Annotated in this window: 52 protein-coding genes and 2 riboswitches (2 of these 54 only partly in view); of the genes, 39 read left to right on the top strand and 13 right to left on the bottom strand. The window is 37.4% G+C overall.

Features of this window, described 5'->3' with window-relative positions:
* Window positions 1–351, top strand: the final stretch of a protein-coding gene (locus P164_RS12370; RefSeq protein ID WP_028376651.1) for an App1 family protein. The gene continues 678 nt to the left of window position 1, outside the view; the window shows 351 of its 1,029 coding nt (coding positions 679–1,029); its start codon lies beyond the left edge, outside the window; its stop codon occupies window positions 349–351.
* Here the strand turns inward: P164_RS12370 and P164_RS12365 are convergent.
* The 3 genes from P164_RS12365 to P164_RS12355 are packed head-to-tail and all read right to left on the bottom strand — an operon-like array spanning window position 340 to window position 2,908.
* Window positions 340–1,482 carry an arabinogalactan endo-beta-1,4-galactanase gene (locus tag P164_RS12365; RefSeq protein WP_035899814.1) on the bottom strand — a complete coding sequence of 381 codons (1,143 nt, stop codon included), beginning with the start codon at window positions 1,480–1,482 and terminating at the stop codon, window positions 340–342. The genes P164_RS12370 and P164_RS12365 overlap by 12 nt on opposite strands.
* A gap of 18 nt (window positions 1,483–1,500) precedes the next feature.
* Window positions 1,501–2,115 (bottom strand): deoxynucleoside kinase, encoded by a 615-nt coding sequence (locus P164_RS12360; protein ID WP_028376649.1) that lies wholly within the window; start codon window positions 2,113–2,115, stop codon window positions 1,501–1,503.
* A 7-nt stretch (window positions 2,116–2,122) separates the two neighbouring features.
* Window positions 2,123–2,908, bottom strand: a complete 786-nt coding sequence (locus P164_RS12355) for a hypothetical protein (RefSeq protein WP_051621348.1) — start codon at window positions 2,906–2,908, stop codon at window positions 2,123–2,125.
* A 138-nt stretch (window positions 2,909–3,046) separates the two neighbouring features.
* On the opposite strand from P164_RS12355, the gene P164_RS12350 reads away from it, so the two are divergent.
* Together P164_RS12350 and P164_RS12345 are read left to right on the top strand one after the other, a co-directional pair.
* Complete coding sequence (locus P164_RS12350; protein ID WP_028376648.1) at window positions 3,047–3,883, top strand: GLPGLI family protein; 837 nt, start codon at window positions 3,047–3,049, stop codon at window positions 3,881–3,883.
* 45 nt (window positions 3,884–3,928) lie between these two features.
* A complete protein-coding gene (locus P164_RS12345) occupies window positions 3,929–6,631 on the top strand; it encodes a carboxypeptidase-like regulatory domain-containing protein (RefSeq protein ID WP_028376647.1) in 2,703 nt (900 codons plus the stop codon).
* 88 nt (window positions 6,632–6,719) lie between these two features.
* Here P164_RS12345 and P164_RS12340 read toward each other — a convergent pair whose 3' ends face one another.
* The 3 genes from P164_RS12340 to metK form a co-directional block, all read right to left on the bottom strand.
* Window positions 6,720–6,959: a hypothetical protein gene (locus P164_RS12340; RefSeq protein WP_028376646.1), complete on the bottom strand. Its 240-nt coding sequence runs from the start codon at window positions 6,957–6,959 to the stop codon at window positions 6,720–6,722.
* A gap of 115 nt (window positions 6,960–7,074) precedes the next feature.
* Window positions 7,075–8,001, bottom strand: a complete 927-nt coding sequence (locus tag P164_RS12335) for a 2-hydroxyacid dehydrogenase (protein WP_028376645.1) — start codon at window positions 7,999–8,001, stop codon at window positions 7,075–7,077.
* A 74-nt stretch (window positions 8,002–8,075) separates the two neighbouring features.
* Window positions 8,076–9,329, bottom strand: coding sequence for a methionine adenosyltransferase (metK, locus tag P164_RS12330; RefSeq protein ID WP_028376644.1), 1,254 nt, complete (start codon window positions 9,327–9,329; stop codon window positions 8,076–8,078).
* 375 nt (window positions 9,330–9,704) lie between these two features.
* Window positions 9,705–9,814: riboswitch (SAM riboswitch) on the top strand.
* A gap of 117 nt (window positions 9,815–9,931) precedes the next feature.
* On the opposite strand from metK, the gene P164_RS12325 reads away from it, so the two are divergent.
* The 13 genes from P164_RS12325 to P164_RS12265 all read left to right on the top strand — a co-directional run bounded on the left by P164_RS12325 (window position 9,932) and on the right by P164_RS12265 (window position 24,873).
* On the top strand, window positions 9,932–11,209 hold the full coding sequence (locus P164_RS12325; protein ID WP_028376643.1) for an O-acetylhomoserine aminocarboxypropyltransferase/cysteine synthase family protein: 1,278 nt from the start codon (window positions 9,932–9,934) through the stop codon (window positions 11,207–11,209).
* A 68-nt stretch (window positions 11,210–11,277) separates the two neighbouring features.
* On the top strand, window positions 11,278–14,661 hold the full coding sequence (gene thrA / locus P164_RS12320) for a bifunctional aspartate kinase/homoserine dehydrogenase I (RefSeq protein ID WP_028376642.1): 3,384 nt from the start codon (window positions 11,278–11,280) through the stop codon (window positions 14,659–14,661).
* A 10-nt stretch (window positions 14,662–14,671) separates the two neighbouring features.
* On the top strand, window positions 14,672–15,094 hold the full coding sequence (locus tag P164_RS12315) for an OsmC family protein (RefSeq protein WP_028376641.1): 423 nt from the start codon (window positions 14,672–14,674) through the stop codon (window positions 15,092–15,094).
* 217 nt (window positions 15,095–15,311) lie between these two features.
* Window positions 15,312–16,478, top strand: a complete 1,167-nt coding sequence (locus P164_RS12310) for a trans-sulfuration enzyme family protein (protein ID WP_028376640.1) — start codon at window positions 15,312–15,314, stop codon at window positions 16,476–16,478.
* Window positions 16,479–16,507: 29 nt separating this feature from the next.
* Window positions 16,508–16,921 (top strand): RrF2 family transcriptional regulator, encoded by a 414-nt coding sequence (locus tag P164_RS12305; protein WP_028376639.1) that lies wholly within the window; start codon window positions 16,508–16,510, stop codon window positions 16,919–16,921.
* A gap of 162 nt (window positions 16,922–17,083) precedes the next feature.
* The gene (locus P164_RS12300) at window positions 17,084–17,356 is read left to right on the top strand and encodes a DUF2061 domain-containing protein (RefSeq protein WP_028376638.1); all 273 of its coding nucleotides are present in this window, start codon (window positions 17,084–17,086) and stop codon (window positions 17,354–17,356) included.
* Window positions 17,356–17,979 (top strand): phosphoadenosine phosphosulfate reductase family protein, encoded by a 624-nt coding sequence (locus P164_RS12295; protein ID WP_028376637.1) that lies wholly within the window; start codon window positions 17,356–17,358, stop codon window positions 17,977–17,979. The genes P164_RS12300 and P164_RS12295 overlap by 1 nt, the downstream gene beginning before the upstream one ends.
* A gap of 12 nt (window positions 17,980–17,991) precedes the next feature.
* On the top strand, window positions 17,992–18,891 hold the full coding sequence (gene cysD, locus P164_RS12290; RefSeq protein ID WP_028376636.1) for a sulfate adenylyltransferase subunit CysD: 900 nt from the start codon (window positions 17,992–17,994) through the stop codon (window positions 18,889–18,891).
* Window positions 18,892–18,993: 102 nt separating this feature from the next.
* Window positions 18,994–20,238 (top strand): sulfate adenylyltransferase subunit 1, encoded by a 1,245-nt coding sequence (locus P164_RS12285; protein ID WP_028376635.1) that lies wholly within the window; start codon window positions 18,994–18,996, stop codon window positions 20,236–20,238.
* 102 nt (window positions 20,239–20,340) lie between these two features.
* Window positions 20,341–22,437, top strand: a complete 2,097-nt coding sequence (locus P164_RS12280) for a HEPN domain-containing protein (RefSeq protein WP_028376634.1) — start codon at window positions 20,341–20,343, stop codon at window positions 22,435–22,437.
* Window positions 22,427–23,191, top strand: coding sequence for a uroporphyrinogen-III C-methyltransferase (gene cobA, locus P164_RS12275; protein WP_028376633.1), 765 nt, complete (start codon window positions 22,427–22,429; stop codon window positions 23,189–23,191). The genes P164_RS12280 and cobA overlap by 11 nt, the downstream gene beginning before the upstream one ends.
* Window positions 23,181–23,774 carry a bifunctional precorrin-2 dehydrogenase/sirohydrochlorin ferrochelatase gene (locus tag P164_RS12270; protein WP_035899809.1) on the top strand — a complete coding sequence of 198 codons (594 nt, stop codon included), beginning with the start codon at window positions 23,181–23,183 and terminating at the stop codon, window positions 23,772–23,774. Before cobA ends, P164_RS12270 begins: the two co-directional genes overlap by 11 nt.
* A 46-nt stretch (window positions 23,775–23,820) precedes the next feature.
* Complete coding sequence (locus P164_RS12265; RefSeq protein WP_028376631.1) at window positions 23,821–24,873, top strand: NAD(P)/FAD-dependent oxidoreductase; 1,053 nt, start codon at window positions 23,821–23,823, stop codon at window positions 24,871–24,873.
* A 6-nt stretch (window positions 24,874–24,879) separates the two neighbouring features.
* Here P164_RS12265 and P164_RS12260 read toward each other — a convergent pair whose 3' ends face one another.
* The 3 genes from P164_RS12260 to P164_RS12250 are packed head-to-tail and all read right to left on the bottom strand — an operon-like array spanning window position 24,880 to window position 26,707.
* Window positions 24,880–25,251 carry a response regulator gene (locus P164_RS12260; protein WP_028376630.1) on the bottom strand — a complete coding sequence of 124 codons (372 nt, stop codon included), beginning with the start codon at window positions 25,249–25,251 and terminating at the stop codon, window positions 24,880–24,882.
* A 2-nt stretch (window positions 25,252–25,253) separates the two neighbouring features.
* Entirely contained in the window at window positions 25,254–26,108 is an 855-nt protein-coding gene (locus P164_RS12255) for a HAMP domain-containing histidine kinase (protein WP_028376629.1), read from the bottom strand.
* 11 nt (window positions 26,109–26,119) lie between these two features.
* Window positions 26,120–26,707, bottom strand: coding sequence for a carboxymuconolactone decarboxylase family protein (locus P164_RS12250; protein WP_028376628.1), 588 nt, complete (start codon window positions 26,705–26,707; stop codon window positions 26,120–26,122).
* A 263-nt stretch (window positions 26,708–26,970) separates the two neighbouring features.
* A riboswitch (SAM riboswitch) is annotated at window positions 26,971–27,075 on the top strand.
* A 111-nt stretch (window positions 27,076–27,186) separates the two neighbouring features.
* On the opposite strand from P164_RS12250, the gene P164_RS12245 reads away from it, so the two are divergent.
* The 4 genes from P164_RS12245 (at window position 27,187) to P164_RS12230 (ending at window position 33,207) form a co-directional block, all read left to right on the top strand.
* A complete protein-coding gene (locus P164_RS12245) occupies window positions 27,187–28,212 on the top strand; it encodes a homocysteine S-methyltransferase family protein (RefSeq protein ID WP_028376627.1) in 1,026 nt (341 codons plus the stop codon).
* Window positions 28,213–28,222: 10 nt separating this feature from the next.
* Entirely contained in the window at window positions 28,223–30,946 is a 2,724-nt protein-coding gene (metH, locus tag P164_RS12240) for a methionine synthase (RefSeq protein WP_028376626.1), read from the top strand.
* Window positions 30,947–31,106: 160 nt separating this feature from the next.
* Window positions 31,107–32,060 carry a methylenetetrahydrofolate reductase [NAD(P)H] gene (metF, locus tag P164_RS12235; RefSeq protein ID WP_028376625.1) on the top strand — a complete coding sequence of 318 codons (954 nt, stop codon included), beginning with the start codon at window positions 31,107–31,109 and terminating at the stop codon, window positions 32,058–32,060.
* Window positions 32,061–32,112: 52 nt separating this feature from the next.
* Window positions 32,113–33,207 (top strand): acyloxyacyl hydrolase, encoded by a 1,095-nt coding sequence (locus P164_RS12230; protein ID WP_028376624.1) that lies wholly within the window; start codon window positions 32,113–32,115, stop codon window positions 33,205–33,207.
* Here P164_RS12230 and P164_RS12225 read toward each other — a convergent pair.
* On the bottom strand, window positions 33,204–34,826 hold the full coding sequence (locus tag P164_RS12225) for an ArnT family glycosyltransferase (protein ID WP_051621347.1): 1,623 nt from the start codon (window positions 34,824–34,826) through the stop codon (window positions 33,204–33,206). The two genes, P164_RS12230 and P164_RS12225, sit on opposite strands and share 4 nt — an antisense overlap.
* A 190-nt stretch (window positions 34,827–35,016) precedes the next feature.
* Between P164_RS12225 and P164_RS12220 the strand changes: the two genes are divergently transcribed.
* Genes P164_RS12220 through P164_RS12210 form a run of 3 tightly spaced genes read left to right on the top strand, consistent with a single transcriptional unit; the run spans window position 35,017 to window position 37,433 of the window.
* Complete coding sequence (locus tag P164_RS12220; protein WP_028376622.1) at window positions 35,017–35,775, top strand: head GIN domain-containing protein; 759 nt, start codon at window positions 35,017–35,019, stop codon at window positions 35,773–35,775.
* A 9-nt stretch (window positions 35,776–35,784) separates the two neighbouring features.
* Window positions 35,785–36,894: an acyloxyacyl hydrolase gene (locus tag P164_RS12215; RefSeq protein ID WP_028376621.1), complete on the top strand. Its 1,110-nt coding sequence runs from the start codon at window positions 35,785–35,787 to the stop codon at window positions 36,892–36,894.
* Between the two features lie 59 nt (window positions 36,895–36,953).
* A complete protein-coding gene (locus P164_RS12210) occupies window positions 36,954–37,433 on the top strand; it encodes a hypothetical protein (protein ID WP_035899805.1) in 480 nt (159 codons plus the stop codon).
* Here the strand turns inward: P164_RS12210 and P164_RS12205 are convergent, their stop codons facing one another.
* The gene (locus tag P164_RS12205; protein WP_051621346.1) at window positions 37,434–38,537 is read right to left on the bottom strand and encodes a glycosyltransferase family 2 protein; all 1,104 of its coding nucleotides are present in this window, start codon (window positions 38,535–38,537) and stop codon (window positions 37,434–37,436) included.
* A 50-nt stretch (window positions 38,538–38,587) separates the two neighbouring features.
* On the opposite strand from P164_RS12205, the gene ruvC reads away from it, so the two are divergent.
* The 10 genes from ruvC (at window position 38,588) to P164_RS12155 (ending at window position 46,930) form a co-directional block, all read left to right on the top strand.
* Window positions 38,588–39,163 carry a crossover junction endodeoxyribonuclease RuvC gene (gene ruvC, locus P164_RS12200; protein WP_028376618.1) on the top strand — a complete coding sequence of 192 codons (576 nt, stop codon included), beginning with the start codon at window positions 38,588–38,590 and terminating at the stop codon, window positions 39,161–39,163.
* Window positions 39,164–39,173: 10 nt separating this feature from the next.
* On the top strand, window positions 39,174–40,355 hold the full coding sequence (hemW, locus tag P164_RS12195) for a radical SAM family heme chaperone HemW (protein ID WP_051621345.1): 1,182 nt from the start codon (window positions 39,174–39,176) through the stop codon (window positions 40,353–40,355).
* 68 nt (window positions 40,356–40,423) lie between these two features.
* Complete coding sequence (locus tag P164_RS12190) at window positions 40,424–41,170, top strand: cyclase family protein (protein WP_028376616.1); 747 nt, start codon at window positions 40,424–40,426, stop codon at window positions 41,168–41,170.
* A 58-nt stretch (window positions 41,171–41,228) separates the two neighbouring features.
* Window positions 41,229–41,864 carry a DUF4230 domain-containing protein gene (locus tag P164_RS12185; protein WP_028376615.1) on the top strand — a complete coding sequence of 212 codons (636 nt, stop codon included), beginning with the start codon at window positions 41,229–41,231 and terminating at the stop codon, window positions 41,862–41,864.
* Window positions 41,842–42,375, top strand: coding sequence for a GNAT family N-acetyltransferase (locus P164_RS12180; protein ID WP_051621344.1), 534 nt, complete (start codon window positions 41,842–41,844; stop codon window positions 42,373–42,375). Before P164_RS12185 ends, P164_RS12180 begins: the two co-directional genes overlap by 23 nt.
* A 5-nt stretch (window positions 42,376–42,380) precedes the next feature.
* On the top strand, window positions 42,381–42,785 hold the full coding sequence (locus P164_RS12175) for an MmcQ/YjbR family DNA-binding protein (protein WP_051621343.1): 405 nt from the start codon (window positions 42,381–42,383) through the stop codon (window positions 42,783–42,785).
* Window positions 42,786–42,921: 136 nt separating this feature from the next.
* Window positions 42,922–44,697 carry a MutS-related protein gene (locus tag P164_RS12170; RefSeq protein WP_028376612.1) on the top strand — a complete coding sequence of 592 codons (1,776 nt, stop codon included), beginning with the start codon at window positions 42,922–42,924 and terminating at the stop codon, window positions 44,695–44,697.
* Window positions 44,698–45,702, top strand: a complete 1,005-nt coding sequence (locus P164_RS12165) for a metal-dependent hydrolase (protein ID WP_028376611.1) — start codon at window positions 44,698–44,700, stop codon at window positions 45,700–45,702.
* 83 nt (window positions 45,703–45,785) lie between these two features.
* Window positions 45,786–46,103 carry a cupin domain-containing protein gene (locus P164_RS12160; protein ID WP_028376610.1) on the top strand — a complete coding sequence of 106 codons (318 nt, stop codon included), beginning with the start codon at window positions 45,786–45,788 and terminating at the stop codon, window positions 46,101–46,103.
* Window positions 46,104–46,144: 41 nt separating this feature from the next.
* Window positions 46,145–46,930 (top strand): SDR family oxidoreductase, encoded by a 786-nt coding sequence (locus P164_RS12155; RefSeq protein ID WP_028376609.1) that lies wholly within the window; start codon window positions 46,145–46,147, stop codon window positions 46,928–46,930.
* 4 nt (window positions 46,931–46,934) lie between these two features.
* Here P164_RS12155 and P164_RS12150 read toward each other — a convergent pair whose 3' ends face one another.
* Together P164_RS12150 and P164_RS12145 are read right to left on the bottom strand one after the other, a co-directional pair.
* On the bottom strand, window positions 46,935–47,444 hold the full coding sequence (locus P164_RS12150; RefSeq protein WP_125411775.1) for a hypothetical protein: 510 nt from the start codon (window positions 47,442–47,444) through the stop codon (window positions 46,935–46,937).
* Window positions 47,445–47,685: 241 nt separating this feature from the next.
* Window positions 47,686–48,534 (bottom strand): AraC family transcriptional regulator, encoded by an 849-nt coding sequence (locus P164_RS12145; RefSeq protein WP_028376607.1) that lies wholly within the window; start codon window positions 48,532–48,534, stop codon window positions 47,686–47,688.
* 133 nt (window positions 48,535–48,667) lie between these two features.
* Here P164_RS12145 and P164_RS12140 point away from each other — a divergent pair, with 133 nt between their 5' ends.
* The 6 genes from P164_RS12140 to P164_RS12115 form a co-directional block, all read left to right on the top strand.
* Complete coding sequence (locus P164_RS12140) at window positions 48,668–49,600, top strand: dihydrodipicolinate synthase family protein (protein WP_028376606.1); 933 nt, start codon at window positions 48,668–48,670, stop codon at window positions 49,598–49,600.
* A gap of 258 nt (window positions 49,601–49,858) precedes the next feature.
* Complete coding sequence (locus P164_RS12135; protein WP_028376605.1) at window positions 49,859–51,436, top strand: aldehyde dehydrogenase (NADP(+)); 1,578 nt, start codon at window positions 49,859–49,861, stop codon at window positions 51,434–51,436.
* 95 nt (window positions 51,437–51,531) lie between these two features.
* Complete coding sequence (locus tag P164_RS12130) at window positions 51,532–53,247, top strand: DUF885 domain-containing protein (RefSeq protein WP_028376604.1); 1,716 nt, start codon at window positions 51,532–51,534, stop codon at window positions 53,245–53,247.
* Window positions 53,248–53,309: 62 nt separating this feature from the next.
* Window positions 53,310–54,317 carry a 4-hydroxyproline epimerase gene (locus P164_RS12125; protein WP_028376603.1) on the top strand — a complete coding sequence of 336 codons (1,008 nt, stop codon included), beginning with the start codon at window positions 53,310–53,312 and terminating at the stop codon, window positions 54,315–54,317.
* A gap of 15 nt (window positions 54,318–54,332) precedes the next feature.
* Window positions 54,333–56,612, top strand: a complete 2,280-nt coding sequence (locus P164_RS12120; RefSeq protein WP_028376602.1) for a S9 family peptidase — start codon at window positions 54,333–54,335, stop codon at window positions 56,610–56,612.
* A 1-nt stretch (window position 56,613) separates the two neighbouring features.
* Window positions 56,614–57,671 carry the 5' portion of an NAD(P)/FAD-dependent oxidoreductase gene (locus tag P164_RS12115; RefSeq protein WP_028376601.1) on the top strand. The gene runs 193 nt beyond the window's last position, so the window shows 1,058 of its 1,251 coding nt (coding positions 1–1,058); its start codon is at window positions 56,614–56,616; its stop codon lies beyond the right edge, outside the window.

Genomic DNA, 57,671 nt, shown 5'->3' with positions numbered 1-57,671 from the left:
TTTCCAAAAGGGGCTATATTACTTCGGGATTTACGAACTCCTTTTGACAGAACTCCTAAGCCTGAAAAGCCACATAAACAACACGAAATTAGAAATATTTTAAAAACTTACCCAGATCTTCAATTTGTTCTAATAGGTGATAGTGGTGAACACGATGCAGATATTTATATTGAAATCGCAGAAGAATATCCAGACCGTATAAAAGCAATTTATTTACGAAGTGTGAATCACGAAAAACGTGCTTTTAGAGTTCGTGGTCTTTTAGAGAAATTTGAAATAACACCTGCACTTTTAGTAAAAGATAGTAGCACGGCAGAAGAGCATGCGCGTGATTTGGGTTTAATTATATAAATCTTTATAATTTTTAGTATCATAAAAATCAAATGCAGGCAATGCCTCATTTGAATTTGATGCGTCAAAAAACGTTGCATTGTCCCAGTGTGATCCTGTGCCCCAAAGCGTTTTTGAAGTTGAGGTAACCCAGGCAGGTTCCCAATAAATGACGCCAAGTCCACCAGCTTTTAAAACTTCGCTAGTAAGCTTAATCATATAATTTTTTTGACCTTCTGGTGTTGCGGGATAATTAGGTATCAAGGCATCTTCACCTAAAATGTTTCCTGCGTGATCTGCATTTTGTAAAGTATGAGGATATGCAGTTTCTACAATTATTACTTCTTTGTTAAACGTAGTTTTTAAAGAATCTATGGCATCCGCTAATTCATTGAGCGGGTAAGTTGACCACTTAGAATAATAGGAAAGGCCTATGATATCAAAATCTGACACCTTGTTTTCTTCCGCTTTGCGAAACCAGTTTAAAGCATTTTCGGGCTGTGCAATATGCAATACGATTTTAACCGGTTGTGTAAATACATCAGAAAAATCCCTAGCAGCTTTAATTCCACTGTTTAATAATAACGCATTCCGTTCCCAGTTAATGGTATCATTACCCACAGCATCTCTGGGTTGAAGAATTTCAATATTGGTTTCATTACCTATTTGAACCCATTGCGGTTGCAGGTTTTCTTCAGCTAATTTACTTAGCGTTTTAAAGGTGTAGTTGTATACACTATCAGCCATAATACGGTCGTCAAGTATAGCATCCCAGGCTTTTGGGCGTTCTTGCTTTTGAGGATCAACCCAAAAATCTGAATAATGAAAATCGAGCAATACAGCGACGCCCGCTTCGTGTGCTCGTCTAATAGACCTTTTTACATCTTCAAAATTAGAATAGGGTGAATGTTCTGGATTATGCCATAATCGTAAACGTATAATATTAGCGCCTTTTTCTGCAAAATAAGCATATGGATCTATGGTATCTCCTGCCCAAGTAAAATAGGCATCAGAATCTTCAATCTCATTTACATACGACAAATCTGCACCTAAAATAGGAGCTTCAGGTTGTGCTATAAATCTATCGGGATTAGGTTTGTCACAACTTGAAACAAGCAGTACTAAGAGCAATAAGCCATTGAGGTAATTCAAAGAATTTGATATTTTAGGCTAAAATAGACCATTTAATTCGGCATCAATACGGTTTATAATGTCTCCTAAATCTTCGGGATTATCAACAAAGTTGATGTCGTCAACGTCTATGATTAAAAGATTTCCTTTTTTATAATCGTGAATCCACGCCTCGTAGCGCTCATTTAATCTGCTTAAATAGTCAATTGATATAGAATTCTCGTAATCTCGACCACGCTTGTGTATTTGAGCTACAAGATTAGGTATGCTGCTGCGTAGGTATATTAATAAATCTGGCGGATCAACAACACTTTCCATTAGGTCAAACAAGGATCGATAGTTATTAAAATCCCTATTTGTCAATAAACCCATTGCATGCAGGTTAGGTGCAAAAATGAAAGCATCTTCATATATCGTACGATCCTGTATAATGTCTGTTTTGCTGTCTCGTATTTCTAAGAGTTGTCTAAAGCGGCTGTTTAAAAAGTATATCTGTAAATTAAAAGACCAGCGCTCCATAGAATTGTAAAAATCATCGAGATACGGGTTGTCAACTACGTCTTCAAACTGTGCTTGCCAGTTAAAATGCTTTGCGAGAAGTCGTGTAAGAGTTGTTTTTCCGGCGCCTATATTGCCTGCGATGGCTACGTGCATGTGATTATTATTTAGGTAGATTCAGTTTGTAGGTTGAGATTAGATCAGAACGGTAAAGATACAGGATTCCTGCATTCAAATAAAATGCAATGCTATCTTCAGGAAGGTTTTTAATAGGTAACCACGTGTTATTTGATTTTGCTTTAACTGAAAGTTTTCCTTCGTATAAACCTATTAACAGATCGTTTGAATACTGAATTTCACCTACTCCGTTCGCAATGTGTTTATTAAGTAAACTTCCATATTGATTGTACTCATAAATAAAATCGTCTGTTAAAACCCAACATGTATTAAAATCACTGGCAAGCATTAAAGCATTATATGGTTGTGGCGTAAAATCGCTATTAAATGTATTTTTTTGATAATCATACAATTCAAGACGCTGTAAATCTGTATTAAAAATCCATAATCTACGATCACTAGCAGTACGAGCGTGACTTACATTTCTAAAATTCTCAAGTTCGTTAAAGTTTATGCGGGTAATTTCATTAAGCGTGTTGTCAAGAATTACAGCTGTATTTGATTCGGCATAAAAGAGTGTAATCCTCAGCGGATTAGTTAGATCAACTTCGTTTATATCGCCCAATAACAAATCACTAAATTGAATTGTTTTATCACTACTTTGTTTAAATAAGGTTTTGTCTTTAGTGTAATACAAATTTTTATATGCATCAACGCCTATAAATTGATCTGCTGTAAGTTGAATTTGTTTGTTTAATGGAGTTGCTAGAACAGTATAAGACTCCTGAGCAGATAAGAAACCCGGTAATAAAATTAAAAAGTAGAGAAGCATTCGCATTTAGGAAAAATACGAAAAAAGCAACAGTGGTTTGTGTAATTAGAATACTTGCGTAAAAAATTATCTTATTTAAAACAACTCGTTAAACCTTTCAGAATATTATATGTCAAAGTGCGATAAACTCTTTGACGTATGAAAATTAATTCGCTATTGCTGGTTCTCGCTATTTGTCTTGCCTCTGTGAGATTAAGTGCACAAAAATTTGATGGAGGTGTTGCAACCTACCAGTCAAAAACATCTTTTGATATGGAAAATTTTGGAGGTCGTGAAATGAGCGATCAACAAAAGAAACAATTTGCAGAGCGTATAAAAAATAGGCTTGAAAAAGTGTTTACCCTTACGTTTACAAAAGATGAATCTATCTACGAAGAAGTAGCAAAACTAGAGACTCCTGGAACTGGTGGCAGTAACATACGTTTTGCCGGTGGTTTTTCTCAAGGTGGAATTTATAAGAACGTAGCAGAGAATGTGTATGCTCGTGAAAATGACTTGATGGGAAAAAACTTTCTTGTAAAGGATACTTTGTCAAAATTAGACTGGAAACTAGAAAAGGAAAGTAAAATGATAGGGCAGTATGCAGCTTTTAAAGCTACTGCAATACGAAAAATAGATGAAAACCCCTGGGAAGCGATGCGTTCTAGACGTGGAGGTGATGAGAATAAAGAAGAAACTTCAAAACCTACCGAAGAAGTGATTACAGCCTGGTACACACCTCAAATTCCTGTAAGTCAGGGTCCAGATGAATACTGGGGATTACCCGGCTTAATTCTTGAAGTTACAGCAGGTCGTACTGTAATTCTATGTAATAAAATTGTCATTAACCCTAAAGAAGGTTTAGATATTGAAGTTCCTAAAAAAGGAGATAAAGTTACTCGTAGTGAGTATGAAAAAATTGTTGCTGAAAAAACCAAAGAAATGGCAGAGCGCTTTGGAAATGGGAGACGTAATGGCCCCGGAGGTAGAGGATAGTAATTTGCTTTAAACAACCAAACAATCAACTAACAAGTACAAGCAATGAAATATATTTTCGGCCTAATTTTATTCTTAAGCCTCTCTGCAACTGCACAAAGCGTACGTATTACAGGAACCGTAAAAGACAGTATAGGTATTCCTCTAGAATTAGCAAATGTAATCGCAACCCGCAGCGATACGGGTGATATGGAGTCGTATGCAATTTCTAACACAGACGGGAAGTATCAATTTAATTTACCTTCTGGAGCTAGTTACACTTTAGTATCTAGTTTTTTAGGGCTGGCACCTACCACAAAAGATATCACGCTAGAAAAAGATGCGCCAGATATGACACTTGATTTTGTTTTACTACCTGCAGCAAATCAACTTGATGATGTGGAGATTGTGTATGAAATGCCCGTAGTGGTGCGCGGCGATACCATAGTTTACAATACAGATAGTTTTACAAACGGAACCGAACAAAAACTAGGTGACGTTTTAAAAAAACTACCCGGGGTTACCGTAAGTGACGATGGCGAAATTCAAATAGAAGGCCAAACGGTTTCTAAAGTAATGATTGAAGGAAAAGACTTTTTTGATGGAAACTCAAAGCTAGCCGTAAAAAATATTCCTGCAGATGCATTGAAAAAGGTTGAAGTACTCAAAAATTTTAATGAGGTAGATCAAATGCGAGGTCTGGGAAATGATCAGGATAACGTAGCTATTAATTTAAAATTAAAAGAAGGTAAAAAGAACTTCTGGTTTGGAGAGATACAGGGCGGTATAGGCGATGGAGGTAAAACGCGTTATTTAGGAAGCACCAAACTCTTCTATTACAGTCCTAAAGGAAGTATAAACCTTATAGGGAACACAAATAATACGGGCGATGTGCCATTTACATTTCGCGATTATTTCAACTTTACGGGAGGTTTTAGAAATTTTAATCAACGGGGCGGTACATCTTTTAATATAGCAGACAGCGGGTTGAGCTTTTTGACAACGCAAAATAACCGAGCAAGCGAACTTTCAACAAACTTTGCGGCGGCAAACTTTAGCTATGAGGCTTCTGAGGCCTGGGATTTAAGTGGTTTTGCTTTGTTTAGTGATAACGCTACAGATTTTATTCAGCGATCGCTACGCAATTATATTGCTACGCAGGCTACTGAGGTCAATACAGAATCTAGCGATCAACGTAATCAATTGGGGATGGTAAAATTTAGTTCGATCTATAAACCTAATGATAAACTACAATTAGATTATGATGTGTTAGCTAAAAAATCAAATCAAAGTGAAATAACAGATGCGTTATCTGTTTTTACAGATTCAGGCACTACAACCTCAAATGATATAGATGAGCAAAAAGATAATAACCCGTTTAGCATTAACCAGAATTTAAACGCATATTACACGTTAGACGATAAGAATATCTTTGCCGGTTTTATTCAGCATTTATATCAGAATGAAGATCCTTTTTACAATGCAACGTTACAACAGCAGCCGTTTACACAAATCCTTCCGTTAGATACTATTAATCAATCTAATTTTGATATCAATCAGGATAAGATGATAAAGACGAATAAGATTGACAGTAAGATTGATTATTACTATGTAATTAATGATAAAAGTAACCTAAATCTTACTGTGGGTACGACCTTGAGCCGTCAGGATTTTAACTCAAATATTTTTCAGATTTTAAATAATGGTACTGTTAATAATTTTGTGGGAGATAGTCTTAATAATGATGTGACTTATAGATTTAGTGATGTGTTTGTAGGAGCGCATTATAAGTTTAAAACCGGAATTTTCACAGTTACACCGGGTCTTACCCTTCATAATTACACAGTCGCATCAGAACAACTGGGATTTGAAACCCGTAGTAGTGAACTTAAGTTATTACCAGATCTGTATGCCATCGCGCAATTTAAACAGAGTGAAAGTTTACGTCTTAATTACCAGATGACGGCAGATTATACAGATGTAAATAATTTTGCTGAAGGTTATGTTTTTAATAATTATAACCGAATGTTTAGAGGAAACCGCGACATTGAGAATGCAATTTTTCACACCGCCAGACTGAATTATTTTAACTTCAACATGTTTAATTTTACCAATATAAATGGTGGGTTGAGCTATACAAAACGTATTGATGCCATAAAAAGTCAAACTGCGATAAACCAGATCAATCAAGCTTCATCTCCTATAAATAGTAATTTTGTAGATGAAGTGTTGAGTGCAAACGGACGGTTTCAGAAAACTTTCAGAAAATTTAAAGCAAATTTAAGCGGAAGCATTTCGTATAGCGAATTGAATAATATTGTAAATACGCTACCTACCCAATCTCAAAATTTTACACAAAATTATCAAGGGAGTGTAGAAACTAATTTTAAGAATGCCCCAAATTTTGAAATAGGTTATAACCGAAGTATTAACAATTACCAGACAGGAAATACAGACCGTATATTTTATACAGATAGGCCTTTTGCTAATGTAGATGTAAAATTCTTAAAAGGATTTACGTTTACAGCAGACTGGAGTTATTATAACTATTATGATAAAGATGATACGGTAAGTAACGAGTATGCTTTTTTTGAAGCTGGCTTACGTTATCAAAAACCAGAAAGTAAATGGGAATTTCGTCTAGATGGTACAAACCTGTTAAATGTAGACTCTTTAAATAATGATAGTTTTAATGAAACATTTAGTACCACAACCGAATACTTTGTGCAACCGCGTATCGTTATGCTCTCTGTTAAATACAATTTATAATCCCAATTAATTAGCGTTATAAAAGGATTAAAAAACCCGTTAAGTCTGTAGAACTTAACGGGTTTTACATTTTATCATTTAGGCTCAGCTATAACTGTGCTTTATTAAATTTCATCTCGTATTCTTCGATAGCTTCTGCTATTTTATTTACATTATCTGAAGCCTTTTGATGTGCAACTTCCATTGCTTTTTCAAGATCTCCATCTGGGTGCTGAAAAAGATCTGTAATTACGTGATTTATTTTATCGATAATGCTTTCCTGGCTGTTTTTAATATCTTCCAGTTTGTGAAGCATTTTTTCCATTTCGTCATACTTTGCTTGATCCATAATCTTTTAATTTTGAATAAAGATATAAGGATTGAATCCCGAAAATGCCTTTTTTAACCTCACTTTACAAGTAATTAGGGGTGTTTTAACGGTTATGATAATCAAATCAATCTAGTTAATACCCTCTTTCACTAGATACGGTATTTAGTAATTCTTCTCCATTTTTAACTCTATTATAATTTTCGGCAATTTGCGCAGAAACTGAAGCTGCATTGCTCATACTGGCAATATGTGGGGTGATTGTAATATCGTTTCGGTTCCAAAACAAATGATCTTGTGGCAAAGGTTCTGTATGAAATACATCAAGGGCAGCGCCGCTCAATTGCCTATTGTTTAGGGCTTCGATTAAATCAGTTTCGACAAGATGACCGCCACGCGCTACATTAATTAAATAAGCGCCCTTAGGAAGTTTAGAAAACAATTCAGTATTTAATATTCCTTCAGTTTTATCTGTTAGGGGTAGCAAACACACCAAAATCTCAGCTTCAGCTAAAAATCTATCGAGTTCATTTTGAGAATAACTGGTAATCTGTTCAACATCTTTTTTTGAGTGTGACCAGCCGGTAACTTTAAATCCAATAGTACTAAGCATATTCCCAACAGCCTGTCCCAGCGTGCCAAAGCCCAGAATACCTACGGTAACATCTTTAGCGCGTTTATACGATGTAGGTTTCCATTTTGCTTGTGCTTGCAAAGCAGCATACTCTTTTAAATTTCTAATATGGTTGAGACACAATGCAGAAACAAATTCTTGCATATCGCTGGCTAGTTTATCATCTACTACGCGAGTGAGTGATATGTTTTTTGGCAGTGATGGGTCATCAAATAAATGATCTACACCAGCACCCATAGAGCCTATAGCTTTAAGGTTAGTGTATTTAGCAAAACTTCCCTGTGGAGCTTTCCAGGTAACAGCCATTGTAACCTCCTCAGGATTTTCCACCGTCTCGGGAGTTACTACGGTGATTGAAGAATCGGCTTTCTTTAAAGCGTCAATCCACGGCGTATAATTTTTATCGTTGCGTATAAGTAAAAGTGCCATTTTTTTAAGCTTAAAATTAAAAAATGCCATTCAGACTGAATGGCATTAGGTATAGTTTATGAAGTATTTAGGTTTTACAACCCAAATGCTTCTTTTACTTGATCTACATAGTCAAGCTTCTCCCAGGTAAACAGTTCAACTTCTTTAGTAACTCTACCGCTGTATGGGCTTTCAAAAATCTTAGTGATTATCTGAGGATCTTTTCCCATATGACCATAAGCCGCAGTTTCTCTATAAATAGGATTGCGTAATTTTAAACGATCTTCAATTGCCGCAGGGCGCATATCAAATAGCTCACGTACTTTTGTTGCTATCTCACCGTTGCTCATAGCTACTTTCTTAGTTCCGTAGGTGTCTACAAATATAGAAGTGGGCTCTACAACACCAATAGCATAAGATACCTGTACTAAAACCTCATCAGCTACACCTGCAGCCACTAAATTTTTAGCAATGTGTCGTGCAGCATAAGCCGCAGAACGGTCTACTTTACTGGGATCTTTACCAGAAAATGCACCACCACCGTGAGCACCTTTACCGCCATAGGTATCTACGATGATTTTACGCCCTGTAAGACCAGAATCTCCGTGAGGACCACCTATAACAAATTTCCCTGTTGGGTTAATATGGTAGGTGATCTCGTCATTAAATAATTTGGCAATATCTTCGGTAAGACCTGCTTTTACACGAGGGATTAAAATAGAGATCATATCTTTTTTAATCTTAGCAAGCATTTTTTCGTCTTTATCAAATTCGTCGTGCTGTGTAGAAACTACAATAGCAACGATTTTTTGAGGTATGTTATCATCAGAATATTCAATAGTTACCTGTGCTTTAGCATCTGGGCGTAAATAGGTAATGTCTTTTTCTTCGCGGCGTAGTTTTGCCAGTTCGATCATAATGCGATGCGAGATGTCTAAAGCGAGAGGCATATAATTAGCCGTTTCTTTAGTCGCGTAACCAAACATCATCCCCTGGTCACCGGCTCCCTGCTCTTCTTTTGAAGCGCGGTCTACACCTTGATTAATATCTTTTGACTGCTCGTGTATAAGAGAAATTACACCACAGCTATCACCACTAAACTGGTAAGCTCCTTTTGTGTAACCAATATCGTTGATAACACCTCTTGCAATATTTTGAACGTCTATATACGTATCGCTTTTTACTTCTCCGGCAAGTACAACCTGGCCGGTAGTCACAAGTGTTTCACAAGCTACTTTTGACTCGGGGTCAAAGGCTAGAAAATTGTCTAATAATGTATCGCTAATTTGATCAGCGATTTTATCCGGGTGTCCTTCAGACACGCTTTCTGAGGTAAATAAGTAAGCCATTCAAGCAATTTTTTCCCTACCGGGTTTTAAATTTCAGAATTATCTAAAATTTAAAATTAATTATCGATTCGTACCTCTGGCGTTTCCGCAGAGGATTGTCTTAAAGCCGAAAAAAAGATTTGACAAATGCCTGTTAAGGGTAGTGGTTACTGCCTTTAGCATTTTTTACACCGAAAAATTATTCAGTATAAGAGGTTGCAATCAGTCAAATCTTTCCTCTTTTGGGGGGCAAATGTATAAATTTAGAAGGTATTAAAAAACGGGAATCAAAATCTTATGAAAAATTTTCATTTTGTAAAATTAAACGTTCTTTACTTGCATATCTGTAAAAGGTTTTGCAATCTTTACACTCACAAAGTTCAAACACATACTGAAATGTTATCAAGAAAGGCGGAGGGATAGACCCAATGAAGCCTTAGCAACCCTTCCTACGGGATGAAGGTGCTAAATTCTACAACAGTTTAATTACTGATGATAGATAACCTAACAAACTATTTGTTCTTAAATAGTTTATTTTTCTTCATAACATTTTTCTTGTAATTGATGCCAGGGCGGCACTATTTGACTTTTGGTTTAATTTATTTTAACTAAAAAAGAGAAAAATGAGTACTCAAAAATTTTCAACACAAGCATTACACGCGGGTCATGACACTAAAGCTAATGGGGGCACACGCGCTGTGCCTATTTACCAGACGAGCAGCTATGTTTTTAACGACTCTGACCATGCCGCAGGATTATTTAATTTATCACAACCGGGGTTTATTTATACACGCTTAAATAACCCTACAAATGATATTCTTGAGCAACGCCTTGCTGCTCTTGAAGGTGGTATTGCAGCAGTTGTTACAGCCTCTGGGACTGCAGCAATCAATACCGCATTATTAACCCTTTTAAAGCAGGGCGATCATATTGTAGCATCAAGTAGTTTATATGGTGGGACTTATAACCTATTAAGCGTTACACTTCCGCGATTTGGGATTACGACCACTTTTGTAGATCCTGATAAGGTGGCAAATTTTGGTGCTGCTGTGCAGGATAATACGCGTGCTATTTTTGTTGAGTCTTTAGGAAATCCTAAGCTTGATGTGCTGGATTTAGAAGGAATTGCTGCTGCAGCTAAGGCGCATAAAATACCTTTAATAGTAGATAATACCGTCGCTTCACCTGCACTTTTAAATCCTATTGCACACGGGGCAAATATTGTAATTCATTCTTTGACTAAATACATTAATGGTAACGGAACTTCTTTAGGTGGGGTTATTATAGATGCAGGTACTTTTGACTGGTCTAGCGGAAAATTCCCCGAGTTTACAGAACCTTCTGCGGGTTACCACGGGTTAGTATATCACGATGTATTAGGCCCTGCGGCCTTTATAGCAAAAACACGTATTGAAGGATTACGAGATCACGGCGCTGCTTTGAGTCCGTTTAACGCATTTCAAATTATTCAGGGATTAGAGACTTTAAAAGTCCGCATCAAACAACATAGTGAAAATGCATTGGAATTAGCAACCTGGTTAGAAGCACAGCCCGAAGTTACCTGGGTCAATTACCCTGGTTTAGCGAGTAGTAAATACAATACTTTAGCAAAAAAATACCTGCCTCACGGTCAAAGTGGGATCGTGACTTTTGGTTTAAAAAGTGGATTTGAAGGAGCGAAAACAGTTGCAGATAAAACGGAAATTTTTTCACTGCTGGCAAATATAGGAGATACTAAATCATTAATTATACACCCGGCAAGTACCACGCATCAGCAACTGCCAGATACGGCTCAGGAAGCAACGGGAGTTACTAAAGATTTAATACGTCTTTCTGTAGGTCTTGAAGATGTTGAAGATTTAAAAGCTGATCTAAAAGCGGCATTCGCACAAATTAAATAAGCAGTTACTACATAAAATTACAAATCGCCTATCTGGAGATAGGCGATTAATACTACAATTTACCCTAAATGGTACACAAACTTGAAATACTAAATTTCATAACGCAGTCAGGTTATCAATTAGATCTGCCATTGAGTTATGAGACATTTGGTCAAAAACTGGGAACAGCGCCGTTAATTTTAGTCAACCATGCACTTACCGGTAACTCGCACGTGAGTGGTGAAGACGGCTGGTGGAATGAAATTATAGGAGAGAATAAGTGTATAGATACAAATACGTATAGCATTCTTTCTTTTAATATTCCGGGGAATGGTTATGACGGATTCTTGATCGAAAATTACAAAGATTTTGTGGCTCAGGATGTGGCGCGTTCTTTTTTAGAAGGTCTTAAATTACTAAAGATTAAGGAACTTTTTGCTATTGTAGGAGGCTCACTGGGAGGCGGTATTGCCTGGGAGATGATTGCGCTTCAGCCAGATATCACTAAGCATCTAATCCCCGTTGCATCAGACTGGAAGTCTACAGATTGGCTTATTGCTAACTGCCAGATTCAGGAACAAATATTAAAAAATTCTTCACAGCCGGTTCACGATGCGCGTATGCACGCAATGTTGTGCTATAGAACGCCAGAATCGTTTAAAAATAAATTTCAGCGCAGCACAAATGAAGATCTCAAAATCTTTAATGTAGAAAGCTGGTTAGACCATCACGGACACAAGTTAAAAGACCGCTTTCAGGTAGCAGCTTACCGGTTAATGAATCAGCTTCTAAAAACCATAGATGTAACTCGTGGGCGCGAAGGTTTTAATGAGATTTTAAGTAAGGTAGAGGCAAATATTCACATCATTGGAGTAGATTCTGATCTATTTTTTACACCTGCAGAAAACAGAGAAACGTACAAGCAGCTGGCGCAACATAAGAACAATGTAACCTATGGCGAGATTAATTCGGTACACGGTCACGATGCTTTTTTAATTGAATTTGAACAGCTTGAGCAGTTATTATATCCTGTATTTCGAGCAGATACTGCAAAGCTGAAAATTTTAAAATTTGGCGGAAAATCATTAGCAAATGGGAAAGGATTAGATACTGTACTAGATATTATTCAATCTAAAGTTAATAATCACGAGCGTATTGCAGTAGTGCTTTCTGCGCGAGGTGGTGCCACAGATGAGTTAGAAGCGCTACTTGAAGCCGCTGCTTCAGGTCTCGATATTCAGCATAGATTTGATGCTTTTAAAATCTATCAACAACATAATTTTGATGTTGATTTGACTGAAGAATTTTCAGAATTAAAACGTCTTTTTGAAGGAGTAGCTTTACTGGGCGATTACAGCCGAAAAGTGAAAGATGAGGTCTTGTCTTTTGGTGAATTAATTTCAGTAAAAACAGTAACGCATCTTTTGCAAAAGCAAGGTGTTAAAGCGCACTTTGCAGATACCCGTAAACTAATAAAAACCAATGGGACTTTTGGCAATGCACAGCCTAATGATACCCGTTCAAAAGAACAGGTGGTAAAGCACTTTGCCAAATATAATGGCGATACGGTAAATGTAGTTACCGGTTTTATCGCCAGTAATGAAGATAATCAAACGACCACCTTAGGTAGAAACGGGAGTAATTACACGGCTTCTTTACTAGCAAACTACCTTGATGCAGGCGAGTTGCAAAACTACACCCACGTAGATGGTATTTTTACCGCAAATCCCGATATGGTGCCTGATGCTCAAAAAATTGAGCGTTTAACGTATAGCGAAGCAAACGAACTCGCAAATTTTGGAACTTCGGTGTTGCACGCCAAGACGATCATCCCGTTGATTGAGAAGAATATTCCGTTACGTATTTTAAACACGTTTAATGCAGACGATACCGGTACTTTAATCACTGCACAAACAGAGCAGGAAGGTATTAAGTCCCTTTCGGTATTGAGTGAGATGGCTTTAATTAATCTAGAAGGCCGTGGTCTTTTAGGTAAAGTAGGTGTTGATGCCCGTATTTTTAGAGCTTTAGGAAACAGCGGTGTGAGCGTAAGTATTATTGCGCAGGGTTCTTCAGAACGCGGTATAGGGTTAGTTGTAGAAACAAAGCAGGCTCAACAGGCAATTTCTGCACTGCGTTTTGAGTTTGAAGCAGATTTTCAAAATCAGGATGTAAACCGCATTGAAGTTATTGATGAGGTTGCTGTGATCTCGATTATAGGTCAGGATTTAAGCACCTTTCATAAACCCTATAGTGCTCTTATTAAAAATGGTATTGTTCCATTACTTTTTAATAATACGGTAACCGGTAAAAATGTAAGTGTTGTCGTGCGCAAACCTCAATTGAATAAAGCAATTAATGTGGTTCACGGGGAGATTTTTGGCATTGCTAAAAAAATAAATGTCGCCATATTTGGTCAGGGATTAGTAGGTGGCACATTGATTAATCAAATACTTGCTTCTGCGGCAACAATAGAAGATCGCAAGAGTATTTCACTAAATATTTTTGGGGTAGCTAATTCTAAGAAGGTATTGTTAGATAAAAATGGGGCAGCAGAAGATTGGAAATCCCATTTTGACACACAAGCAATAGAAGGTGGTGTAAAAGAGGTTATCGCTTTCGCAAAAGCAAATCATCTTGCAAATTTGATTGCTATTGATAATACGGCTAGTTCAGCTTTTATTGAAAATTACATCGATCTGGCTAAAAACGGTTTTGATCTGGTTTCTTCAAATAAAATTGCAAATACTGTAGGGTATGATTTCTATCAAAAATTACGTAGGGTTTTAGACGAAAACCAAAAACGCTATTTGTATGAGACTAACGTAGGTGCAGGTTTACCGCTTATAGATACCATACGATTATTACATCTTTCAGGTGATAATATCACGCGTATAAAGGGAGTGTTTAGTGGCTCGCTTAGTTATTTATTCAACACATTTTCTGTAGAAGACCGAAGCTTTTCTGATGTGCTTGGGGACGCCATTGACAAGGGGTTTACAGAGCCAGACCCACGAGAAGATCTGGGCGGCAATGATGTAGGACGTAAACTGTTAATTTTAGCGCGCGAACTCGACTTACATAAGGAGTTTAGTGATGTACAGATCGAAAATCTTATTCCTGATAATTTGCGTGATGGAGCGGCTTCAGATTTCTTAAGTCGTTTAGAAGAACTCGATGCCGTATTCGAAGCGCGTAAAAAAGCGTTAAAAGAGGGCGAAGTTTTGCGATATGTTGGCGACCTTTACGGAGATTTATCTCAGGAAGATGGCGGGACGCTCGAAGTAAAGCTGGTGACCGTGTCTAAAAATTCGGCTTTAGGGCAGGTTAAAGGCAGTGACAGTATTTTTGAGATTTATACCGAGTCGTATGGCGAAAATCCGTTAGTGATACAGGGAGCCGGGGCAGGAGCTGCGGTTACTGCCAGAGGGGTTTTTGGAGATATTTTAAAACTCGCAGAACGAAATAATTAAATAATACAACATGAAAGTTACACTTGAACGTAAAAACACCGATTACCTGTTTGAAGCAAAAGGAGCTTCAGGCAATTCGGTGATGATAGATAATAAAACCGGAGATGTGGTTCAGGGTAGTAGCCCTATGGAATTACTTCTTATGGGTGTAGGTAGCTGTAGTGCTATTGATATCATTTCAATCTTAAAAAAGCAAAAGCTAGAGGTAGATTCATATCACGTGGAAATAGAAGGTGATCGCAAAGAAGTAGGAGGTGCCAAGCCTTTTGAAGCGATGCGTGTACACGTGTATTTAGAAGGAGACATTCCGCCGGAAAAAGCATTGCGCGCCGCAAAATTAAGTTTTGAGAAATATTGTTCGGTTTCAATTACCTTACAGGCAGGTGTAGATATCACTTACAAGGTGTTTTTAAACGGCGAAGAAGTCGAGTAGATTTGATATCTAAGACTTAAGATTTTAGATAAAAGAATACAAAATAGAAAAGAAAGGGTCTTAAAGTGAAGTATAAGAGGGGATTAACGATATTACGATTAAACGTTCTAACCTTTTAAAGACCACAAAAAAATGAAACAGGATTTTAGACATCTGATTAGATCATCAAAACGAGTATCTCAAATCTAATGTCTATTATCTAACATCTAAGAAAGTAATGAGCAAGCATTTTGAAACTGAAGCGATACGCACCCAATTAAACCGAAGTGAATTTTTAGAGCATTCTGTGCCTTTATACCTTACTTCCAGTTTTGTTTTTGAGGATGCAGAAGATATGCGCGCATCGTTTACCGAAGAGAAAGACCGTAATATTTACAGCCGTTTTACAAACCCAAATACCAGTGAGTTTGTAGATAAAATCTGCAAGCTGGAGGGAGCCGAATCTGGTTATGCATTTGCAACAGGTATGGCAGCGGTGTTTTCAACTTTTGCTGCGCTTTTAGATAGTGGCGATCATATTGTTTCAGCACGTTCAGTTTTTGGATCTACCCATACGCTCTTTACAAAATACCTTCCAAAATGGAATATTGAAACCTCTTATTTTAAAGTAGATGAGGTAGATAAAGCAGAACGTCTCATCAAGCCCGAAACTAAAATTCTTTATGTAGAATCGCCTACAAACCCCGGTTGTGATGTCTTGGATCTTCAGTATTTAGGGGACTTAGCAAAAAAGCACAATCTTATTTTTGTAGTTGATAACTGTTTTGCGACTCCGTATTTACAACAGCCTATTAAATTTGGTGCAGATTTGGTAATTCATTCTGCAACAAAAATGATTGATGGTCAGGGGCGCGTTTTAGGTGGCGTGACTGTAGGGCGTTCAGATTTAGTACGTGAGATTTATTTATTTGCCCGTAATACCGGGCCGGCATTATCACCGTTTAATGCCTGGGTGCTTTCAAAAAGTTTAGAAACACTTCACGTGCGAGCAGATCGTCATTGCGAAAACGCACTTAAAGTTGCGGAGTTCTTAGAAAGCCACGATAAAGTGAATATGGTAAAATATCCCTTCTTAAAATCACATCCTCAGTACGAAGTGGCTAAAAAACAAATGCGTTTAGGAGGTAACATTGTTGCCTTTGAAGTAAAAGGAGGCATTGATGCCGGTCGTAATTTCTTAAATGCGATTAAAATGTGCTCGCTTTCAGCAAATCTAGGAGATACCCGCACGATTGTTACGCATCCCGCTTCTACTACGCACAGTAAATTGGCTGAAGAAGACCGCCTCGAAGTAGGTATTACAGATGGTTTAGTACGTTGTTCGGTAGGTCTTGAGCACGTAGAAGATATCATTGCAGATCTGGATCAAGCCTTAAAAGCTTAGAATAATAACTTTTTGCATACTTTTAGGCTGTGTTATCTAAAAAAACAAAGTACGGTTTAAAGGCGCTAGCCTATGTGGCAAAGCATAAGGGTGAAGATCCTGTGCAAATAGGAGCCATAGCTAAGAGTGAAAATATCTCTCAAAAATTTCTAGAAAGCATTATGCTTACCTTGCGTAAAGCCGGTTTTTTAGGAAGTAAGAAAGGAAAAGGTGGTGGCTACTATCTACGCAGACAACCGGCAGACATTAAAATGGTTGAGGTGATGCGTATTCTTGAAGGTCCGGTTTCTATGGTGCCTTGTGTAAGTTTAAATTTCTACGAAAAATGTGATGATTGCCCTGATGAGACCGCATGTTCGGTACATAGTTTAATGGTGCAGTTACGAGACAGTAATCTGGCTGTGCTTAATAATAACACATTAGCAGATCTAATAAAGGAATAGTTGCAGAATTCTTGATTTATCGCTTAAATGCTGAAAATCACTTAAAAGTTTCAAAAAAATATCTAAAATATTTGGTCACAAAAGGCACGAAGTATACTTTTGCTTTATAATCCTACTAAATCGATAGGATTAAAGTAAAATACAGAATTTAGTAGTTGAGATATGATTTTAGATCACGTATATAGCGAAAGCCGCACAGACAAGCCAGAGAAGGCGACCTATAAAAAAGATACCACTTCAGAGAAACCTTTACGAAGTGTTGTTAAATCTATTAGCTGGAGGTTAGTGGGTACTATAGATACCATACTAATTTCCTGGTTTGTAACCGGAACACTGGCTTTGGCATTTTCTATAGGAGCTATTGAATTAGTTACTAAAATGGTATTATACTTTTTTCACGAGCGTCTTTGGAACACTATAAACTGGGGTAAATAATGAGTTATTCAACTGAAGAACTACAGCAGTTAAATGCTGATTTGAGAGCTAAATCGCCTTTAGAAATTGCAGAATGGGCTGTTGAGAATGCAAACAATCCTGTGGTTACTACTAATTTTAGACCTTATGAAGCTGCAATATTATTTGCGGCCAGCAAGGCTCAAAAAGATATTCCGGTAGTGTGGTGTGATACGGGTTATAATACACCTAATACCTATAGACACGCTGAAGAGGTTATTAAGCTTCTCGAGTTGAGCGTTGACTTATATGTCCCAAAACAAACAACTTCACATCGAGATGTTGTAATGGGTATTCCGCAAATAGACGATCCATTACATAAGGTGTTTACAGAGCAGGTAAAGCTTGAGCCATTTAAAAGAGCTATGGCAAATCATAAACCAGATGTGTGGTTTACAAATCTTAGAAAGGGGCAAACGGCACATCGTGACAACTTAGATATATTGAGTCTGGGAGCTGATGGTGTATTAAAAGTGAGTCCGTTTTACTACTATAGCGACGAAGAATTAGATACTTTTTTGGCAGAACACAACCTGCCAAACGAACATAAATATTTTGATCCAACAAAAGTTTTGGAGAATCGGGAGTGTGGCTTACACGCCTAAAACAAGCATACAATGAGTAAGATTTTAAAAACAAATGCATTAGAAAGCGAAGCTATTTACATCTTTAGAGAAGTAGTGGCTCAGTTTGAAAATCCGGTATTGTTATTTTCAGGAGGAAAGGACAGTATTACCTTAGTGCGTTTAGCGCAAAAAGCTTTTTATCCGGGTAAAATTCCGTTTCCACTTTTGCACGTTGATACCGGTCATAACTTCCCTGAAACTATAGAATTTAGAGATCGTCTCGTAGAAGAATTAGGGTTGAATTTAATTGTGCGCAACGTACAGGATGCGATTGATGCAGGTAAAGTAACTGAAGAAACCGGTAAATATTCAAGCCGAAATATGCTTCAGACCACGACACTTTTAGATGCAATTGAAGAATTTAAATTTGATGCTTGTATAGGTGGCGCACGTCGTGACGAAGAAAAAGCAAGAGCTAAAGAACGTATTTTTTCGGTACGAGATGATTTTGGACAATGGGATGAGAAAAATCAGCGTCCAGAGTTATTCGATCTTTTAAACGGAAAGATTGAAATCGGTCAAAACGTACGTGTTTTCCCTATTTCAAACTGGACAGAACTTGATGTATGGAGTTATATAGAGCAAGAGCAAATTGAAATTCCATCTATATATTTTTCGCACAAGCGTAAAACATTTGTGCGTGACGGTTTAATCTGGAGTGCATCAAAGTATGTATATAGAGAAGAAGATGAAGAAGTTTTAGAGCGTATTGTACGTTTTAGAACGGTAGGCGATATGACGTGTACGGCGGCTGTAGAATCTGAAGCAGACACAATAGAACGTATTGTTAGTGAAATTAAAGTTTCTACTATTTCAGAACGAGGAGCACGTATAGATGATAAGCGCTCTGAAGCAGCAATGGAAAAGCGCAAGCAACAAGGGTATTTTTAGTCTTATAAGACACGAGAATATTCAATAGGCTTAAAGAAAACGAATACGAATTAAAAATACCCACAAAACTCTTTCTCATAAAGAGGGACGGGAAATATAAAAATGGAAGTTCTAAAAATAGCAACAGCAGGTAGTGTAGATGATGGAAAAAGTACCTTGATAGGGCGCTTGCTTTACGATACAAAGTCGCTAACAGACGATAAACTTGAGGCCATTGAGCGCAACAGTAAGAAAAAAGGATACGATTATCTTGATTTTTCGTTAGCTACAGATGGTTTAGTAGCAGAACGTGAACAAGGAATTACCATTGACGTGGCTCACATTTATTTTTCTACAAAAAAGAAAAGTTACATCATTGCAGACACACCGGGTCACGTAGAATATACGCGTAATATGGTTACCGGTGCTTCACAGGCGCAGGCTTCAATCATATTAATAGATGCTCGTAAAGGCGTGATCGAACAAACGTACCGCCATTTTTTTATCAATAATTTGCTGCGCGTAAAACATGTGATTGTTGCGGTAAATAAAATGGATCTGGTTGATTACGATCAACAGGTTTTTGAGAATATTAAAGCAGATTTTGAGAAGCTTAATGCTCAAAGTAGTTATGACGATCAGCAGATAACTTTTATTCCTATAAGTGCGTTAAAAGGGGATAATGTTGCAAAGGAAACAAATGTTATGTCCTGGTATGATGGGGTGAGTGTTCTGGATTATCTTGAAGAACTACAGCCCGAGCAAGATGAATTAACAGCAGCTCGTTTTCCTGTACAAACAGTTATACGACCTAAAAAAGATGAATTTCACGATTATCGCGGTTATGCAGGTAAAATTTATGGAAGCAGTCTTAAAGTAGGAGATGCTGTAACGGTTCTCCCATCATTAACTTCTTCTAAAATTAAAACTATAGAATTTTTTAATGAGCAGTATGATGAGGCTATAGCAGGAAGTTCGGTTTCTATTACGTTAGAAGACGATATAAATGTGACTAGAGGTGATGTTTTAGTGAAGTCTGATGAGGTGCCACAATCTTCTAAGACATTAAAAGCAGCAGTTTGTTGGATGGATGGGAAAGCATTAGTTCCCGGTGCAAAATATGAGATACAGCATAACTCGAACCGAATTTTAGCCAAGATAGATAGTATAGAAAGTATTATTGCCACTGATTATTCTGGAGAAGATACTTCTAAAAATCAACTCACGCTAAACGAGATAGGTAAGGTTAACTTTAAATTGAGTAAGAATTTATTTTTTGACAATTACGCCGATAATAAAGCAGGGGGTTCTTTTATCTTAATTGATACACAGAGCAACACAACTGCTGGAGTTGGTTTTATAGGTTAACAATCGCAGATGAAAGGATGATAATTTTAAGCATCCTTTTTTGCTAAAATCCTATTTCACCCATAGGATTAAAATGAATTATAAAAATATAATACAAAAGCTATGCAAAGCTTCAGAACAGAAATAGAAAACCCGGTTGTAGAAAAAGACATCATAGAACTTGAGCGTAAAATCAAGCTTTTTAAAGATGGAAAGATAGATGAAGAGCGTTTTAGAAGTCTTAGACTTGCAAGAGGTGTTTACGGTCAGCGTCAGGAAGGAGTGCAGATGATACGTATAAAATTACCCTATGGTAAGGTTACTAGTGATCAGCTTTTGCGTATTTCTGATGTTTCTGATGAGTATTCTAGAGGAAAACTACATATAACCACACGTCAGGATATTCAGATTCACTATGTGAGTTTAGATCGTACTCCAGAATTGTGGGCAGAACTTGAGAAAAGTGATGTAACACTTCGTGAAGCTTGTGGTAATACCGTACGTAACGTTACTGCAAGTCCAGATGCAGGTATAAATCCTGATGAAGCGTTTGATACGACACCATATGCTCACGCGACTTTTCAGTATTTTCTACGGAACCCTATTTCTCAGGAAATGGGTAGAAAATTTAAAATGTCGTTTTCATCTACAGACGATGATTCTGCATTGGCATTTATTCATGATTTAGGTTTTATACCCAAGATTAAAGATGGTGCACGTGGTTTTAAAGTGATGTTGGGTGGTGGTTTAGGATCACAACCGCGTCACGCAGATACCTTACATGAGTTTTTACCGGTGAACCAACTAATTCCTTTAATTGAAGGTGTGTTACGTGTTTTTGACCGTCACGGTGAGCGTGCACGTCGTCTTAAGGCACGTATGAAATTCCTTATAAAAGATCTGGGAGTAGATGGTTTTATGGCCTTAGTGGAAGAAGAGCAGAAAGCACTTGCTTATAAAACTTTTGAGATTGATACCGCAGAATTTGAAAAAGAAATTACAGCTCCTTTAATGGAAGCACCACAGGTAACAATTGAAGACCTTAAAGCTTATGCAGCCTGGAAAGCTACCAATGTTTTTAAGCAAAAGCAAAACGGATTAGTAGCTATAGGAATCAAAGTTAAATTAGGTGATTTTTCTACTGAAAAGGCACGTGCTTTAGCAGGATTAATTAAAAAATATGCAGGTGATGAGTTGCGATTCACCCTGCGTCAAAATATCTTATTAAGACATATACCGGAAGGGGCAATTCCTTTTTTCTACTCACAACTAGCCAATCTTGGTTTTGCTCGTCCGGGATATGAAACTACCGCAGATATTACTGCATGTCCCGGTACAGACACTTGTAATTTAGGGATTGCAAGTAGTACCGGTATTGCAGATAAATTAGAAGATGTTCTTATTGCAGAATATCCTGAATATTTAAACAATAAAGAAATCACGATTAAGATAAGTGGTTGTATGAATGCCTGTGGGCAACATAATATGGCACACATTGGTTTTCAGGGGATGTCTGTACGTACTCCAGATAAATTAGTAGCTCCCGCACTTCAGGTTTTATTAGGTGGTGGTGTAGTTGGTGATGGTCAGGGTCGTTTTGCAGATAAAGTCATAAAAATTCCTAGTAAACGAGGACCTCAGGCGCTACGTGGAATTCTTGATGATTATAAGGAGAATGCTGGTGATTTAGATTTTCTAAGTTATTATGATGAGAAGGGGCAGCGTTATTTTTATGATTTCTTAAAACCGTTTTCAGATACAGACAACCTGGTTGCATCAGACTTTATAGACTGGGGTAATGATGAGAAGTATATTCAGGAAGTAGGAGTAGGTGAGTGTGCTGGTGTAGTAATTGATCTGGTGCAAACACTACTTTTAGAAGCTAAAGATAAACTGGGAAGTGCGATAGAATCTTTTGAAGAAAAACGCTGGGCAGATAGCGTATATCATACGTATGCAAGTCTGGTTAATGGAGCTAAGGCGATTTTACTTTCAGAAAATGTAAAGACAAATACACAGGCAAATATTATTGCTGAATTTGATGAGACGTTTAAGGAAGACGCTACACTTTCCATAGATAAAACCTTTGCAGAATTAGTTTATCAAATACAGAATAACGAGCCAACTAAAGACTTTGCTGAATCGTATCTTTCTGATGCAAATGCATTCTTTAGCAGGGCAGATGTTTACCGAAAAAATCAACTAGCTCATGCCAATTAACAATCCAAAACTTACCGTAGTAGGAGCCGGGCCTGGAGATGTTGAGTTGTTTACGTTGAAAGGGGTGAAAGCCTTGCAAAGCGCAGATGTTGTTCTTTACGATGCACTTGTAAACCCATCACTTCTTGAATATGCCCAAAATGCTGAACTTATATTTGTAGGGAAACGCAAAGGATGTTACGCATACCAGCAGGATCAGATTAATGATTTAATTATTTCACGTGCAAGAAGTCACGGCCACGTGGTACGCTTAAAGGGTGGCGATCCCTTTATTTTTGGACGAGGTGCAGAAGAGATGGAAATCGCTGCAGCTGCCGGAATTGAGGTAGCAATGGTACCGGGTATATCTTCGTCTCTTGCGGTACCGGCATATCAAAATATACCTTTAACTAAACGAGGAAGTTCTGAAAGTTTTTGGGTTATTACAGGTACAACTAAAGATCATAACCTTTCTGAAGATGTAAAACTTGCAGCACAATCCTCTGCTACAGTTGTAATCCTTATGGGAATGAGCAAGTTGGGAGAGATTACAAATTTATTTCGCAAAAGCGGAAAAAATGAAACCCCTGTTGCAATTATTCAGAATGGTACAACTGCAGAAGAGCGCATAGGTGTGGGCACTATTGATACCATAGAATCTGTAGTGCAAGAGTTAAAACTTACTAACCCATCAATTATTGTGATAGGTGAAGTGGTAAGACATCGTGCACAATTGCTAAATTTGCAGTTAGAATATACAGCGTATGATAATTGATCCTCAAGAGAATAATACCCTTTACCCGGTTTTTTTAAAAGTACGTAACCTACAAATCCTCATCGTAGGTGGAGGTAATGTAGCATTAGAAAAATTGACGTTTCTCACAAAATCAAGTCCTGACGCTGTTGTTGAGATGGTCGCTCCTTTTTTTAGACCTGAAACCTTAGCTCTAGCAAGTACATTTAATGTAAAAATCACTAAAAAACGATTTACACGTTCGATGCTTAAAAAGCGTCACATAGTAATTGCTACAACAGATAGCCCTGCAGTAAATAAACGCATTTACAGAGCGGCGAGAAAGCGTTTTTTACTCTGTAATATAGCAGACGTACCAGAGCTTTGTGATTTTTATATGGGGGGTATTGTAACAAAAGGTAATGTTAAAATTGCAATCTCGACTAATGGAAAGTCACCAACCACAGCAAAACGCTTAAGGCAGTTTTTTGAGGATGTGATACCCGAAAATATTGATGATATGGTTAAAAATATCAACGAATATAGAAAAACCATAAAAGGGGATTTTGAAGAAAAAGTGGAAACCCTTAACGAATTTACAAAAGGATTGATTTCCAAAAATTAAAGATAAAGTTGAATGAGGAGCTGTAAGAGCTCAAAGAATTAAGAAGATGATAAAGACAGATATACTTATAATTGGAGCAGGACCTACAGGATTATTTACCGTTTTTGAAGCCGGTTTATTAAAGCTTAAGTGCCATATAATTGATGCACTTGCACAACCTGGCGGACAGTTGTCAGAGATTTATCCTAAAAAACCTATATACGATATTCCCGGTTTTCCTGAAGTGATGGCAGGAAAATTAATTGACAATTTAATTGAGCAGGGAAAACAGTTTCAACCAGGTTTCACTTTAGGCGAGCGTGCAGAAACCATAGATAAGCAAGATGACGGTAGCTTTATAGTAACTACAAATAAAGGAACACAACACCACACTAAGGTGGTTGCAATTGCTGGTGGTCTGGGTAGTTTTGAACCGCGTAAGCCGCTTATACCTAATATTCACGAGTTTGAAGATAAGGGAGTTGCTTACATGATTAAAGACCCTGAGGTATATCGCGACAAAAAAGTTGTTATCGCCGGTGGTGGGGATTCTGCATTAGACTGGAGTATTTATTTGGCAGATATCGCTAAAGAAGTGACTCTTATACATCGTCGTAATGAGTTTAGAGGAGCTTTAGATTCCGTAGAAAAGGTTAGAGAATTAAAGTTAATAGGTAAGATTAATCTAATAACTCCGGGTGAAGTTGTAGGTCTTGCAGGTGTTGATAAACTTGATCAGGTTGTTGTAGAAACTCCTGAAGGTGAAGTAACTCTTGAAGCAGATGCTTTTATACCATTATTTGGTCTTTCTCCTAAATTAGGGCCTATAGGCGATTGGGGATTAGAGATAGAGAAAAATGCGATTAAAGTAAATAATGCATTAGATTACCAGACTAATATACCTGGTGTTTTTGCAATAGGTGATGTTAACACATACCCTGGTAAGTTAAAATTGATTTTATGTGGTTTTCACGAGGCTACGATGATGTGTCAGGCTGCGTATCAAATTATAAATCCTGGTAAGCGCTATGTTATGAAATATACGACTGTAAGTGGCATAGACGGTTTTGATGGTACGCGTAAAGAAGCAGAGAAAGCAGTTGTACAGGCTATTAATTAAGGATTTTTAGTATAATTTAGATTTAAGGCTCAGCATTATATCTTTGGTTAATGGCTTTATTAGAAAGTCAATTACCTGAGTATAGTTCTGAGCCTTTTCTCTATCTATTTCACTTGTACTTGAGGTGAGTATTACAACTTTAGTAAAATTTTTAGCTTCGGTTAAACTATCAAGAAATTTCCAGCCATTTATCACAGGCATATTAAGATCAAGAAAAATAACATCAGGCTTTTGAAATTCTACTTCGGCTAAAGCGATTTCGGGTAATGTATAATCAATAACTTCTGCTGCCAGTTCGGTGACGGCAATCAGTTTTTTATTAATGAAATTAGCCATTTTTTGATCATCTACGAGCATTATTTTTAAGCGGTTACTCATAGTTAATCATTATAATTATAGGAGTATTTTTTGATTTCTTCCTCACTCTTAATCACGACACTTTTAAAAATAGAATCTAGTTCAAAAGAAGACTCTGCTAGTTTAGGTAAAATTTCATTGCGTAACTCGGTATCTGTGTAGTAGTCTGAAATTTCTAATAAACCTAAAATACGACATAAAGGTTCTCTGAGTTCGTGTGCATTCAATCTTAAAAGCTCAAGAATTTTCTTGTTTTTAATACGAAGCTCTCGGGTACGAGAATCTATAATGCTTTGTTGATTACTATTAATTTTTTCAATCTCTTTATTTTTAAGTGCAATTTGTGCGACAGCATCTTCTAATCGCTGGTTTTTAAGATTTATCTCTTGATTTAAACAAATCTGTCTATACTTTGAGGTGAGCGTGTCTACCAGCAAATGTAGAATTTCAACATCACTGAGGCTAAATTGAGCGCTATCATCAGAAACTAGAGATACACATACTTCATAATCTGAGTAGGGTATGTACCACCCCCACAGTTGCCCATTGTCAAGTGTAATATGATTTAAATATTTTGGTAAATCTGAATCATTTATAGCATTTGAGAATGGGATTTGATCTTTTAGTAATTTATTTTCAAAAGTTAAGACGTCTTCCCTATTTTTTGAGATCCATGTTTGACCCTTGGCAAAAGTATAGCCGGTAACATTATTTTTATCAATTAAAAGAATTCTAAAAATCTTAAAATTGAAAAGATACTTTAGATGTTTGCTAACCACATGGCTTAGGTTCTCCAGGTTTTCGACCTTACTTAAACCGCCAGAAAATTTAGAAAACGCCTCATAGGTAATACGGTACTTTGCGGCGGCTAGATTCAATTTATGTAATTTTATGCTTGAGCTTCCATTAGCTCGTTATCAATTTTGATTCCAGCAACATCGGCCAGAGTGTTTAGCATATTTACTAAATCTGCCTGTGCCATAAGTTCTTGTATCTCTGCATCATCAAAGCCGGCCTCGCGAAGTTTTTCAAAATCAGAATCTACGATCATATCATGGTTGAGTGCTGCTTTAGTTACTACTTTAATAGCAGTGCGATAGCTTTCAGGAATCAACGGACTTTCAAGATCATTTGTAACTCTAAAATTTTCATTCTCACTTATCATTGCACTCATACTGTCTGCAAAAATTCCGTGGGCTTGTGCGCAGTATTCACAGTTACGTTCTTTGGAGACGTTGTAGATTATAAGCTGTTTTAGAACGTTAGGAATATCACCTTGCATGAGTGTAGATTTTAATTTGGCCCAATTACCTTTTAACAGAATAGGATTTGACCCCTGACATTTAAACCAGTTTAAAACAAAAGGGATTTGAAGTGTTTTCTTAGTATCATCATAGATGGCTTTAACTTCAGCAGAAGCTTCTTCGTAGGAAACAACTTTAAAACGAGGATGTGATTGTGTAGTGTTGCTAATCATAGGTTTAAATTTGGTTTTGTTAAGGTAATAAGTTTGGGTATACAAACTTAGTTTAAAAAATAATTTATACAAGATTGTAAATCAGGCAATTAATATTTTAAGGGTAGAATTACATGGCTTTTTAAGACTTTTAAGCGGATAAATGATTCATTTAAGCGTATTTAAAAACTGTTTTATTTTGATAACTTTTTAATTTTAATTCTTTAAAATTTGTGTATTCTCAAGTTGTTTTACAATCTTTGTAAACAAGTTCATTATTTATTAAGTTATCAAGAAAGGCAGAGGGATTAGACCCATTGAAGCCTTAGCAACCCTCCTCTGGAGAAGGTGCTACGTTCTACTCTTATTTAGTAAGGGATAGATAACAAAAAACAAGTCATTCTGGCTTTCCTTTTTATTTTCTTGATACCATAATTACTGAACCTTTCTAATTTAGAAAGCATTTTTTAATGTTTGTAATTGAAGTTTGAAAGAGATTTATGAGTCAGAATAATTTATATAATGTTTTACAAGAACGCATCTTAGTTCTTGATGGCGCTATGGGAACAATGCTTCAGCGCTATAAATTCACTGAAGAAGATTTTCGTGGCGAGCGTTTTAAAGATTGGCCCAGTCCTGTACAGGGAAACAATGATTTATTGAGTCTTACCCAGCCTCAGGCAATTGCAGATGTACATGCTCAATATTTTGAAGCAGGAGCAGATATTGTAGAGACAAATACTTTTAGCGGCACTACGATTGCCATGGCAGATTACGGTATGGAGGCGCTTGTATATGATTTAAACTACGAGTCTGCTAAAATAGCTAAGAAAGTAGCAGAAGAATTTACTGCCAAAGAACCACACAAACCCCGTTTTGTAGCAGGAGCAATAGGTCCTACAAATAAAACGGCGAGTATGTCGCCAGATGTAAATGATCCCGGCTTTAGAGCAATTTCATTTGATGAGTTGCGTATTGCGTATAGACAGCAGGCTGAAGCGCTTATAGATGGGGGTGTAGATATACTTCTGGTAGAAACGATTTTTGATACTTTAAATGCGAAAGCCGCTCTATTTGCAATAGAAGAATTAAAAGAAGAGCGCGGTATAGATGTCCCGGTTATGGTAAGCGGTACAATTACAGATGCATCAGGACGCACACTTTCCGGTCAGACAGCAGAGGCTTTTTTAATTTCAATAGGGCATATGCCATTACTATCGGTGGGGTTCAACTGCGCATTAGGAGCAGAGCAATTAACACCCTATTTAGAGGTTATTTCAAGCAAATCAGATTTTGCCGTGTCTGCATATCCTAATGCAGGATTGCCTAACGCATTTGGTGAATATGATGAGACAGCACAGGAAATGGCTTCTCAAATTAAATCCTATTTAGACAAACAACTTATTAATATAGTAGGGGGTTGTTGTGGTACAACACCAGAGCACATACGCGCAATTGCAGAACTTGTAAAAGAGTATAAGCCAAGACCATTACCGGCTTTTAAAAAGGCACAATCAGCTTTATAATATAGTATTTATGAATAACGGATTAGAAGCAACTGATACGACTAAAATAGCATTTAGGGCCTTAAAATTAAGCGGACTCGAACCTTTAATAATTACGCCCGAAAGTAATTTTGTTAATGTAGGAGAACGTACAAATGTAGCGGGGTCTCGCAGGTTTTTAAGGCTTATAAATGAAGAGAAATTTGATGAGGCGCTTGCAATCGCAAGAGATCAGGTAGATAACGGTGCGCAGATTATAGATATCAATATGGACGACGGTCTAATTGATGGAAAAAAAGCAATGGTTACCTTCTTAAATCTCATAGCAGCAGAACCAGATATTTCACGCGTACCCATAATGATAGACAGCTCTAAATGGGAAATTATAGAAGCGGGTCTACAAGTGGTACAGGGAAAGTGCGTGGTAAACTCAATAAGTTTAAAAGAAGGTGAAGCAGAGTTTATAGCACACGCAAAAAAAATAAAGCGTTATGGTGCAGCAGTAGTTGTAATGGCTTTTGACGAGGTAGGCCAGGCAGATAATTATGAGCGTAGGCTAGAAATCACAAAGCGCAGTTATGACATTCTGGTAAATCAGGTAAATTTCTCGCCTGAGGATATTATTTTTGATCTAAATATTTTTCCCGTTGCCACCGGTATGGATGAGCATAAACTCAATGCAATAGATTTTATAGAAGCAACGCGATGGGTTAAGGCAAATCTTCCTTTTGCAAGTGTGAGTGGTGGGGTGAGTAATGTGTCATTTAGTTTTAGAGGAAATGATACAGTGCGTGAAGCGATGCACTCGGTATTTTTATATCACGCGATAAAAGCGGGTATGAATATAGGTATCGTTAATCCTAGCATGCTCGAGGTATATGATGATATCCCAAAAGAACTTTTAGAGCACGTTGAGGATGTTATTTTAAACCGAAGAGACGATGCTACAGAACGACTTTTAGATCTTGCAGAAAGCGTAAAAGGAACTTCAAAAGAAAAAGTTATTGATCTTTCCTGGAGGGAAGAACCGCTTCAAAACCGAATTACAAGAGCTCTTGTTAAAGGTATTGACGCCTATATTCTTGAAGATATAGAAGAAGCACGGCTGGCTTCAGAAAAACCATTACATGTTATTGAAGGTCACTTAATGACGGGTATGAATGTTGTAGGAGATCTTTTTGGAAGCGGAAAAATGTTTCTACCTCAGGTTGTTAAATCAGCCCGCGTGATGAAAAAAGCAGTGGCTTACCTGTTGCCTTATATCGAAGAAGAAAAGCTGAAGAATCCGCCGCCGGCAGATGAGAAAGCAAAATCAAATCTTGTTCTTATGGCAACGGTGAAGGGTGATGTGCACGATATAGGTAAAAATATTGTGAGCGTTGTTTTAGCGTGTAACAATTACGAGATTATAGATATGGGGGTAATGGTACCGCCAGAAAAAATTATTGCTACAGCAAAAGAGCGCAACGTAGATATTATAGGCCTTAGTGGTTTAATTACACCATCGCTAGATGAGATGGTATTTCTCGCAAAAGAGATGAAACGTCAGAACTTTACAGTGCCTTTATTAATTGGAGGTGCTACAACAAGTAAAGCGCATACTGCGGTTAAAATAGATCCCGAATATCCTGAAGCGGTTGTGCACGTTAATGATGCTTCGCGAGCGGTAACCGTAGTCGGGGATTTGTTAAATCCTGAATCTAGATTGAAGTATAAAGCAGGTATTAAAGAAGAGTATGCCTTGTTTAGAGATCGGTTTTTAACCCGAGGAAAGAAGCGCGATTTCTTAAGTCTAGAACAGGCTAGAGCTAACAATTGGAAACTAGACTGGGAGAGTTTTGAGGCTTTTGAACCTGCGGAAATGGGAATTCAGGTTATTGAAGAATTTGACCTAAACAAGCTTGTTGATTTTATTGATTGGTCACCGTTTTTTAGAAGTTGGGATTTACACGGAAAATATCCTGATATCTTAGATGATGAGGTGGTGGGCGAGCAGGCACGCGAATTATTTGCTGATGCAAAAGTAATTTTAAAACGCATTTTAGACGAAAAATTACTCACTGCAAAAGCGATTTTTGGTCTTTTTGAAGCCAATACCGTTAATGACGATGATATTCAAATAAAAACAAAACAGGGAAAAGAGTTTGTATTTAGAACCTTACGTCAACAATGTAAAAAAGCATCGGGTAAGCCTAACATTGCACTTTCAGATTTTATAGCGCCTAAAGAAACCGGAAAAAAGGATTATATGGGCTGTTTTTGCGTGACTGCAGGTTTTGGTACTCAGGAATTGGCTCAAAAGTATGAGGCAGAACACGATGATTACAACAGTATTATGGTAAAAGCGCTGGCAGATCGTTTTGCTGAAGCCTTTGCGGAATATTTACATAAAGAAGTACGTACAAAACACTGGGGTTATGCAAGTGATGAAGCCTTGAGTAATATAGAATTGATTAAAGAGGAATATAAAGGAATACGCCCTGCGCCGGGATATCCTGCTTGCCCAGACCACCTGGAAAAACTTACGATCTGGGAGGTTCTTGAGGTACATAAAAATATTGGAGTTGAGCTTACTGAAAGTCTGGCCATGTGGCCTGCAGCTTCGGTAAGTGGGTATTACTTTGGCAATCCTGAAGCGCGTTATTTTGGTTTAGGAAAAATTAAAATGGATCAGGTTAAAGATTTTGCAGCGCGCAAAAATATTGAAGTTAGAATGGCAGAAAAATGGTTAAATCCTAATATATCTGACGATTAGTACGCGCTAGGGATTGAACTCTTGCCGAAGCTCGTTAAAGCGATAGCGAAAACAGCGACGAGCGAAAGCCCGACCCGAAGGGTAGCGCCAAAAAAATAAATAGAATTGTTCAATTAAAAATACCCGAATAAAGTTTTCATACGAGAAAACAAGGGACATTATGAAAATTACAGATCACATAAAAGCAGCTAACGGGAAGACTTTATTTTCTTTTGAATTGATACCGCCCAGAAAGGGTAAAAGTATTCAGGAATTATATGATAATATAGACCCGTTGATGGAGTTTAAACCGCCTTTTATTGATGTGACTACATCACGCGAGGAGTTTATTTATATAGAAAAAGACGGGCTTTTAGATAAAAAGGTAACACGCATGCGACCGGGTACTCTGGGAATTTGTGCATCTATAAAGCATAAGTACAATGTAGATACGGTTCCGCACGTGTTATGTGGTGGTTTTACTAAAGAAGAAACCGAATATTTGCTGGTAGATTGTCACTTTCTTGATATACACAATGTAATGGCACTACGAGGTGATGCCATGAAAGAGCAGCAGTATTTTGAGCCTACAAATGGTGGCCACGAGTATGCATTAGGTCTTGTTGAGCAGATTTCAGAAATGAATAAAGGCAGGTACCTCAATAATGTCGTGGAAACATCTGACTGTTCTGATTTTTGTATAGGTGTTGCCGGTTATCCTGAAAAGCATTTAGAAGCACCTTCTTTAAAAACAGACTTAAAAAGGCTTATTCAAAAGGTAGAAGCCGGTGCAGACTATGTGGTTACTCAAATGTTTTTTGATAATAAAAAATACTTTGAGTTTGTTGATCTAGTGCGTGCCGAAGGAATAGATATTCCTATTATTCCAGGTATTAAGCCTATTGCCGTAAAACGTCATTTACAGTTATTACCACAAGTGTTTAAAATAGATTTGCCTCAAGATCTTATAGATGCGGTAGATGACTGTAAGTCTAATGCAGATGTACGCCAGGTAGGAATAGACTGGGCAATACAACAATCTAAAGAACTTATGGCAGGTGGTGCTCCTGTATTGCATTACTACTCTATGGGCAAAAGTGATAATGTGCACGCGATTGCTTCCGCACTTTTTTAAGTGCTGTGAGATCTCAATTAAATGCATATTTTTACCGACACCCCTTTTTTAAATGAAGTATAAATTACTGTTTGTTTTATTGTGGTCTGTTTTTGCATTTGGTCAGGAAACAGAACAGAAACCCTATAGCCTTGATGCTAACTTTTTTTATGGTACCATCTTGCAGCATAACAAGGATATCGCTCATTTAATCACCGGTCATCCTACCGGTGTTATATTAAGTTATAACCGCAGAACTTATGGTTTTAATGAGTGGGAAGCACGTTACAATTATCCTGATTATGGTTTTTCTTTTATAGCTCAAGATCAAAAAAACGAGTTTCTAGGTGAGAATTATGGTCTTTACGGTCATTTTAATTTTTATGCCTTAAACCGAAAATTAATGATGCGTGTAGGGCAGGGTGTTGCTGTTACTACAAAGGCATTTGATCTCGATAAGAATTTTAGAAACAATGCATATGGCTCAACATTATTGAGTTCAACCTATATCATGCTTAATTACAAGCAACCTAATATTATTGATAAAATAGGTTTGCAAACGGGAGTTTCATTAATTCACTATTCTAATGCAAATGTGAAAGCTCCTAATGCCAGTACAAATTCTTTTACATTTAATCTTGGTCTTAATTACCAATTGTCTGACGAAGATGCTTTTCCAGAGTATATTCCTAAGGTAAAAAGTCGATATTCTGAACCTATAAAATGGAATTTAGTACTTAGATCAGGTATTAATGAAAGTGATTATATAGGTCTGGGACAGCAGCCGTTTTTAATAGTTTCTACATTTTTAGATAAGCGTGTAACGCATAAGAGCAGTTTTCAGTTAGGAGCAGATTTATTTTTGAGTCCGTTTTTAAAAGATCAGATTGAGTTTGAAAGTATAGCTTTTAAGCGCTTTAATGTAAGTGGCGATGAAGATTGGAAACGTATAGGTGTTTTTGCCGGGCACGAACTTCATTTTAATAAGAACGCTTTTGTAAGTCAGCTAGGGTATTATGCCTATTATGATTATGATTTTGAAGGAAGAGTTTATTTAAGAAACGGACTCAAAAGATACTTTACCCCAAAAATATTTGGTTCAATTACCTTAAAATCTCATTTTGCCAAAGCTGAAGCGGTAGAATTTGGTATAGGGATACGGCCTTAATAATAGACTGTATACTTCTTAAATTTTTCAGACTTAAAACCTTCTAAAAGGTACGATAAACTGTCTGGAAGCTTCTTTTTATTCTTAATAAGCAAGACCGTATTAGAATCTTGCATCAGATTTTTAAACCGTTGCACTTGCCCAGAATCATGAATACGTAAATAGCTTTCTTTCCAACTATCTGTATCCTCAAATCGTGTATCCCGTTTAGACTCAAAATTAGTGTCATAAATTGTAATAACGTGATCTCCTAAATAAAACGGCGCAGAAGATAGCAGATTATCATAAACCAGTACCTTATAATCTGAAGTGGTGCGCTGTTGTTTTATAAAGGTATATTCAGGTTTTAATGCATTAATTAAAAAGCTATTTTGACTACTTAAAGACGTGTAAATTAATACTAAAAAACAAGTTGCTCCCGTACTTAATAGCAATACGAGTTGAGCAGGCTGTCCTTTTGATTTAAACAGAAAAATATATCCAAAAACTATAATACTTAAAGCAAAGGCAGAGGCTAGAAGCCAGTTAAAGTTAAGGGTGGGTATAAATGGAAGCGCTACAACTAAAAGTACTAAAATAATAAGTGCAGCTTTATACGTCTGAATATATACAGTTTTATTTAAGGTTGAATATTTGCTGAAAATACTACCAAAATATAAAGCCAAAAATGGATATAGTGGCAGTATATAAAGAAGCAATTTTGATGAGAATAATGAGAAAGTAGCTAAAATCGCAATTGCTGCATAACCGCATATTTTTGTCTGCTTATCAAACTTAATTACCTTCGATTTTTTAAAAAGGTTTATAACAACCGGAACTAACCAGGGCAAGCATAGGGCAGGAGCGATTAAGATATAGTACCAGAACGGTTTATCTCTATGGAATGTTTCTGCATTTACGCTACGATCTATGATTTGCTCTTGAATAAAATAATCCCATAATTCCGGTTTGTTTATAATTATAGAAAGAAACCAGGATCCAGAAACCAGGAGCAGTAAAATAAGACCCGGTAGGGTATGAATTGAAAACTTTGGTTTTTCCCCGTTTACGATTTTATAACAAAGGATAAAAAGTGCTACTGGTAAAAATGATACAGGTCCTTTTGTTAAAAAAGCGAGTCCTAAAATCACATAGAAAAAATAGAGATAGTATGGTTTATTTTTTATTTTAAATTGAAGCCATAAGTAAACACTAAAAATGATGAAAGTAGTTAAATAAGCGTCTGTGGTTAAATTGCGGGTTGCAATGAGTACAATAGGAAAGCTGAAATAAATTAGCGATGATGCTATTGCTGTTTTCTCATCTTTAAACCAGATCAGCGCTATTTTATAGATCAGAAATAACTGAAAAATTAGAGCTAAGCTTAGAAAGAAACGTGCTCCATATTCTGTATAGCCAAATATTTTATAACCCAGAGCAGTTATTGCATACGTTACCGGTGGCTTGTGATAATGACCTATACCCAGCAAAGACGGATTTAAAAAATCATTGCTTAGAGCCATTTCACGGCCTATTTCTGCATAACGCGCTTCACTACTCTCTGTAAGTCCCCAGCTGCCCTGACCTATATTTAATATGACAAAAAGAAAGAGAAGGACGAGATAAAATGATTTTTTCAAAATAATCTTTTAATGGTATTCAAATTTGTGAAATTTTATTGATTTGGTATCAGACATCAACTTTTATTTCATTTTTGGAGTCACAATTTGCTGGTTTAGGATTTTGATAAAATTTAGGCTACCTAGAGCTTTTGGCGTAATTTGCCGCATTAGAAAAGCGAGTATACGCGTACACCCTAATGAATTTTATATGAGATTTATACTAAGTCTTTTGATTTTAATTTTTTGCTCTTGTGGTTCAGATAATATAGGAGATTGTTTTGAGTCTCAAGGCGACCCTGTAGAAGTTTCCTACGAGCTTCCACCCTTTACAAAGTTACGCAGTGAGTCAGACGTTATTGTTTATCTAAAACAAGGCCCGGCACAAAAAGTAGTGCTTAAAACAGGAGAAAATATGCTGAGTGACGCACAGATAGAGGTGCTTGATGGGGGGATTCTGCGTTTAAAAAATAACAAGCGTTGCAATCTTGTGCGGGATTATGAGAATTTTATAGTATATGTTACTACGCCTAATCTTACTGAAATACGCAATGCATCAGGGCAAGATATTATAGGAGAAGGAGTGCTTGAATTTTCTACTCTTCGACTTGTGAGTGATACTTCTTTTGATGCAGAGGGTGGTCCTGCACGCAAGAGTGGTAATTTCTATCTAGAATTAGAAACAGAAAACCTAACAGTGCAGGCAAATGGTAAAAGTGTTTTTTACTTAAGTGGAAGTGCAGAAAGCTTTAGAGCTAATTTTCCTAATGAAGGACCCAGACTTGAGTCTCGGGAACTAATAGCTCAAAACATCGTAATTTCTCAAACCTCGGCAAACAAAATGATCGTTAACCCGCAGGCAAGTATTAAAGGAACTATTTTTGGAACAGGAGATGTGATTTCAGCAAACAGACCGCCTGTTGTTGAGGTAGAACAGTTATATACAGGCCGTCTTATTTTTGAAGAATAACCCCACTTTATGAACTATTTTTTACTGGGATGCTTTTGTTTTTTTAGTCTTAGTTTTCACGCTCAGGATTTAGATTTTACCGGCAAAAAAAAGCCCATTACGCTTGACGCTTCTTATTTTTACGGAACAATTTTAGAGCATAACCCAGATATAAACCACCTTATTACCGGCCACCCTACAGGACTTATCTTAAGTTACAATCACAAAACCTATGGTTTTGAAGAATGGGAGCGCCGATACAATTACCCCGACTATGGTTTCTCAATGATTTATCAGGACCTAGATAATGAGTTTCTAGGTGAGAATATAAGTTTATACGGGCATTTTAACTTCTATTTTTTAAATCGAAATGCCTATTTTAGAATAGGGCAGGGTGTTGCTTTGGCCGGTAAACCTTACGATGCAGAAACAAACTATCAAAATAACGCATACGGTACAAAATTGTTGAGTTCAACGTATATAGCGCTTCAATACAATAAACAGAATATCTACAAAGGCTTTGGGGTAAATGCAGGGTTCACAGTAGTTCATTACAGCAATGCAAACCTGCGCGCACCGAATAACAGTACAAATACTTTTGCCTTCAATGTTGGGACAAACTACAACCTCGATTACGATGAATTTCCAGATTATATTCCGGAAGGAGAGCGTACAAAATATACTGCGCCTATACATTATAATCTGGTATTACGAGGCGGTGTTAATGAAAGTGATATTGTAGGTCAGGATAGATTCCCATTTTTTGTGGTTTCTGCATTTGCAGATAAACGCATCAACCACAAGAGTACCTTAGTAGCAGGAACAGATGTATTTTTTGCCTACTTTTTTAAAGAGCTTATAAAACTTCAGGCGGCTTCTTTTCCTGAGCTCGGTGTGAGCGGAGACGAAGATTGGAAGCGTGTAGGTCTTTTTGTGGGTCACGAGTTACGCTTCAATAAAATTGCTTTTGTATCGCATTTAGGGTATTATATTTATTACCCATACGAGTTTGAAAATAGATTCTATAACCGTCTGGGATTAAAGCGTTATTTCACAGAAGATACGTTTGCTTCGGTAACTGTAAAGGCACACGGAGCAAAAGCCGAAGGCGTAGAGTTTAGTGTGGGTTATCGTTTTTAAACTAAATTAGTGTCCTTGAGCTATTTCGGTCTAAAATTGTATTTTCACACTCATAGAAAATGATAAAATTAAGACTTCTTTTAGCGTTTGCTTTGTGTATTACAAGCTGTAAAGATCTGGAGACTCAAAAAGTATCTTCAGATGTTTTAGTGCAGGAAGAACTTAAAACCATAAAAATGAATGAGGTTGAAGAATATCCCTCATTTGCTATTTGCGATTCACTTCAGGATCAGGACTCAAGATATCAATGCTTTAAAGCAGAATTAGCACTTAATTTTCAACGCCAATTGTCTAATAAAACAATTATTGTTGAGACCGAATTAAATGATACCATCTGGCTGTATTTGAGTATTAGCGAACTGGGAGATTTAAAAATTGAGCGGGTTGAGATACCAGACACCATAGCACTACAATTGCCTGAGTTAGAGCTTTGGTTAAAAGATAGTCTTGATTCACTCCCTAAGATTACACCTGCTAATAAGAGAAGCATTCCTGTAAAAACCGCGTTTAAAATGCCGGTGTTAGTTAAAGTAGATTAGTTATTTCTTAAACGCTCTTCCTTTCCATTCAAATTTCCCGAACTGACTGGCAACTGCTACATAGACGGTAAAAAACGGGTAAACGAGCACGACCCAGATAAAATGTTTGAGTACATTTTTTTGGTCGAAAAGTGTTGCGCTTAGATAGATGAGCGTAAAATCTAGTGTAAATTTTAGGAGTATTAAAAATGCCATTTGCTCTAGAAGGAAGAATCCCACTAAAACCGAAAAATTTCCAAAAAATACGAGAAAGGAGGTAGCAATTGCAAAACCACTGGTATAAGCAGAGGCTTTTGCAGCCCAGCGTTTACGCTGCTGCAAAAGATCATTAAATGTTTTTTGAGTGGTTGTTAGAACCAGAGCTTCTTTAGTTTTTAAATACACGACACCCTTAGGATTTGCTTTACTAAACTTCTGCATCAAAAATAAATCATCGCCACTGGCAATATGATTTGTCTTCTCGTAGCCGTTTAATCTTAAAAATTCAATTTTAGAAAAAGCAAGATTTGCACCATTACAGATAAAAGCCTGGTTTAAACCAAAACTCCCAATCGTAGCGCCCTGTAAACTCAAAAAATCTAAATGCTGAAATGCATTTAAAATTCCATTTTCAGAAAAGAAAGAAACCGGTCCTGCTATAAATTGAATGCTATTTTTTACAGCTAATGCATTAAATTGATCGAGCCATAAAACAGGCACCTGGCAATCTGCATCGGTAGTTACAATCCAATCAAAAGTTGCGTGTGCAATGCCTTTAGTTAGTGCATCCTTTTTTGGTGATCCTGAAAACCGCTCGTTATCTAAGATTTTTAAAGGCAATTTGTGCGTCAAAAGAAAAGTTTCAATGATCTTAACAGAAGCATCAGTTGAGGCGTCATTTATTAACAAAATTTCAAAACGAGCTTCAGGATATTTTAAAGCAGCTAACGACAGGAGTAAACGTTCTAGATTTTCGGCCTCGTTTCTAAACGGAATTAGAATTGAAAATCCGGTAATTGGAATTTTATCTTGAGGTATATTAGGTATAGGAAGTTTAATAAAACCTACAACTAAAAGCGCAATTAGAAATACGTAGAGGATTAAGATAGCTTCTAGAAGGATCACGCTTATTATGTTTAGCTTTGTGAAAGCTTCAAAGATGTAAAAAATTAAGTTTGAAATCAGAAAAAATCATTTTAGGAATTGACCCGGGAACTACCATTATGGGATTTGGTCTCATACGAGTCGTAAATAAGAAAATGGAGTTTATGCAGCTCAATGAGTTGATGCTTAAAAAGTATGATGATCCTTACGTAAAACTGAAGCTTATTTTTGAACGCACCATTGAGTTAATAGATACCTATCACCCCGATGAGATGGCACTTGAAGCTCCGTTTTTTGGTAAAAACGTACAATCTATGCTTAAGCTGGGGCGTGCTCAGGGAGTAGCAATGGCTGCAGGCTTATCACGTCAAATTCCGGTAACAGAATACCTTCCTAAAAAAATAAAAATGGCAATTACCGGTAATGGTAATGCCAGTAAAGAACAGGTTGCTAAAATGCTTCAAAGCCTGCTGGGGCTTAAAACCCTTCCTAAAAATTTAGACAGTACAGATGGTCTTGCTGCTGCGGTTTGTCATCATTTCAATTCGGGTCGTGTTGAAACCGGGAAGAATTATACCGGTTGGGATGCTTTTGTAAAGCAGAATGAGAAACGAGTTGTAGCTCGCAAACCTCTAAAGGGAGTTTAATATAATCTCCATGAAAACCGAAAATTCTTCAGATATAAATAAAACAAATCTTATAGCGGTAGAAGAACTGGGACTATACATTCATATCCCATTTTGTAAACAAGCCTGCCATTATTGTGATTTTCATTTTTCTACTTCGCTAAGTAAAAAGCAAGAACTTATTGACGCACTATGCGATGAGATTATTTTGAGAAAAGAGGAGATTCCGGGTATTTTAAAAACTATTTATTTTGGTGGAGGAACGCCTAGTTTATTAGATGCAAAAGAGCTTGATCAGATTTTTAATACAATTCAATTGCATTTTAATGTAGCAGAACACGCTGAGATTACCTTAGAAGCTAATCCAGATGATTTGACCGAAGACAAGCTAAAAGTACTTTCGCAATCACAAATAAACCGACTGAGCATTGGGGTTCAATCTTTTTTTGAAGAAGATTTAAAGTTAATGAATCGTGCACACAATGCGGTCGAAGCTGTGCAATCACTTAAACTGGCAAAACAATACTTTGATAATATTTCTATAGATCTTATTTACGGGATGCCAGATATGAGTAATGCCCGCTGGCAAGAAAATTTAAATAAAGCAATCGCATTAGATATTCCTCATATATCGAGTTATGCACTTACGGTAGAGCCACATACAGCGCTTCAGAAATTTATTGAAAGGGGAATTGTTAAAACGGTAGATGATGCGGTTGCTCAGGCGCATTTTGAGATTTTAGTTGATTGTATGAAACAAGCAGGTTTTGAGAATTATGAGTTTTCAAACTTTGGCAAACCGGGATATTTTTCTCAAAACAATACGGCATATTGGACAGGGAAATCCTATCTCGGTGTTGGCCCTTCGGCACACAGTTATAATGGTGAGGTACGCAGTTGGAATATTAATAACAACCCCAAATACATTAAGGAAATTAAGGCCGGTAATTTGCCCATAGAACGGGAAACACTCTCAGTAACCGATAAATATAACGAATATGTGATGACCGGTTTACGCACGATCTGGGGAATTTCACTTCAAAAAATCGAAGAGTCTTTCGGTTTAAAATTTAAAGAATATGCGCTACAGCAAGCACAAAAGCACATTGAATCGCATCTTTTATTTAGTGATGAAGAGCGCATTGTAGTTACTAAAAAAGGAAAGTTTTTAAGTGATGGTCTGGCAAGTGATTTGTTTTTAATTAATTTTTAGCAGGATAATAATGTAACGTTTCGCTAAAATTAGGACCTATAACGTTAGAAATCTGTCAACTCAAAAGTATGTTAGCTAAAATAATAATAGATAAGAAAGAATACACTGTAGATTTTTCAAAACCTATAGATCTTAGTATTCCATTAGTTGATGGCGAATCAAATCCTGTAGCGTGGTATTTAAACGCGCCAAAAATAGAGCCCGTAAAAGAAGGCAAATGGATTGCTGCGGTGGCACAGGGAGCGGTCGTGAATTTCAATAATATTTTTTTTAATCCGCACGCACACGGCACACATACAGAATGTGTGGGACATATTACCGAAAAAGTACATAGCATAAATCAAAGCCTTAAAACGTTTATGTTTATTGCAGAGGTTGTTACGCTGGTTCCTGAAGCATTTAAGGAAGATTATGTGTTTACAAAAAAACAGGTGCAAAAAGCTTTGGGAGCCAATAGACCAGAGGCTCTAGTGATACGCACCCTGCCCAATACGTCTGGCAAAAAAAATAGAAAATGGTCAAATACAAACTGGCCATATCTCTTAGAAGAGGCCGTTGTGTTTTTTAGAGAATGTGGAATAAAACATTTACTTCTTGATTTACCTAGTGTAGATCGTGAGAAAGATGAGGGTGTTCTGGCATCCCATAAAGCTTTTTGGGATTTAGACGGCAAAATACGTATGGATGCTACAATTACTGAAATGATTTATGTACCCCATACCGTAACAGACGGCAGCTATTTGCTTAATCTTCAAATAGCTTCATTTGAAAATGATGCAACACCTAGCAAACCGGTATTGTATGGTTTAAGCTAATTGAGTAAATGCTTGTTTCTATTGGGCGCAATTGGCAAGTAACTTTATCTTTGTTTTTATGGAATATTTATTCATAGGTCTAGCCTTAGGTAGTGTCATTGCTTATTTCGTTTTTACGCGATTTAACAAAACCATGCGTCAGCAAAACGCACAACAGCAATCTGTTGTATTGATGGAAAAAATACGCAACGTTTGTAAGTTTATAACGGTAGAAGGCGATTTCTCTGAGATTTATCATTATCAGAATGTAAAAGATAAATGGATGAATCTCTTCCTCGGAAGCAAAAAAGCATTGGTTCTTATAGATGCTAAGGCGTATATAGGTTTTGATTTGACAAAAATTAAAATGCATCCAGATGTTAAGAATAGAACGATTATTCTAACAGACTTTCCGCAGCCAGAATTGCTGAGTATTGAAACCGATTTTAAATACTACGACAAAAAGGAAGGCTGGGCAAACCCATTTACTTCTACAGATCTAACCGAAATAAATAGAGAAGCAAAACAGCATATTGTAGATAAAGTGCCGCAAAGCGGTTTGTTTGCCGAAGCTTCAAAACAAGCCTTAAGTACAGTAGCTTTAATGGAAAATCTGGTACAAACCATAGGCTGGAAACTCGATTATAAAGCTTTAGAAACAGCAGCAGTAGAAACTCGAAAAATCACAGAACATGCAGGGGCAAAAACAATTTAGCATCAAGCCGGTTTCTGAGGCAGATTGGCCGGTTTTAAAAAAGTTGGTAGACGAAGTTTGGCCCACTACCTATAAAGACATTCTTTCATCAGAACAGATTGCGTATATGATGAATATGATGTACAGCATCTCGTCACTTAAAAAGCAGGAACAAGAAGGGAGTCGTTTTTTTCTGATGTATAAAGAGGAGTTGCCTGTGGGTTATCTGGCATTCAGTCTGCATTATAAGGATAAGAAATTGAACCCTGAAGGAGGTCTAACCAAGGTTGATAAAATCTATGTGTTGCCTAAAACTCAGGGAACGGGAGCGGGCCGCTATTTAATGGATTTCGCTTTCGCGGAAGCTAAAAAGGCAGGCGATACCGGTGTCTTGTTAAATGTAAATAGAGACAATAAGGCTGTTAAATTCTACGAGCATTACGGTTTTAAAAATGCCTATTCGGGGGATTTTGACATCGGTAACGGCTACCTGATGGAAGATTATATAATGTATTATCCGTTTGAACATTAATTACAATGTTCCTTTTTTTTCAAGAGAAGTATAGATATAATGGACGTCGGAACTATCGCGAATACTGTATTAAAAAACCGGGTACTACAGAAGAGTTTCCGTTTGATCAGAACACGCTTGTTTTTAAAGTGATGGGTAAGATGTTTGCTTTAAGTAGTCTGAGTAGTTGGGAGCAAGGCGAACCGCGTATAAATTTAAAATGTGATCCTGAAGAAGCATTGCAACTGCGGGCAGATTATCCTGAAAGTATATTTCCGGGATTTCATATGAATAAAACCCATTGGAATACCGTAGTACTAAATGGAGAACTCACCCCAAAACAACTAACACAATTTATAGACAGTAGCTATGATCTAATAGTAAAGGGTCTTAGTAAAAAGCTAAAACAAGAATTAAAAAGTCTGGATTAAAATGGAATCTTTAGATTTACTAACTAGTCGAGATTTGATGGATTTAAATCCCAACTACTATTAAAATATAAACAAAAACAGACCTGTAGTTTTTAACACAGGTCAGTTTTTGGAAATCAGTTTCGCTTAAGCCACTATGCAAAATCCTAAAAAAACCTATACCTCCTTTTTAGAAACTTACACTACACAATTAAATCAGATCAAATCTAGCCTGCTGGCAAGCAGTATGATTAGATTATGTTTATTTCTTGCAGGTGCCGCGGGGATTTACTTTTTGTGGTCAAACACACAAGCTGTTATGGGTATTGTAGTGGTAGAAATTATTTTGTTTCTGGTTTTAGTTTCCAGACATTCAGATTTGCAATACAAGCGTGATTTTTTGCAGCAATTAATTCAGCTTAATGAAACAGAACTAGAGGTGTTGAATCGTAATTTTCACAATTTGCCTGACGGCGAAAACTATAAGAATCCGTTGCATCCCTTTAGTTTAGATATTGATCTTTTTGGCAGAGGCTCCTTTTTTCAATATATGAACCGCAGCAGTTTAGAAACTGGAGAACAAAAATTAGCGCAATTGCTCACTGCAAATGATATAGATACTATTCCTCAAAAGCAGGAAGCGATACGTGACCTCGCAGAGAAAGTAGAATGGCGTCAAAAATACCAAACCACAGCAGCACTGGTTAAGACAGATAATTCTGCGGAAGCAATTATTAGATGGCTTCAAACGTATACCGGTTTTGTTCCAAAAATAATGAAATGGATTCCCAATGTTTTCTCTGTGGTTTCTCTGGTATTATTTGTTCTGGTGTATTTTGATTTTATCGCAGGTAGTTTTTTAATGTGGTGGTTTTTTGCAGGGTTATTTATAAGCGGGGCTTTTGTTAAGAAAGTAAATTCACTTTGGGAGAATTCCAGTAAAACACAGAGCACATTTGAACAATATTATAAGCTGATGTTGTTGTTGGAAGAGCAGGAGTTTTCTTCAGTATTGCTCAAAAAGGAACAGGCTAAGATTAAGTCTCAAAAGGTGAAAGCTTCTGCAGTAATTAAGCAGTTTTCAAAAATGCTGGGGGTTCTCGATCAGCGTTCAAATATGTTTGTTGGTGTGTTTATCAATTCCTTCTTTCTTTCTGATTTACGACAGTGTTATCGTATAGAGAAGTGGATAGCGGCCAATGCAGATGAGGTGGCAAATTGGTTTGAAGTCATCGCCTTTTTTGATGCGCAGAACAGTCTGGCCAATTTCAGTTTTAATCATCCTAATTACACATTCGCAAAAATTACTTCTGGAAGCCACACCCTAAAAGTAGAAGGTCTTGCCCATCCTTTACTTGATCCTAAAAAGGCGGTTGCTAATGATTTTAACATAGATAATGAGCAATTTTTTATCATTACCGGAGCCAATATGGCGGGGAAAAGTACGTTTTTACGTACGGTTTCTTTAAGTGTTGTGATGAGTAATGTAGGCTTGCCTATATGCGCAAAAGAAGCGGCATACACACCTATAAAATTAATTACCAGTATGCGTACCAGCGACTCACTTACTGATGACGAGTCGTATTTCTTTTCAGAATTAAAGCGTCTTCAATTTATTGTAAATGCGATTAAAATAGATACTTATTTTATCATTCTAGACGAAATTTTAAAAGGCACAAACAGCACCGATAAAGCGATTGGGTCTAGAAAATTTATAGAAAAACTGGTGGCATCCCACAGCACAGGAATTATTGCTACTCACGATTTAAGTCTCTGCGAAGCTGCAGATGACCTCGAGCAAGTAAAAAACTACTACTTTGACGCGCAGATTAAAGACGACGAACTTTATTTTGACTACACGTTTAAAAAGGGAATTTGCCAGAATATGAATGCTTCTTTTTTACTTCGGAAGATGAACATAATTGACAGTTAGATGGATTCATTGACTCAAATTGTTCTGGGAGCTACAGTGGGTGAGGCCGTCTTAGGTAAAAAAGTAGGCAATAAAGCAATGCTTTACGGTGCCATTGCCGGTACGATTCCCGATTTAGATACTCTTGTAGGTAAATTTTTAGATCCCTTAACGGCTATAGAAATTCATCGCGGTATCAGTCATTCTATTGTTTTTAGTATAGCGATGGCGCCATTGCTGGGGTGGCTGGTTTCTAAAATCCATAAAAAAGCTGAAGCAAGTTGGAAAAACTGGTCCTGGCTTTTTTTCTGGGGCCTGGTAACACATCCACTACTCGACGCGCATACCACCTGGGGAACGCAACTCTTCTGGCCATTTGATTTACGACTGGCCTATCAGAATATTTTTGTTATCGATCCGCTGTACACGGTACCTTTTTTAATCTTTTTAATTCTTGCGATGCGTTTGCCAAAAACTTCCGCGAAGCGCAGAAAATTTAATCGTCTGGGACTCATAGTGAGTTCGGCCTATATGATACTTACCCTAATTTTAAAATGGGTAAGCTTTAAGAAATTTGAGCAGGCATTGGCAGATGAGAATATAGAATATACAGAACTCGACACACGGCCGGCGGCATTTAATACCATTTTGTGGTACGCAAATATTGACGTAGGTGCGTATTATCTTTTAGCTGATTATTCTTTTTTTGATTCTAAACCCATAACCTTTAAACGTGTTTCTAAGAACCGGGAGCTCTTAGGAGATTTGCAAAACTCAGAAACGGTTAAGAGACTCAGTAATATTGCCGAAGGTTGGTATGCTATAGAAGACAAAGAGGGCGACTTGTATTTTAATGATTTGCGCTTTGGTACATATGATTTAAATGCTGAAAATTTAAGTTTTGTATTCAGCTATCAACTTATACCTAATGAATTTGATGATCTTACTATTGAAGAAGCACAACGCGATCCTGAAGCTATGAAACAAGTTTTAAGCAGTCTGTGGAACAGAATCTGGGGAAATTAGAATTGAGATAGAAGGTTTTACGATAGATACAAGAGCAGAGATAAAGAAGGGACTAACATCAATAAAATATAAACGCAATAGTTATGCATTACAAACTATCTGAAATTACACCTAAAGAAATAATGCCCGGTTACAAGGGTAAACTGGTACATACACAAAATACCTCTTTGGCTTTTTGGGAAGTAACACAAGGCGCCGAAGTGCCAGAGCATAGTCATATGAATGAGCAGATTATGCACGTGATTGAAGGCGAATTTGAATTTACACTTGATGGGGAAACTAAAGTGTATCATCCCGGAGATATCGTTGTGATTGCACCTCATTTAAAACATAGTGGTAAGGCATTGACAGCCTGTAAACTTCTGGATGTTTTTAGCCCTACGCGCGAAGAGTATAGGTAGAAGTACGATTTGAGACATTAGAATTGTAATATCAATAAAAAATGGAAATAGCATTAAACGGTAAAAAAGCATTAGTAGGGGGAAGCACATCAGGGATTGGGAAAGCCATTGCGATGCAGTTGGCGGCTAGCGGTGCGAGTGTAACACTAATGTCCCGATCACAAGAAAAACTGGAAGCAGTGCTGGAAGAACTGTCAACAGATCAGGGACAGCAGCATCAGATTCTGGTTGTAGATTTTACCGACTTTGCCGCGTATAAAAAATTGATTTCTGAATTTTTCAAAAGCAATACTGTCGACATTCTTATCAATAATACACAAGGTCCGGCTGCCGGAACCGCTTTAGAAAAGGAAGTTTCAGATTATCAGCAGGCTTTTGATTTGTTATTTAAAACGGTTGTTTTCACCACAGAATTGGCGCTGGAGGCTATGCGGAAAAATAAATGGGGACGTATAATTAATGTGGCTTCGGTTTCGGTGAAAGAACCCTTATCGTATTTAGTCTTGTCAAACTCTATTCGCGCTGCGGTTGTCACCTGGGCAAAAAGCCTGGCTAGCGAAGTAGGTCAAGATCAAATCACCGTTAACAGTATTCTCACCGGCTATTTTGATACCGAACGCATTACTTCATTAAATTCAAAAAAAGCGAAAGAGCAGGGGATTTCTGAAGACGAAGTTTTAAAACAAATGGAAGCTAAAGTGCCGGTACGTCGCATCGGCAAACCAGAAGAGTATGGATATTTAGTTTCTTTTCTTGCTTCCGAACAAGCAGCATACATTACCGGAACACAAATTCCTATAGATGGTGGTTTACTAAGTAGTTTGTAAATAGTTAGAATTTTTTTAAAAGCTTTGTGCTCATTCTAAATGAGTTACCCTTATTTAGATTTTGAGAATCTAGAATTAATTTAGGACCAAGGTCTAACTTAATGTCGTGAATTTCTGTTTTTATACCTAAACCTAATTCGCTTTGCTCAAAAAGCGGATTCATATAGGTTTGACTCGTACCTTGATTATTAATAGGGTTACTCAGGTATTTCCCTATGGCATAGATATCAAATCTGGGCTTTAATTTGTAAACGAATTCAGCTTCAGCTTGTAACTGAATATCTGGTAGTGTGTTTGAGTTTGCAAGACCCTGCACAACGTGACTTGCGCTAAAACTCATCTCTAATTTATTGTTGTAAAAACTTATTGAATTTTTATATTTTTTAAAAAACCCCAAATCGTTATAAACGACGCTATCTTTTTGCTGATTAAATGAAGTTTTGAGGTTCTTAGATTCAACTTCTTTCTGAGCGCTCAGTAGTGTGCTGTTAAGGCTTAATATAACTAAGATCAAAAACAATTTAATACTGCAGAGAGGTTTTTTGATATTCATATAAAGCTTTTTCAAAGGACTAAATATCAATAAAAAAGTTGCATTAAAAACATCGGTCTTGTATATAAACTAATGTTTATTAGTTTCTGGTAATGTATATTACTGTTTATCTGCTAGCTAACTCTTAGTTGACTGCTTTTTTGTGACCCAAAAAATATCTAATTCTGTATTAAGTAAAAGGGTTGGGCATTTATGTAAATGCTTATGCAATTTGATTCTTATATTCTCGCGGACTTAAACCTTTTTGTCTTTTAAAATACCGATTAAAATTAGAAACCGAATTAAATCCGCAGCTGTAAGCAATAGTAGCAATAGCCTCTTGATCTTCATTAGTACGCAACATTTGACAGGCGTGTTCTATACGCAATTCAAGTAAAAACTGATTGAAAGTTTTGTTAGTACGCTCTTTAAAAAACCGGCAAAAAGCGGTCGGACTCATAGCAGCGATCTCGGCAATTTCAGTAAGAGTTACCCGCTCTTTAAAGTTAGTTAGGCAGTAATCAAAAACGGTACTCATACGCTGCCCTTCTGTATCTGTATATTTTGAGTTTTTAGTAAAATTAGAAAGCAGTTCTTTTTTTGCTTTATTTAGATGATAAAGCAAGCGTATAAAACTCATAAATCGCTCGAGATTGGGTCTGTCTTTTAAAATCAAAAATTCTTTTAAAAATTGTTTGTTTGTGTCTAGCACTCTAAAACCGGAGGCCGCTTTTTTAAAGAAAAAATCAAATTCCTTTAATTCTTCAGTATCAAAAAAAGTAGGACCAAAGCTTTCGCGGTCAAAAAATACAGTAAGCATATGCGAGAGTTGCTCTGCATCTGCGTCGCTTCTAAATACGTGAGGTAAGTTTCCGCCAAAAACCAAAACATCGCCTGTGTTAAAACGAGATATGGTGTCACCTACGAGCAAGGTTCCGCTACCCGATACGATGTAGCTCATCTGTATTTCGGGGTGTTGATGCAGCTGATCATAAAACAGGGGTTCGAGATCTTCCTGTAAGATAAGCGCGTTGTTGCCAGACTTCGGTATTTTAAAAGGTAAAACTTTCAATAAGTAATAGTTGACGTGATAATCGCGTAAAAATGAACAATTATGTCAATATATGCAAAGTTCTTGCTAAAACCTACAAAATGAAATGCCACAAAGGCGGCTACATTTGTCTAAGTAAAAAACACCAGAAACTATGCAAATCAATTGGGAAGGCGTTATGCCGGCAGTAACTACAAAGTTTACAGCAGACGATAAATTAGATCTTAATTTATTTGAGATTAATATTAAAGCACAGCTTGATGCCGGGGTACATGGTATCGTTTTGGGAGGGACGCTGGGTGAGGCAAGCACGTTGACAGATGATGAGAAAAGTACGCTAACACGCAAGACTGTAGAGATCGTTGCAGGGAGTGTGCCGGTAATGATGAATATTGCAGAGCAAACTACAAAAGGAGCCATTGCAGCAGCTGCACAGGCAGAAAAAGATGGTGCAAACGGTCTAATGATGTTACCTCCTATGCGCTACAAAGCAAACGATGCAGAAACCGTAGCTTACTTTAGAGCCGTAGCGCAAAGTACCAGCTTGCCGATAATGGTATACAACAATCCTATAGATTATAAGATTGAAGTAACGTTAGATATGTTTGAAGAGTTGTTGCAAGAAGCAAATATTGTAGCGGTAAAAGAGTCTACCCGTGATATTTCAAATGTTACGCGTATTAAAAACCGTTTTGGTGATCGTTTAAAAATTATGACCGGTGTAGACACACTGGCTCTTGAGAGTTTGTTAATGGGTGCAGATGGCTGGGTTGCAGGTTTGGTTTGTGCATTTCCGGCAGAGACGGTTGCTATTTATGAGTTGCAAAAAGCAGGTCGTATCGCAGAGGCTTTAAAAATCTACAGATGGTTTTTACCGCTTTTAGAATTAGATATAGATGCACAATTGGTACAAAATATCAAACTAGCAGAAGTACATACAAATATAGGTTCTGAACATGTACGCGCACCACGTCTTCCTTTATCTGGAGCACGTCGTGAAGAAGTACTTAAAATCATAAAGCAAGGTCTAGCAAGTCGTCCCACATTGCCAGAATATAAAAACCTAAGTGCTGGTGCTTCTGTATAACAAATGCGTAAATTAAATTGATGAGTAAATAGATTTCATGCTTAGTTTTTTATACGACTATCAGTAACTATAAAGGAACAAGGCATTATAAAACATCTGTTTACTCAATTTAATGAGAAAAATTAAGCACCGCAATCACGGTGCTTTTGCCGTAAACAAGAGGTATTTGCTTTACAGGTAGTGCACAGAACTTAACTATATTGATTATTGAGAAAAACTTGATAAATCAAAAAAACAGAGCTAAAAGAAATTGAACAAATGATAACAGGTAAGAATTATATAGGAAGTAAAATTTCTGCGGAAGGCAACGTAACCTACACCACCATAAACCCAAAACTAAATACAGAAAATGAGTGGACGTTTACTGAAGCTACAGAAGCTGAGGTTAATGCCGCTGCAACATTGGCTACTGAAGCTTTTGCGATATACAAACAGAAAAGCGATGCTGAACGTGCTTTGTTTTTACGTCAAATAGGAGTAGAGATTGAGGCATTAGGTCAGGAGCTTATAGATACATACACTACAGAATCTGGTCTTCCTGAAGGCAGAGCGCTGGGAGAACGTGGTCGTACTATAGGTCAATTAAATGCTTTTGCTGCGCTTCTTGAACAAGGCGATTGGGTACAGGCAACATTAGATCTTGCAGAGCCTAATCGCAGCCCGGCTCCTAAACCAGATTTGCGTAAAATGCAGATTGCTATAGGTCCCGTAGCGGTATTTGGAGCCAGTAATTTCCCGTTTGCGTTTTCTACTGCCGGTGGTGATACGGCAAGTGCGCTGGCATCGGGTTGCCCAGTAATAGTAAAAAGTCATCCTATGCACGCAGCTACCGGAGAACTGGTTTCTTTAGCGATTATTAAAGCAGCGCAAAAGACAGGAATGCCCGAAGGTGTATTTTCAAACTTAAATAGTAAAGGTATTGCGGTAGGTGAGCAATTAGTAAAACACCCGGCAATTAAAGGTGTTGGTTTTACAGGAAGTATAAAAGCAGGTAAAGCCTTGTGTAAAATTGCAGCAAATAGGGCAGAGCCTATACCGGTTTATGCAGAGATGGGAAGTATTAATCCTGTTGTTATGCTCCCGGAAGCTTTAAAAGTAAATGGAGAATCCTGGGCTCAAAAATATGCTGCAAGTATTAATATGGGAGCAGGGCAATTTTGTACAAACCCCGGACTCATACTGGGTGTTGCTAGCGCTGAGTTAGATACTTTTGGTAAGCATCTGGCTTCCTATTTAGATGAGCAGGTAGCAAGTTGCATGTTGCATCCTAATATTCATTCGGCTTATGAAACCGAAAAACAAAAGATGCTTGATGCTTCTTCAACCGAAGTACTTGCCGTAAAACTGGCTACAGAAGGAGCAAATGACGGTAAACCTACTTTAGTAAAGGTTACCGGAGATGCTTTTCTAGAGAACACAGAATTACATAACGAGGTTTTTGGACCATTTTCTATGCTGGTTACCTGTGATTCACAGGCGCAATTAGTAGAAATATTAAATCAACTAGAAGGGCAATTAACAGGTTCATTAATTGGCGAAACCAAAGAGGTCGCTCAATACAGTGATGTAATAGATGCACTGCGCTCTCGAGTAGGAAGAATTCTTTTTAATGGAGTTCCTACCGGTGTTGAGGTGTGTCCTGCAATGCAGCACGGCGGTCCGTTCCCGGCTTCTTCAGATTCTAAATTTACATCTGTGGGTAATGATGCAATTTACCGTTGGGTGCGCCCGGTGTCCTATCAGGATTGGCCACAAGGACTGTTGCCTGCCGCTTTACAGGATTCTAACCCATTAGGAATTCTACGTAAGGTAAATGGAAAATACAGCAACTCGTAAATAGCTAGCAGAAGGTACGAAATACAAATTTTAAAAAAGGGCGTTATGGTAAAACGCAGCATTAAAACAGAAACTAATTTTAAAGAATTCAGCATATGAAAAACTATATTGTATTATTTTGGATTCTTTTTGTTTCCGCTTCTGCGCTGTCTCAAAATACGGGGTCATTAAATAGCATTATTAGCGAATATCAAAACCATAGTAATTACGATTGGCGAGAGTTTCCGCTAGGGCGTTATGATGAAGAGTTGCCTAAAGAACGTGCTGATTTTGCAACTGGTTTACTAGCTAAACTTGATAAAGTTGCTGTTGCAGATTTAGACACAAGTGAGACGATTTCGTATAAATTACTGCGCTTTGTATTACAGGATCAGATTGATGAATATACATATAAAATGTATCTCAATCCCTTGCAGGCCGATCAGGGTTTTCATTTAGATCTCAATTATCAGGTACGGCCTATTCGCAGTTATGAGCAGGCATTAGGATACCTTGAGCGGTTAAAAGCTATTCCGTATTTTACAGAAAGTCAGTTTAAATTAATGCGTAAAGGTCTTGCGCAGGGAATCGTTCAGCCCCGAATAATTTTTAAAGGTTATGAAGCATCCTACGAGACCCATATTGTAGAAAATCCGTTAGAGAGCTACTTTTATTCTCCTTTTTTGGAGTTACCTGATAATATTTCGCAAAAGCGAAAAGATTCTTTATTAATTGCCGCAAAGCAAATTATTACAGATGATGTTGTACCGAGTTTCAAAAAAATTAAGTCTTTTTTTGAAACTGAATATTTACCCAATAGTCGGGATGCTATCGGCGTTTCTGCGCAACCCGGCGGTGCAGCATTTTATCAAAATCGCATTAATTTTTACACTACTTCTAAAGAATATACCGCAAAGTCTATTCACGAGTTGGGCCTTGCTGAGGTTGCGCGCATAAAAGCGCAAATGGAAGAAATCATAAAAGAAGTTGAATTTGAAGGCTCGTTTGCAGCATTTCTTCAGTTTTTACGTACCGATAAACAATTTTTTGTAACTACAGGCGATGCGCTTTTAATGCATGCGCGTGACATCGCAAAACGCATAGATAACGAGTTGCCCACATATTTTAAAAAGCTTCCACGCCAACCCTATGGTGTTATAAAAGTTCCCGATGCGATCGCACCAAAATATACTGGAGGAAGATATTCTGGAAGTAGTAATACTGGGACTCAGGCAGGGCATTATTTAGTAAATACATATAAACTAGATAGTCGAACCTTATATACCTTACCTGCTTTAACGGCGCACGAGGCGGTGCCGGGTCACCATTTACAGGGAGCGCTTAATCAGGAAATGGGCGATAGTATTCCGCAGTTTAGAAAAAATTTATACCTCTCGGCTTACGGTGAAGGCTGGGGTTTGTATGCAGAATATCTGGTAGATGAGATGGGTATTTATAGAACTCCGTATGAGAAATTCGGCCAGCTTACCTATGAGATGTGGCGTGCTTGTCGTCTTGTAGTTGATACTGGTATACATGCAATGGGGTGGTCAAGACAAGAGGTTATTGATTATATGTCGCAAAATACAGCGCTTTCAATTCACGAGATCAACACAGAAACAGATCGTTACATCGGCTGGCCGGGACAGGCGTTAAGTTATAAAATAGGCGAACTCAAAATACGCGAATTACAGGAACGTGCAAAAAAGGAACTTGGTGAAAACTTTGACATTAGGGCATTTCACGAAGTGATTTTAAGCTCAGGAACAGTAACGCTTCCTATTCTCGAAGAGCAGGTAGATGCGTATATCGCTAAAGCCGTAAAAGGGTAAAATACACATTAAAAAATTTACCTTAATTCCTTCAATCAAGAAACAAGAAATAACAAATAAGAATGGCCATACACACGTTTGAATGTATAGACGCACATACCTGTGGTAATCCTGTGCGTGTGGTTAAAACCGGTGGTCCTGCTTTAGAAGGCAAGACCATGAGCGAGAAACGGCAGTATTTTCTAAAGGAATATGACTGGATACGTAAAGGTCTTATGTTTGAACCCCGCGGTCACGATATGATGAGTGGGAGTATTTTGTTTCCGCCCCACGATCCTATAAACGATTTTGCGATTTTATTTATTGAAACCAGCGGGTGTTTACCTATGTGCGGCCACGGTACTATAGGGACAATAACGATCGCTATTGAAGAAGGTCTGGTTAAACCTAAAATCCCTGGAAGAATACGAATGGAAGCTCCCGCAGGACTGGTAGAAATCGAGTATCAGCAGACGGGTAACAAAGTAGATTGGGTAAAATTAACTAATGTAAAAAGCTATCTTGCAGCACGGGATTTGACGATAATTTGCCCTGAGTTAGGCGAACTTAAATTTGATGTTGCCTACGGCGGAAATTACTATGCGATTGTTGATCCCCAGAAAAACTTTAGCGGGATTCAGGATTACTCAGCTTCAAAAATTGTTCAGTTAAGTCAGGAGTTGCGGCAGCGTATTAATTTAAAATACCCCAATCATTTTATTCATCCTGAAAATGATACCATACGAGATGTGAGTCATATGTTATGGACGGGAACGCCTATAGACCCATCTTCATCAGGTAGAAATGCTGTATTTTATGGTGATAAGGCGATAGATCGTTCTCCCTGTGGCACGGGTACTTCGGCACGTATTGCTCAGTTACACGCACGCGGTCTTTTAGAACCTAAAACCGAATTTATTCACGAAAGTATCATCGGCTCAAAATTTATAGGGTGTGTAGAAGAAGTAACCACCCTGGGTAATTTTCCGGCAATAGTACCCAGTATCAAAGGTTGGGCACGTATTTACGGGCACAATACGATGACTATAGATGAAGAAGATCCGTATGCATTCGGGTTTCAAGTGATCTAAATTAAACAGACAACTATGAGATATTTATGGGTTTACAGTCTATTGTTTTTTATAGGTATTGTATTTAGTTCAGATGTTTTCGCTCAACAGCAAATGACCTTGGCAGAATATCAGAATGCCATTGAGTATACCTACGGAAATCTAATGAATAAAAAGGTTTTCAATCTCAAGACTGACGTTCACGAATTTGAAGATTATTCAGGTATTTGGTTTGTAGAATACTATACAATCGGAAAAACATACCAAACGGTTGCGTATAAGAATCTTCAAAAAAAACCACTATTTGACCATATTCAATTGGCCGAAGCATTAGCTAAAAACACCAACACTAAGGTTGAGGCAACGGCTTTAAATCTTGAAAATATTGAGAAAACCCAATCGGGAATACGCTTTAAATATGGTAATAAGAGTTTTAGCTGGGATTCAAATTCTAGTGTTTTACGTTCCGAAGAAAAACAAAATAAGAAGTCGTTAAAGCGGGAAGCGATTAAAGAATCTACTTCGCCAGATGGCAGGTGGATAGCCTATGTTAAAGCGCACAACCTATACCTAAGAGAAGCAGCGACTCAAAACGAGTTTGCATTAACAACCGATGGTAAAGAAGGCTATGATTATGCCAGCAGCATCGGCTGGTTTGATATTATAGAAGGAGAAGGTACAGACCGTCCCGAGCATTTTGATGTGCAGTGGTCATCAGATTCAAAATACCTCGTTACGCAGGTCGTAGATACGCGTAATGCTGAGAAAATGTATTTGCTCGACTATAGCATAGATAGTTTGTACAAGCCTAAATTATTAAGTTATTACCGCGGTTCACCGGGTGATACGACGATGGTGATGTATAAACCTGTGTTTTTTGATGTGCCTGCAAAAAAGCAATTGGCTATAGATTTACCTGCAAAAATTCATGTTAATGGGATCTGGTTAAAGTGGCAGGACGGGGAACCCCATAAAATGATCGCATCCTATCGCAGTAGAGGTTATAAAAACCAGTATTTACAGCAAGTAGATCTCGATGCACAAACCGTAACGCCGTTTTATGAAGAAGCAGTAGCAACCAGTATAGATAATTTTGAATACCGCGAGATTGAAGGTTGGAATAATTTGGTTTTATTGTCTGAACGTAGCGGTTGGAAACAATTGTATTTGCTCAATAAACAATCTGAAAAATTGAAACCCCTTACCAGTGGTGACTTTGTTGTGAATGAGATTGCTTCAGTAAATGCAAAAAAGAAAGAAATCTATTATTTAGCATCGGGTGTTGACGCTAAAGAAAACCCATATCATCAGAAACTATATAAAGTTTCATTAGCAGGAAAGATCACACTTCTAACTCCCGAAACCGGTAATCATGATATTCAGTTTTTTAAAGATTCAGAATATTTTATTGATGCGATTTCTACAGTAACCACACCTACACAAACGGTTTTACGAGCTAAGAAAGATGGTAAAATAGTTAAAACGCTCACCACAGCAGATATTGAATCGGTAACTAAAGAAGGCTGGCAAACCCCCGATATTTTTACACTAGCCGGTAAAGATGGTAAAACTCCAATTTATGGCGCGCTGTGGAAACCCGTAGATTTTGATGCTACTCTTAAATATCCGGTTATAGACGCGACCTACACAGGGCCGCATACACAGCGATTTCCGAGATCTTTTAATGCTGCTTTTAGCAATCAGGCAATGGCTAATCTTGGTTTTATTGTGGTGGTTGTAGACGGTTTGGGAACTGCCGGGAGATCAAAAGCCTTTAGGGATGTGTCGTATCAGAATATGGGTGATAATCTGAGAGATCACGTAAACGCAATTCAATTTTTAAATGATCAATACAACTGGGTAGATGTTGACCGAGTGGGCATTTTTGGCCATTCTGCGGGTGGTTACGATGCGGCCCACGCCTTACTTGCATTTCCTGATTTTTATAAGGTAGCTGTAGCCAGTAGTGGGGATCACGATTTTAGGATGGAGAAAGCCTGGTGGCCCGAGATGTATATGGGATATCCTGTAGATGAGCGGTATGAGCAGGTTTCTAATGTGACGATGGCTCCTAATCTCAAAGGTAAATTATTACTCGTTCACGGAGGTATTGATGATAATGTAAACCCTTCAGGAACCTATAAACTGGCAGAAGCATTAATTAAAGCAGATAAAGACTTTGACTTGCTTATTATACCGAGTCAGCGTCACGGTTATACGGGTAAATACAATACTTATTTTCAGAAAAAACGCTGGAATTATTTTATTAAAAATCTATTGAATAAAGAACCTCTTTGGGAATATAACATCAATTAATATGGGTAAACATTGTGTGGTTATAGGTGGTGGAATAATAGGATTGTCCTGCGCATATTATCTGCAAAAAGCAGGTCATAAGGTTACAATTATTGATCAAAGCGCAATGAATGGCGGAGCGTCTTATGTAAATGCCGGATATCTCACGCCCAGTCATATTATGCCGCTTGCAGCACCGGGAGCAATGAAGCAAGGCATAAAATGGATGTTTAGCAGTAAGAGTCCGTTGTACATAAAGCCACGACTCGATTCTGAATTTTTAAAATGGTCTGTAGCATTTAATAAATCCTGTTCAGAAGCTAATGTAGCTAAGGCGATACCTGCAATTAAGGCTATTAATTTATTGTCTAGAGATTTATATTCAGAAATAAAAGAGACCGAAAATTTTGAATTTCAGTTAGAAAAAAAAGGTTTGTTGATGCTGTGTCAAACAGATCATATGCTAGATGAAGAAGCTCATATACTTGGTTTAGCAACGCAAGAGGGTTTGCCTGCAAAAATGCTGTCTGCGGAAGAAGTACAGCAAAAAATGCCTAATGCACGATTAAATATTAAAGGAGCCGCCTACTACGAGTGTGATCAACATACCACACCAGGAGAATTTATGGCAGAACTACAAACTTTGCTTCTAAACAAAGGTGTTACTTTTTTAAAAAATGAAAAGGTAATTGATTTTGAATTTAACGGTAAAAAGATAACGCAAGTCAAAACAGAATCGAGTAAAACGATATCCGCAGATGAGGTCATCCTCGCTACAGGCGCCTGGGCTGGTTCTTTAAACAAAAAACTAAACTTAAATATTTTAATGCAGGCCGGTAAAGGCTATCGCATTAACTCTACATCAGAAACCGGTATTACATTACCATCTATACTTTGTGAAGCCAAAGTTGCCATAACGCCAATGAACGGTTTTACCCGTTATGCCGGTACGATGGAAATCGCAGGAATTAATCACAACATCAATAAGGCCCGTGTTGAAGCCATAGCAGAAGCGGTGCCTAAATACTTCAAAAATGTTTCTATTACAGAACAAGAAAAGGCTGAAGCGCAGTGCGGTTT

Origin of the sequence: Leeuwenhoekiella sp. MAR_2009_132, assembly GCF_000687915.1 — a bacterium.
GTDB lineage: Bacteria > Bacteroidota > Bacteroidia > Flavobacteriales > Flavobacteriaceae > Leeuwenhoekiella.
The sequence above is the reverse complement of the archived record's forward strand: the minus strand, read 5'-3'. Positions and strand labels throughout refer to the sequence as shown.

Bases quoted from the DNA above. Each gene is read 5' to 3' on its own strand.
- P164_RS12360 (WP_028376649.1), bottom strand. From the start codon at position 2,115: ATGCACGTAGCCATCGCAGGCAATATAGGCGCCGGAAAAACAACTCTT.
- P164_RS12355 (WP_051621348.1), bottom strand. From the start codon at position 2,908: ATGCTTCTCTACTTTTTAATTTTATTACCGGGTTTCTTATCTGCTCAG.
- P164_RS12350 (WP_028376648.1), top strand. From the start codon at position 3,047: ATGAAAATTAATTCGCTATTGCTGGTTCTCGCTATTTGTCTTGCCTCT.
- P164_RS12345 (WP_028376647.1), top strand. From the start codon at position 3,929: ATGAAATATATTTTCGGCCTAATTTTATTCTTAAGCCTCTCTGCAACT.
- P164_RS12340 (WP_028376646.1), bottom strand. From the start codon at position 6,959: ATGGATCAAGCAAAGTATGACGAAATGGAAAAAATGCTTCACAAACTG.
- P164_RS12335 (WP_028376645.1), bottom strand. From the start codon at position 8,001: ATGGCACTTTTACTTATACGCAACGATAAAAATTATACGCCGTGGATT.
- metK (WP_028376644.1), bottom strand. From the start codon at position 9,329: ATGGCTTACTTATTTACCTCAGAAAGCGTGTCTGAAGGACACCCGGAT.
- P164_RS12325 (WP_028376643.1), top strand. From the start codon at position 9,932: ATGAGTACTCAAAAATTTTCAACACAAGCATTACACGCGGGTCATGAC.
- thrA (WP_028376642.1), top strand. From the start codon at position 11,278: ATGGTACACAAACTTGAAATACTAAATTTCATAACGCAGTCAGGTTAT.
- P164_RS12315 (WP_028376641.1), top strand. From the start codon at position 14,672: ATGAAAGTTACACTTGAACGTAAAAACACCGATTACCTGTTTGAAGCA.
- P164_RS12310 (WP_028376640.1), top strand. From the start codon at position 15,312: ATGAGCAAGCATTTTGAAACTGAAGCGATACGCACCCAATTAAACCGA.
- P164_RS12300 (WP_028376638.1), top strand. From the start codon at position 17,084: ATGATTTTAGATCACGTATATAGCGAAAGCCGCACAGACAAGCCAGAG.
- P164_RS12295 (WP_028376637.1), top strand. From the start codon at position 17,356: ATGAGTTATTCAACTGAAGAACTACAGCAGTTAAATGCTGATTTGAGA.
- cysD (WP_028376636.1), top strand. From the start codon at position 17,992: ATGAGTAAGATTTTAAAAACAAATGCATTAGAAAGCGAAGCTATTTAC.
- P164_RS12285 (WP_028376635.1), top strand. From the start codon at position 18,994: ATGGAAGTTCTAAAAATAGCAACAGCAGGTAGTGTAGATGATGGAAAA.
- P164_RS12280 (WP_028376634.1), top strand. From the start codon at position 20,341: ATGCAAAGCTTCAGAACAGAAATAGAAAACCCGGTTGTAGAAAAAGAC.
- cobA (WP_028376633.1), top strand. From the start codon at position 22,427: ATGCCAATTAACAATCCAAAACTTACCGTAGTAGGAGCCGGGCCTGGA.
- P164_RS12270 (WP_035899809.1), top strand. From the start codon at position 23,181: ATGATAATTGATCCTCAAGAGAATAATACCCTTTACCCGGTTTTTTTA.
- P164_RS12265 (WP_028376631.1), top strand. From the start codon at position 23,821: ATGATAAAGACAGATATACTTATAATTGGAGCAGGACCTACAGGATTA.
- P164_RS12260 (WP_028376630.1), bottom strand. From the start codon at position 25,251: ATGAGTAACCGCTTAAAAATAATGCTCGTAGATGATCAAAAAATGGCT.
- P164_RS12250 (WP_028376628.1), bottom strand. From the start codon at position 26,707: ATGATTAGCAACACTACACAATCACATCCTCGTTTTAAAGTTGTTTCC.
- P164_RS12245 (WP_028376627.1), top strand. From the start codon at position 27,187: ATGAGTCAGAATAATTTATATAATGTTTTACAAGAACGCATCTTAGTT.
- metH (WP_028376626.1), top strand. From the start codon at position 28,223: ATGAATAACGGATTAGAAGCAACTGATACGACTAAAATAGCATTTAGG.
- metF (WP_028376625.1), top strand. From the start codon at position 31,107: ATGAAAATTACAGATCACATAAAAGCAGCTAACGGGAAGACTTTATTT.
- P164_RS12230 (WP_028376624.1), top strand. From the start codon at position 32,113: ATGAAGTATAAATTACTGTTTGTTTTATTGTGGTCTGTTTTTGCATTT.
- P164_RS12220 (WP_028376622.1), top strand. From the start codon at position 35,017: ATGAGATTTATACTAAGTCTTTTGATTTTAATTTTTTGCTCTTGTGGT.
- P164_RS12215 (WP_028376621.1), top strand. From the start codon at position 35,785: ATGAACTATTTTTTACTGGGATGCTTTTGTTTTTTTAGTCTTAGTTTT.
- P164_RS12210 (WP_035899805.1), top strand. From the start codon at position 36,954: ATGATAAAATTAAGACTTCTTTTAGCGTTTGCTTTGTGTATTACAAGC.
- hemW (WP_051621345.1), top strand. From the start codon at position 39,174: ATGAAAACCGAAAATTCTTCAGATATAAATAAAACAAATCTTATAGCG.
- P164_RS12190 (WP_028376616.1), top strand. From the start codon at position 40,424: ATGTTAGCTAAAATAATAATAGATAAGAAAGAATACACTGTAGATTTT.
- P164_RS12185 (WP_028376615.1), top strand. From the start codon at position 41,229: ATGGAATATTTATTCATAGGTCTAGCCTTAGGTAGTGTCATTGCTTAT.
- P164_RS12180 (WP_051621344.1), top strand. From the start codon at position 41,842: ATGCAGGGGCAAAAACAATTTAGCATCAAGCCGGTTTCTGAGGCAGAT.
- P164_RS12175 (WP_051621343.1), top strand. From the start codon at position 42,381: ATGTTCCTTTTTTTTCAAGAGAAGTATAGATATAATGGACGTCGGAAC.
- P164_RS12170 (WP_028376612.1), top strand. From the start codon at position 42,922: ATGCAAAATCCTAAAAAAACCTATACCTCCTTTTTAGAAACTTACACT.
- P164_RS12165 (WP_028376611.1), top strand. From the start codon at position 44,698: ATGGATTCATTGACTCAAATTGTTCTGGGAGCTACAGTGGGTGAGGCC.
- P164_RS12160 (WP_028376610.1), top strand. From the start codon at position 45,786: ATGCATTACAAACTATCTGAAATTACACCTAAAGAAATAATGCCCGGT.
- P164_RS12155 (WP_028376609.1), top strand. From the start codon at position 46,145: ATGGAAATAGCATTAAACGGTAAAAAAGCATTAGTAGGGGGAAGCACA.
- P164_RS12140 (WP_028376606.1), top strand. From the start codon at position 48,668: ATGCAAATCAATTGGGAAGGCGTTATGCCGGCAGTAACTACAAAGTTT.
- P164_RS12135 (WP_028376605.1), top strand. From the start codon at position 49,859: ATGATAACAGGTAAGAATTATATAGGAAGTAAAATTTCTGCGGAAGGC.
- P164_RS12130 (WP_028376604.1), top strand. From the start codon at position 51,532: ATGAAAAACTATATTGTATTATTTTGGATTCTTTTTGTTTCCGCTTCT.
- P164_RS12125 (WP_028376603.1), top strand. From the start codon at position 53,310: ATGGCCATACACACGTTTGAATGTATAGACGCACATACCTGTGGTAAT.
- P164_RS12120 (WP_028376602.1), top strand. From the start codon at position 54,333: ATGAGATATTTATGGGTTTACAGTCTATTGTTTTTTATAGGTATTGTA.